This window comes from Nocardia sp. NPDC049149, from assembly GCF_043197455.1.
Taxonomy (GTDB): Bacteria; Actinomycetota; Actinomycetes; order Mycobacteriales; family Mycobacteriaceae; genus Nocardia.
This window is the reverse complement of the sequence record NZ_JBICTD010000009.1, coordinates 330,885-388,555: the sequence shown is the minus strand read 5'-3', so window position 1 is coordinate 388,555 and position 57,671 is coordinate 330,885. Positions and strand designations below refer to the sequence as shown.

52 protein-coding genes (1 of these 52 only partly in view) are annotated in these 57,671 nt (G+C 67.4%); 36 read left to right on the top strand and 16 right to left on the bottom strand.

The features are described 5' to 3' along the window. The 3 genes in view from ACGFNJ_RS33300 to ACGFNJ_RS33290 are tightly spaced (at most 7 nt apart) and all read right to left on the bottom strand, a layout consistent with a single transcriptional unit that may run on beyond the window. Positions 1–709, bottom strand: the 5' portion of a protein-coding gene (locus ACGFNJ_RS33300) for an NAD(P)-dependent alcohol dehydrogenase (RefSeq protein WP_393457400.1). The gene continues 404 nt to the left of window position 1, outside the view; the window shows 709 of its 1,113 coding nt (coding positions 1–709); it begins with the start codon at positions 707–709; its stop codon lies beyond the left edge, outside the window. Beyond that, complete coding sequence (locus tag ACGFNJ_RS33295; protein WP_393457397.1) at positions 706–2,220, bottom strand: GMC family oxidoreductase; 1,515 nt, start codon at positions 2,218–2,220, stop codon at positions 706–708. Before ACGFNJ_RS33295 ends, ACGFNJ_RS33300 begins: the two co-directional genes overlap by 4 nt. Positions 2,221–2,227: 7 nt before the next feature. Continuing rightward, positions 2,228–3,067 carry an alpha/beta fold hydrolase gene (locus ACGFNJ_RS33290; RefSeq protein ID WP_393457394.1) on the bottom strand — a complete coding sequence of 280 codons (840 nt, stop codon included), beginning with the start codon at positions 3,065–3,067 and terminating at the stop codon, positions 2,228–2,230. Positions 3,068–3,617: 550 nt separating this feature from the next. Here ACGFNJ_RS33290 and ACGFNJ_RS33285 point away from each other — a divergent pair. Continuing rightward, the gene (locus ACGFNJ_RS33285; RefSeq protein ID WP_011209970.1) at positions 3,618–3,821 is read left to right on the top strand and encodes a cold-shock protein; all 204 of its coding nucleotides are present in this window, start codon (positions 3,618–3,620) and stop codon (positions 3,819–3,821) included. 51 nt (positions 3,822–3,872) lie between these two features. Here the strand turns inward: ACGFNJ_RS33285 and ACGFNJ_RS33280 are convergent, their stop codons facing one another. Both ACGFNJ_RS33280 and ACGFNJ_RS33275 read right to left on the bottom strand, forming a co-directional pair. Beyond that, positions 3,873–4,271, bottom strand: a complete 399-nt coding sequence (locus ACGFNJ_RS33280) for a DUF4440 domain-containing protein (protein ID WP_393457390.1) — start codon at positions 4,269–4,271, stop codon at positions 3,873–3,875. Between the two features lie 53 nt (positions 4,272–4,324). After that, complete coding sequence (locus ACGFNJ_RS33275; protein WP_393457387.1) at positions 4,325–5,077, bottom strand: DUF1460 domain-containing protein; 753 nt, start codon at positions 5,075–5,077, stop codon at positions 4,325–4,327. 188 nt (positions 5,078–5,265) lie between these two features. On the opposite strand from ACGFNJ_RS33275, the gene ACGFNJ_RS33270 reads away from it, so the two are divergent. Next, complete coding sequence (locus ACGFNJ_RS33270) at positions 5,266–6,414, top strand: epoxide hydrolase family protein (protein ID WP_393457384.1); 1,149 nt, start codon at positions 5,266–5,268, stop codon at positions 6,412–6,414. 34 nt (positions 6,415–6,448) lie between these two features. Here the strand turns inward: ACGFNJ_RS33270 and ACGFNJ_RS33265 are convergent, their stop codons facing one another. Continuing rightward, entirely contained in the window at positions 6,449–7,621 is a 1,173-nt protein-coding gene (locus ACGFNJ_RS33265) for an iron-containing alcohol dehydrogenase (RefSeq protein ID WP_393457381.1), read from the bottom strand. An 87-nt stretch (positions 7,622–7,708) separates the two neighbouring features. Between ACGFNJ_RS33265 and ACGFNJ_RS33260 the strand changes: the two genes are divergently transcribed. Continuing rightward, positions 7,709–8,611, top strand: coding sequence for a LysR family transcriptional regulator (locus ACGFNJ_RS33260; RefSeq protein WP_393457378.1), 903 nt, complete (start codon positions 7,709–7,711; stop codon positions 8,609–8,611). 36 nt (positions 8,612–8,647) lie between these two features. On the opposite strand, the gene ACGFNJ_RS33255 is transcribed toward ACGFNJ_RS33260, so the two are convergent. Continuing rightward, positions 8,648–9,673: a LacI family DNA-binding transcriptional regulator gene (locus ACGFNJ_RS33255; RefSeq protein WP_393457375.1), complete on the bottom strand. Its 1,026-nt coding sequence runs from the start codon at positions 9,671–9,673 to the stop codon at positions 8,648–8,650. Positions 9,674–9,815: 142 nt separating this feature from the next. On the opposite strand from ACGFNJ_RS33255, the gene ACGFNJ_RS33250 reads away from it, so the two are divergent. The 3 genes from ACGFNJ_RS33250 (at position 9,816) to ACGFNJ_RS33240 (ending at position 14,441) form a co-directional block, all read left to right on the top strand. Continuing rightward, on the top strand, positions 9,816–11,186 hold the full coding sequence (locus ACGFNJ_RS33250) for an MFS transporter (RefSeq protein ID WP_393457372.1): 1,371 nt from the start codon (positions 9,816–9,818) through the stop codon (positions 11,184–11,186). Positions 11,187–11,191: 5 nt separating this feature from the next. After that, positions 11,192–12,805, top strand: coding sequence for a hypothetical protein (locus ACGFNJ_RS33245; RefSeq protein ID WP_393457369.1), 1,614 nt, complete (start codon positions 11,192–11,194; stop codon positions 12,803–12,805). A 157-nt stretch (positions 12,806–12,962) separates the two neighbouring features. Next, positions 12,963–14,441 carry an MFS transporter gene (locus tag ACGFNJ_RS33240; RefSeq protein WP_393457366.1) on the top strand — a complete coding sequence of 493 codons (1,479 nt, stop codon included), beginning with the start codon at positions 12,963–12,965 and terminating at the stop codon, positions 14,439–14,441. A gap of 64 nt (positions 14,442–14,505) precedes the next feature. Here the strand turns inward: ACGFNJ_RS33240 and ACGFNJ_RS33235 are convergent, their stop codons facing one another. After that, positions 14,506–15,258, bottom strand: coding sequence for an IclR family transcriptional regulator (locus tag ACGFNJ_RS33235; RefSeq protein WP_393457472.1), 753 nt, complete (start codon positions 15,256–15,258; stop codon positions 14,506–14,508). A gap of 115 nt (positions 15,259–15,373) precedes the next feature. Between ACGFNJ_RS33235 and ACGFNJ_RS33230 the strand changes: the two genes are divergently transcribed. The 3 genes from ACGFNJ_RS33230 (at position 15,374) to ACGFNJ_RS33220 (ending at position 21,144) form a co-directional block, all read left to right on the top strand. Next, positions 15,374–16,336, top strand: coding sequence for an alpha/beta hydrolase fold domain-containing protein (locus ACGFNJ_RS33230; RefSeq protein WP_393457363.1), 963 nt, complete (start codon positions 15,374–15,376; stop codon positions 16,334–16,336). 61 nt (positions 16,337–16,397) lie between these two features. Further along, positions 16,398–17,192 carry an IclR family transcriptional regulator C-terminal domain-containing protein gene (locus ACGFNJ_RS33225; RefSeq protein ID WP_393457360.1) on the top strand — a complete coding sequence of 265 codons (795 nt, stop codon included), beginning with the start codon at positions 16,398–16,400 and terminating at the stop codon, positions 17,190–17,192. A gap of 67 nt (positions 17,193–17,259) precedes the next feature. After that, a complete protein-coding gene (locus ACGFNJ_RS33220) occupies positions 17,260–21,144 on the top strand; it encodes a hypothetical protein (protein WP_393457357.1) in 3,885 nt (1,294 codons plus the stop codon). Here the strand turns inward: ACGFNJ_RS33220 and ACGFNJ_RS33215 are convergent. Next, on the bottom strand, positions 21,123–22,013 hold the full coding sequence (locus tag ACGFNJ_RS33215) for an alpha/beta fold hydrolase (protein ID WP_393457354.1): 891 nt from the start codon (positions 22,011–22,013) through the stop codon (positions 21,123–21,125). The genes ACGFNJ_RS33220 and ACGFNJ_RS33215 overlap by 22 nt on opposite strands. Positions 22,014–22,049: 36 nt before the next feature. On the opposite strand from ACGFNJ_RS33215, the gene ACGFNJ_RS33210 reads away from it, so the two are divergent. From ACGFNJ_RS33210 to ACGFNJ_RS33200, 3 genes are all read left to right on the top strand, one after another. Beyond that, entirely contained in the window at positions 22,050–22,835 is a 786-nt protein-coding gene (locus ACGFNJ_RS33210) for a helix-turn-helix domain-containing protein (RefSeq protein ID WP_393457351.1), read from the top strand. Positions 22,836–22,902: 67 nt separating this feature from the next. Further along, on the top strand, positions 22,903–23,982 hold the full coding sequence (locus tag ACGFNJ_RS33205; protein ID WP_393457348.1) for an ADP-ribosylglycohydrolase family protein: 1,080 nt from the start codon (positions 22,903–22,905) through the stop codon (positions 23,980–23,982). Positions 23,983–24,127: 145 nt separating this feature from the next. Further along, the gene (locus ACGFNJ_RS33200; RefSeq protein ID WP_393457345.1) at positions 24,128–25,261 is read left to right on the top strand and encodes a lactonase family protein; all 1,134 of its coding nucleotides are present in this window, start codon (positions 24,128–24,130) and stop codon (positions 25,259–25,261) included. Here ACGFNJ_RS33200 and ACGFNJ_RS33195 read toward each other — a convergent pair. Next, positions 25,258–25,830: a hypothetical protein gene (locus ACGFNJ_RS33195; RefSeq protein ID WP_393457342.1), complete on the bottom strand. Its 573-nt coding sequence runs from the start codon at positions 25,828–25,830 to the stop codon at positions 25,258–25,260. The two genes, ACGFNJ_RS33200 and ACGFNJ_RS33195, sit on opposite strands and share 4 nt — an antisense overlap. Before the next feature lie 428 nt (positions 25,831–26,258). On the opposite strand from ACGFNJ_RS33195, the gene ACGFNJ_RS33190 reads away from it, so the two are divergent. Beyond that, positions 26,259–27,353, top strand: a complete 1,095-nt coding sequence (locus tag ACGFNJ_RS33190) for a ParB N-terminal domain-containing protein (RefSeq protein WP_393457339.1) — start codon at positions 26,259–26,261, stop codon at positions 27,351–27,353. 3 nt (positions 27,354–27,356) lie between these two features. On the opposite strand, the gene ACGFNJ_RS33185 is transcribed toward ACGFNJ_RS33190, so the two are convergent. The 4 genes from ACGFNJ_RS33185 to ACGFNJ_RS33170 all read right to left on the bottom strand — a co-directional run bounded on the left by ACGFNJ_RS33185 (position 27,357) and on the right by ACGFNJ_RS33170 (position 32,470). After that, the gene (locus tag ACGFNJ_RS33185) at positions 27,357–28,100 is read right to left on the bottom strand and encodes a class I SAM-dependent methyltransferase (protein ID WP_393457336.1); all 744 of its coding nucleotides are present in this window, start codon (positions 28,098–28,100) and stop codon (positions 27,357–27,359) included. Between the two features lie 44 nt (positions 28,101–28,144). Next, positions 28,145–29,200 carry a hypothetical protein gene (locus tag ACGFNJ_RS33180; RefSeq protein ID WP_393457333.1) on the bottom strand — a complete coding sequence of 352 codons (1,056 nt, stop codon included), beginning with the start codon at positions 29,198–29,200 and terminating at the stop codon, positions 28,145–28,147. 424 nt (positions 29,201–29,624) lie between these two features. After that, positions 29,625–31,214, bottom strand: a complete 1,590-nt coding sequence (locus ACGFNJ_RS33175) for an alpha/beta fold hydrolase (protein WP_393457330.1) — start codon at positions 31,212–31,214, stop codon at positions 29,625–29,627. 62 nt (positions 31,215–31,276) lie between these two features. Next, entirely contained in the window at positions 31,277–32,470 is a 1,194-nt protein-coding gene (locus ACGFNJ_RS33170; RefSeq protein ID WP_393457327.1) for a sensor histidine kinase, read from the bottom strand. A 462-nt stretch (positions 32,471–32,932) separates the two neighbouring features. Between ACGFNJ_RS33170 and ACGFNJ_RS33165 the strand changes: the two genes are divergently transcribed. The 23 genes from ACGFNJ_RS33165 (at position 32,933) to ACGFNJ_RS33055 (ending at position 56,164) form a co-directional block, all read left to right on the top strand. Continuing rightward, positions 32,933–33,922 carry a ParB/RepB/Spo0J family partition protein gene (locus tag ACGFNJ_RS33165; RefSeq protein WP_393457324.1) on the top strand — a complete coding sequence of 330 codons (990 nt, stop codon included), beginning with the start codon at positions 32,933–32,935 and terminating at the stop codon, positions 33,920–33,922. A gap of 527 nt (positions 33,923–34,449) precedes the next feature. Next, positions 34,450–35,007, top strand: coding sequence for a flavoprotein (locus tag ACGFNJ_RS33160; protein WP_393457321.1), 558 nt, complete (start codon positions 34,450–34,452; stop codon positions 35,005–35,007). 5 nt (positions 35,008–35,012) lie between these two features. Beyond that, complete coding sequence (locus ACGFNJ_RS33155) at positions 35,013–37,619, top strand: hypothetical protein (protein ID WP_393457319.1); 2,607 nt, start codon at positions 35,013–35,015, stop codon at positions 37,617–37,619. After that, a complete protein-coding gene (locus ACGFNJ_RS33150; protein WP_393457316.1) occupies positions 37,616–38,383 on the top strand; it encodes an SDR family oxidoreductase in 768 nt (255 codons plus the stop codon). Before ACGFNJ_RS33155 ends, ACGFNJ_RS33150 begins: the two co-directional genes overlap by 4 nt. A 12-nt stretch (positions 38,384–38,395) precedes the next feature. Beyond that, entirely contained in the window at positions 38,396–38,863 is a 468-nt protein-coding gene (locus ACGFNJ_RS33145) for a hypothetical protein (RefSeq protein ID WP_393457313.1), read from the top strand. After that, a complete protein-coding gene (locus ACGFNJ_RS33140; protein ID WP_393457310.1) occupies positions 38,860–40,128 on the top strand; it encodes an aldehyde dehydrogenase family protein in 1,269 nt (422 codons plus the stop codon). The genes ACGFNJ_RS33145 and ACGFNJ_RS33140 overlap by 4 nt, the downstream gene beginning before the upstream one ends. After that, complete coding sequence (locus ACGFNJ_RS33135) at positions 40,115–40,576, top strand: hypothetical protein (protein ID WP_393457307.1); 462 nt, start codon at positions 40,115–40,117, stop codon at positions 40,574–40,576. Before ACGFNJ_RS33140 ends, ACGFNJ_RS33135 begins: the two co-directional genes overlap by 14 nt. Then, the gene (locus ACGFNJ_RS33130; RefSeq protein WP_393457304.1) at positions 40,569–41,927 is read left to right on the top strand and encodes an AMP-binding protein; all 1,359 of its coding nucleotides are present in this window, start codon (positions 40,569–40,571) and stop codon (positions 41,925–41,927) included. Before ACGFNJ_RS33135 ends, ACGFNJ_RS33130 begins: the two co-directional genes overlap by 8 nt. After that, positions 41,909–42,931: a beta-ketoacyl synthase N-terminal-like domain-containing protein gene (locus ACGFNJ_RS33125; protein WP_393457302.1), complete on the top strand. Its 1,023-nt coding sequence runs from the start codon at positions 41,909–41,911 to the stop codon at positions 42,929–42,931. Before ACGFNJ_RS33130 ends, ACGFNJ_RS33125 begins: the two co-directional genes overlap by 19 nt. Before the next feature lie 14 nt (positions 42,932–42,945). Then, positions 42,946–43,206: an acyl carrier protein gene (locus tag ACGFNJ_RS33120; RefSeq protein ID WP_393457299.1), complete on the top strand. Its 261-nt coding sequence runs from the start codon at positions 42,946–42,948 to the stop codon at positions 43,204–43,206. After that, positions 43,203–43,808 (top strand): hypothetical protein, encoded by a 606-nt coding sequence (locus tag ACGFNJ_RS33115; protein WP_393457296.1) that lies wholly within the window; start codon positions 43,203–43,205, stop codon positions 43,806–43,808. The genes ACGFNJ_RS33120 and ACGFNJ_RS33115 overlap by 4 nt, the downstream gene beginning before the upstream one ends. Positions 43,809–43,811: 3 nt before the next feature. Next, positions 43,812–44,429: a hypothetical protein gene (locus ACGFNJ_RS33110; protein WP_393457293.1), complete on the top strand. Its 618-nt coding sequence runs from the start codon at positions 43,812–43,814 to the stop codon at positions 44,427–44,429. Continuing rightward, entirely contained in the window at positions 44,426–44,878 is a 453-nt protein-coding gene (locus ACGFNJ_RS33105) for a MaoC/PaaZ C-terminal domain-containing protein (protein ID WP_393457290.1), read from the top strand. Before ACGFNJ_RS33110 ends, ACGFNJ_RS33105 begins: the two co-directional genes overlap by 4 nt. An 11-nt stretch (positions 44,879–44,889) precedes the next feature. After that, the gene (locus tag ACGFNJ_RS33100) at positions 44,890–46,479 is read left to right on the top strand and encodes a thiamine pyrophosphate-binding protein (RefSeq protein ID WP_393457287.1); all 1,590 of its coding nucleotides are present in this window, start codon (positions 44,890–44,892) and stop codon (positions 46,477–46,479) included. A 145-nt stretch (positions 46,480–46,624) separates the two neighbouring features. Continuing rightward, a complete protein-coding gene (locus tag ACGFNJ_RS33095) occupies positions 46,625–47,374 on the top strand; it encodes an ABC transporter ATP-binding protein (RefSeq protein WP_393457284.1) in 750 nt (249 codons plus the stop codon). A gap of 2 nt (positions 47,375–47,376) precedes the next feature. Beyond that, a complete protein-coding gene (locus ACGFNJ_RS33090) occupies positions 47,377–49,728 on the top strand; it encodes an FtsX-like permease family protein (RefSeq protein ID WP_393457281.1) in 2,352 nt (783 codons plus the stop codon). 5 nt (positions 49,729–49,733) lie between these two features. Continuing rightward, entirely contained in the window at positions 49,734–50,270 is a 537-nt protein-coding gene (locus ACGFNJ_RS33085) for a hypothetical protein (protein WP_393457278.1), read from the top strand. Further along, positions 50,267–51,010, top strand: coding sequence for a 3-oxoacyl-ACP reductase FabG (gene fabG / locus ACGFNJ_RS33080; RefSeq protein WP_393457275.1), 744 nt, complete (start codon positions 50,267–50,269; stop codon positions 51,008–51,010). The genes ACGFNJ_RS33085 and fabG overlap by 4 nt, the downstream gene beginning before the upstream one ends. Before the next feature lie 229 nt (positions 51,011–51,239). Beyond that, positions 51,240–52,370 (top strand): hypothetical protein, encoded by a 1,131-nt coding sequence (locus tag ACGFNJ_RS33075; RefSeq protein ID WP_393457272.1) that lies wholly within the window; start codon positions 51,240–51,242, stop codon positions 52,368–52,370. 7 nt (positions 52,371–52,377) lie between these two features. Continuing rightward, positions 52,378–53,058, top strand: a complete 681-nt coding sequence (locus tag ACGFNJ_RS33070) for a hypothetical protein (RefSeq protein ID WP_393457269.1) — start codon at positions 52,378–52,380, stop codon at positions 53,056–53,058. A gap of 42 nt (positions 53,059–53,100) precedes the next feature. Next, positions 53,101–54,276 carry an acyl-CoA dehydrogenase family protein gene (locus ACGFNJ_RS33065; RefSeq protein ID WP_393457266.1) on the top strand — a complete coding sequence of 392 codons (1,176 nt, stop codon included), beginning with the start codon at positions 53,101–53,103 and terminating at the stop codon, positions 54,274–54,276. Then, positions 54,273–55,232, top strand: a complete 960-nt coding sequence (locus tag ACGFNJ_RS33060; RefSeq protein WP_393457263.1) for an ATP-binding cassette domain-containing protein — start codon at positions 54,273–54,275, stop codon at positions 55,230–55,232. The genes ACGFNJ_RS33065 and ACGFNJ_RS33060 overlap by 4 nt, the downstream gene beginning before the upstream one ends. A 125-nt stretch (positions 55,233–55,357) precedes the next feature. Then, complete coding sequence (locus ACGFNJ_RS33055) at positions 55,358–56,164, top strand: ABC transporter permease (RefSeq protein WP_393457260.1); 807 nt, start codon at positions 55,358–55,360, stop codon at positions 56,162–56,164. An 86-nt stretch (positions 56,165–56,250) separates the two neighbouring features. On the opposite strand, the gene ACGFNJ_RS33050 is transcribed toward ACGFNJ_RS33055, so the two are convergent. Both ACGFNJ_RS33050 and ACGFNJ_RS33045 read right to left on the bottom strand, forming a co-directional pair. Next, entirely contained in the window at positions 56,251–56,886 is a 636-nt protein-coding gene (locus tag ACGFNJ_RS33050; protein ID WP_393457257.1) for a cutinase family protein, read from the bottom strand. Between the two features lie 227 nt (positions 56,887–57,113). Continuing rightward, positions 57,114–57,671: GNAT family N-acetyltransferase (locus tag ACGFNJ_RS33045; RefSeq protein ID WP_393457254.1), on the bottom strand; the 558-nt coding region annotated here is incomplete at its 5' end.

Genomic DNA, 57,671 nt, shown 5'->3' with positions numbered 1-57,671 from the left:
TGGTGTCGGTGGCGCCCAGTTCTGTTGCCAAGGTCAGTCTTTCGGGGATGCGGTCGATCACGATGACGCGAGTAGCTCCCACCGCGATGGCGGCCAGCATGGCGCTGAGGCCGACTGCGCCCGCGCCGAAGATCGCCACCGTGCTGCCCGCCTGCACGCGCAGTGAGTTCAGAACGGCGCCAGCCCCGGTGATCACGCCGCAGCCCATCGGCGCGAGCACCTCGAGCGGGATGTCGGCGTCGACCTTGACCAGTCCCCGAGGGTGTGCCAAACCGTAAGTGGCGTGCGAGGATTGGCCGAAGAAGTGGTCGTGCACCGGTGCGCCCGCGGCATCGCGCAGGCCGACCGAGCCGTCCGCGCGGCGCGCGTGGAAGTTCAGCGGGATATGGTCGACGCAGTACGCGGGCTGCCCGGCCAGACAGTGCGCACAGCGACCACACGAATCCAGGCTCAGCAGCACCCTATCGCCGGGTTCGAAGCCGGTGACCGCCGACCCGACCGCGGCGACGACGCCTGCGCCTTCGTGCCCGAGGACCACCGGTCGCGGCGTGGGGACGGTGCCGCGCGCGGCCTCGAGATCGGTGTGGCACAGGCCAGCCGCGACATACCGGATCAGCACTTCGTCGGGCCGTGGATCTTCCAATTCCAGCTGCTCGACGCTGAATTCGTCGGCGCTGTCCCGCGCGACGGACGCGGTGATGGTCGTCATGCGGGCACCTTCCGGCCGAGGATGAGGTCGGCGGCCTTCTCCGCGATCATGATGGTGGGACCGTTGGTGTTGGCGCTCGGCAGCGTCGGCATCACCGATGCGTCGACGACGCGCAGGCCGAGCAGCCCGTGCACGCGCAGTTCGGGATCGACAACGGCATTCGCGTCGAGGCCCATCTTGGCGGTGCCGACCTGGTGGTGTCCGCTGACCACGGTCGCCCTGGCGTGATCGCGAAGTTGCTCGCGAGTGCGCACCGCCGCACCGGGAATCGCTTCGCCGTCAGTCCATTCCCGCAGTGCGTCCTGGGTGGCGATGTCGCGCAACATCTCCAGGTTGTCGACGAGCGTCTCCAGATCGCGGGGATCGGCGAACACGCGGGGATCGAGGATCGGAGCGACGGTGGGATCGGCAGAGCGCAAACGCAATTCGCCGCGACTGTACGGGTGCAGAATCTGCGCGACGGCGGAGAAGCCCTGGCGGGGCAACTCGACATTCGGCAGCGGGTAGACCCAGGACAGGAAGATCGGCTGCACGTCCGGCGCGATCAGTCCGTCGACCGTGGTGCTGAAGAAGTGTGCCTCCAATCCCTGTGCGGCCCACGCGGGCGATTCCTGCTTGGAGTGCCAGATCAGCGGGCTCGACCAGTGGTCTTGCAGGTTCTGTCCGACGCCTGGCAGATCGACACGAACCCGCAGCCCCAGCGAGCGCAACTGCGCGGCCGGGCCGACGCCGGACAGCATCAGCAGCTGCGGCGAGCCGAAAACACCTGCGGACAGGATGATTTCGGATTCGGCGTAGGCGGTGTTGAGCTGCCCGTCGCGCAGGTATTCGACGCCGATGGCGCGGTCCTCGTCGAACAGCACCCGCGTCGCTTGCGCGCCCGTGATCACGGTGAGGCCGGGATCGTCCTGGATCGGCCTGCCGTAACCGACCCAGGTGCTCTGGCGCTTGCCGTCCCTGATGGTGTGCTGGGTGTAGCTGACGCCGGTGCTGTCACCGCTGTTGTAGTCGTCGTTGAACGGCAGCCCGTACTCCTGCGCGGCCCGCACCCACGCCTGGACCAGCGGATCCGGGCCAGGGTTGCGCTGCACGTAGAGCGGGCCGTCGGTGCCGCGGCCCGTGCTCGTGTCGCCGAAATGCTCCAGCTTGCGGAAGTAGGGTTCCACCCCCTGCCAGCTCCAGCCCGCCGCGCCCTGGAATGCCCAGGCGTCGTAGTCGGCGGGCACGCCGCGGACATAGATCATGCCGTTGAAGGCACTGCTGCCGCCGAGCGTCTTGCCCCGCGGCCACGGCAGGCGGCGCCCGTCCGCGTAGGTCTGCGGTTCGGTGGTGAACGCCCAGTCGACGTCGCTGCCCCACAGTTCGATGGAGCGCGTCGGATCATGGATGGCCGGATTGGTGTCTGCCGGACCGGCTTCCAGCAGCAGCACCCGATGGCCGGCATCGACGAGCCTGCGGGCGACTACCACGCCCGCCGACCCGGCGCCGACCACGATGTAGTCGTGATTCACGGCTGTCCTATCGCGTGGTCGCGGCGGCTGCGGTTTCGATCACGTCGACGACGGCCTGCGGCTGCGACAGTGCGATCGCGTGGCTGCCTGCGTGTTCGACGATGGTGGCCTTGGCCCGGGTGGCCATCTCCCGCTGTCCGGCCGGCGGAATCATCCGATCGTCGGTGGCGACCAGTGCCCAGCTCGGCAGCGTCTTCCATGCGGGCTCAGCAGTCGGCTCGGCGAAGACGCCTGCAGCGACTGGCCGCTGGCTCGCGGCCAGTACCTTGGCCTCCTTGGCCGGGAGGTCCTGGGCGAAGAACTCGGGGAACTTGTCGGGGGCCACAGTCAGTTCGGGGGCCGTGCCCTTGCCGTCGGGCAGCGGGTACATGTGCGGCACCGAGATTTTGCTTGCCGGGCCACCGAAGCGGCCGTCGAGCAAGCCGAGCGGTTCGCCCTGATCGGGTGCGAACGCGGCGATGTAGACCAGCCCGGCCGCGTTCGGCGAACCCGTTGCGGCATTGGTGATTACGGCGCCGCCGTAGGAGTGGCCGACCAGCAGCGTCTTGCCCGGCATCGCGTCGAGGATGCTGCGAATGTAGGCCGCGTCGTAGGCGAGGCCGCGCAACGGCACGGCGGCGGCGGTGACCTGGTAGCCGTCCTGTTGCAGTTTTTCGGCGACCCTGACCCAGCTGGAGCCGTCAGCGAACGCACCGTGCACCAGCAGCACGGACGGCTTGTTCGCCGGCTGCTCCGCACGAACGTCGTTGTCGGCCTTGGCCGAACATGCGGTCGTCGCGGTCATGCCCAATGCCAGCGCAGTCAACAGCACGCCGCGCAGCACCCGCGATGATCCCTTGTTGCTCATCAGTTCCTTGTCTCGAATCCGTGCGCGGGCCCTGCCGCCCGCACAGTGGTTCTCAGCTTGGTCACGATGCTCAACGACGACTGAACGTCCGCCGAACGCGCTGCTCAGAATCGGCCAGCGGCCCGTTCGAGGTAGCCGAGGCGCGGAAATTCGTACGCAGGCACTTACCGATTTCTTCGGCGCCGTTGCGCATAATGCACTACGAACGAGGTAAGCCTGGCTTAAGACGATCTACGGGTGGTCGAACTCGGCGCCCGGAATCCCGTACTGACCTGCGGTTCAACTGTTTCCACCCGGTATGAAATGGCGGGCCGAACCGATCACTGGCGCTCCGCCGGTTTCGCTCGAAACATGTTGGGGCGCAAGGTGTGCGATCGCCGCCGCCACGGTAGTCCGGCGACCTGCCGACCACGGCGGAAACGGCGCCAGAAGTGTCGGATAGCCCACAGTTCAATGCTCGAGCGAGGCGGACGTGGCATAGTGTGTATCGAGACTGGGCTTGTCGAAGTGATTTGCTCGGCTCACCTACAGAAAAGAAGTTGCAAAAAACATGGCTCAAGGCAGTGTGAAGTGGTTCAACGGCGAAAAGGGCTTCGGCTTTATCGCTCAAGACGGAGGCGGCCCTGACGTCTTCGTGCATTACTCGGCGATCGGCGGCTCGGGGTTCAAGACCCTCGACGAGGGCCAGCGTGTGGAGTTCGAGATCGGCCAGGGCCAGAAGGGTCCGCAGGCCCAGGACGTCCGCGCTATCTGATCCAGCGTGACTTGTAGCGGCCCCGCACCGTAAGGTGCGGGGCCGCTTGCGTTATTCCGGTGCGGCAGCGGCGGTTTCGTGCACCGAGCGCCACTGGTAACCGTGGTCGGCGACATCGAGAATCGCGGTGACCAGGCGGCGGCTGTACAGATCGCCCTGCCGGTTCACGGCGGTGAAGCGGGCGACGACGATGCTGGCGCCGGTGGCGATCTCCTGCACGTCGGTGATGTCGATGGTCAGATCGGGCTGGGTGTTGCGGGCCGCCCACACGCCGGCAAGCAGCGCGTCCCGGTCGAAGACCTGACCGGTCGTGGTCACCGCGGAGAACTCCTCGTGCAGTGCGTTGGCGAACCGGTCGAAGACCTTGGGTGCGGCGTTGGTGCCCATCCACTCGGCGAGGTCCGAATGCAGGGCGTCGATCACGTCGGGCAGCAGGGGGTGTGCGGGCATTGCGGCTATCTCGATCTCGATCGGTGCTCGCGAACGGGTGGGGCGTCGGCCGGCTACCGCGCGCGGAACACGACGATGCCGGGGATCGTCCGCAGATAGTCGGCGAAGGGGGAGTCGACGACCTTGTTGTTCTCGACGAGTGAGGACGCGTTGCGGAAGACGGGCCCGTTCGGTGTCATGACGAAGATGCCGACGTGCGTGACGTCCAGGCCTGCCTCGTTGGTGTAGGCGCCGATGTAGTCGCCGGTGCGCAGCTGCCCGACGACGTTCTGATCGACAGTGCCGCTGGGCAGGTAGCTGATCGCGCGGTCGACCACGGGCACCCCCGGCAGGTAGGTGCCGCCGCCGGCCTTGGCGTTGAGGTGCTTGGCGACGGTCACCGCGGCCGGACTCAGCGCGGCGGTGATGTCGTCGGCGGCAACCTTGGGGGTGTGCGCCCAATCGCTGAAGAAGTGCTTGCGCTGCCGGAATTCGACGCGCCCTTCGGCGTACCGGGTGTCGATCAGGTTCGCCACGAACTGGTCCCGATCGGTCGACCGGCTGAGCGCCTCGACGTAGTCGAGGTAGGTGAAGCAGTCCACCCGCCGGAAGTCGATGACCAGCTGTTCCGGCTGGGTCGCCGACCCGACGAGCATGTTCGCCTGATACGGCGTTCCGAGGAACCGCGCCGACAACATCTCGATCAGCTCGCCCTTGCTCCGCCCGCTCGACGCCGCCCGCAGCGCCACCGACTCGTCGATCTGCCGCGCGGTGACCGCATCGATGGTCGCCGCGGCGGGCGCACTGTGCGCCACGGGCAGCGTCACACCACCGAGGATGGCCAACACGACGAGCAATACACGAGCAATGATGCGCAAAACGCCTCCAGCAGTCGGTCGATGCACTAGATCGACCTCTACCGTAGGTGACCGGCCCGAGATCAGCGATCCGTCGTCCCGGTGCTTGGCGCGATAACTCGGTTGCGACCGCTCCGGCATGGTGTTGGACTCGTGCAATGCGCCCATTTCGGATCCAGGTGCCGGAGCAGGAGCTCGTGGATCTGCGTGCCCGGCTCAGATCCACTCGCTGGCCGGAGCGGGAAACCGTCGACGATTGGTCGCAGGGCGTGCCATTGGCGTATGTGCGTGAGCTGTGCGCGTATTGGGCTGAGCATTACGACTGGCGCGCGACCGAGGCCAGGCTGAACGCGGTTCCGAACCTGCGCACCGAGATCGACGGGCTCGGCATCCATTTCGTCCATGTACCCTCGCCGGAACCAAAGGCGTTGCCGCTCATCCTGACGCACGGTTGGCCGGGCTCGATCGTCGAGTTCGGCAAGGTGATCGGGCCACTGACCGACCCCGCGCGCTACGGCGGGGATCCGGCCGATGCCTTCCATCTGGTCTGTCCCTCGCTGCCCGGCTACGGGTTCAGCGACCGGCCGGACGAGCCGGGCTGGGGCATCGACCGGATCGCGGACGCGTGGGCCGAGCTGATGAGCCGCCTCGACTATCGCCGCTACGGTGCCGCGGGTGGCGACTGGGGCACGAGCATCAGCACCCGGCTCGCGCAACGGGATCAAGCGCACGTCGTCGGAATTCACCTCGTCCCGCCGCTTGCGCCGCCCGATCCGACCACCTTCGACGACCTCACCGACTCCGAACGCGCCGCACTCCGCACGCTCGAACACGCCGCCCGCTGGGAAATCGGCTACTCGCGAATGCACGCGACCAGGCCGCAGACCGCGGGCTACGGGTTGGTGGATTCCCCTGCGGCACTGTGCGCTTGGATCATCGAGAAGTTCTGGTCGTGGACCGACTGCGCCGGACATCCGGAGAACGCGCTCACCCGTGACGAACTGCTCGACAATCTGATGCTCTACTGGCACAACGGAACCGGTGCTTCGGCCGCCCGGCTGTACTGGGAGAGCATCCAGCAGGTCGACGAGTGGATCACGGGAACGGTGACCGAGACGGTGCACGTGCCGACCGGCTGCTCGGTGTTTCCCAAGGAGATCATGCGTCCGTCGAGGCGTTGGGCGGCACGACGTTTCACCGATATCCGCTATTGGAACGAGCCACCGCGCGGCGGTCATTTCGCAGCGTTCGAGCAGCCCGAACTGTTCGTCGAAGACGTGCGCGCCTTCTTCCGCCTCGTCCGCTGACTATTCCGACGCAGCGAACCCGCCAGGTCACCGTCTAGGTGTTCGCACCCGAGTAGATCGAGCCGTAGATCTCGACGATCTCCTCGGCCGTCGGCACTCGGGGATTGTTGCCTGGCGAGCCCGAGGCGATGGCTTGTTCGGCCATGAGGTCGAGGCGAGAATGCCAGTCCGCCTCGGCGATTCCGTAGCTGCGTGGGGTCGGGACGTCCACGTCGTGGCACAGCTGCTCGAGTTCCTCGGCCAGCGTTGCGGCCGCGACGTCGTCGGGGGAGGTGTCGGTGACGATGCGCATGGCCCGCGCACAGTCGGCGTAGCGGTCGACGGCCGCCTCGATCGAGAACCGGGTGACCGCGGGCAGCAGCATGGCATTGGACAGTCCGTGCGCCACGTGAAAATGACCGCCGATCGGCCGACTCATGCCGTGCACGAGCGCAACACTGGAGTTGGAGAACGCCATACCGGCTTGCGTGGACGCCAACATCATCGCCTCGCGCGCGTCCCGGTCCTCGCCGTCGCCGTAGGCGCGGCGCAGATGGGCGGCGATGGTGCGCATCGCCGCAAGGGCCAAGCCGTCACTGAATCCGTTCCGGCGGCGGCTGACGTACGCCTCGATCGCGTGCGTGAGCGCATCGACGCCGGTGTCGGCGGTGAGCCGAGGCGGCATCGACATCGTGAGTTCGAAATCGATGATGGTCGCGATCGGCAGAAACGACTGCCCGGGGCACAACATCTTTTCGTCGGTCGCACTGTCGGTGATCACAGAGAACTGCGTCGCCTCCGATCCGCTTCCCGCCGTCGTCGGCACCGCGATGATCGGCAGCGCCGGTCCGGTGTAGACGCGCGGCGCCTTGTATGACCCCATATCGCCGCCGTTGGTGCTCAACACGGCCAACGCCTTGGCGGTGTCCATCGGGCTGCCGCCACCGAACCCGATCACCGCGTCCGCGTCGTGCGAGCGGATCGTTTCCAGCCCGGCGGCAAGGGAATCCGTGGTGGGATCGGGCACCGTCTTGTCGAACACCGCGGCGGTAATGCCTTCCCGGCGCAGGATTTCCACCAGGCGGCCGGTGTGTCCTCGGCCGGTCAGGAACGCGTCCGTCACCAGGACCGGCCGGGTGATGGCCAGTTGTGCCACGACGGAGCCCAGTTCTTCCACGGCACCTGCGCCGATCCGGAGGAAACGGGGGAGGGCGATGCTCGTGCTCATAGCACCATGCTGGTTGCTCATATCTGCACGGAGCAATGCTGATTAGTGCAGGGCGTAGTGCACATTTGCACGCCTAGACTGCGAACCATGAACGCCGACAATCTGCGCTTCTTCCTCCAGGTGGCCCGCAGCGGCAGGCTCAACGAGGCCGCCAGGGCGCTGGAAGTCGACCACACGACGGTCGGGCGACGGATCACCGCATTGGAGCGAGAACTCGGCCATCGCCTGTTCGACCGCGCACCCAGCGGCTGGCGTCTGACCGAAGCAGGCGAAGGACTGCTGCCGAGAGCTGAGGCAGTCGAGTCGGCGGTCATCGCCGCGTACGAGTCGCGGGCGTCCACGCTCGGCCCGCTGAAAGGCACTGTTCGCCTGGTGACCCCGGACGGCTTCGGCGCCTTCCTGGTTGCGCCCCGCCTGGTCGAGCTCCGGCGCAAGCATCCGCACCTCGACGTCGAGCTCGTCACCGCCACCGAGCACGGTTCGCTGGCGGCCCGCCACTTCGATATCGCGGTCACCCTCGAACGGCCTGCGCCACGCTCGGTCCGCTATCGCGTGCTGGCCACCTACGACCTCCGCCTGTACGCCACCGACGACTACCTGGCCGGCGCACCGCCGTTGCGCACCCTCCCCGACCTGCGCGACCACACCCTGATCTGGTACGTCGACGCGCTACTCACCGTCGCTCCGCTGCGACTCGCGAGCTCGCTGCCGCCTGAGCAGAAGGTCGCGATCCAAACCAACAACATCACCGGCCACTGGCTCGCCGCACGGAGCGGGCTCGGCATCGCGCCGCTGCCCGCTTACCTGGGTGAAACCGACGCATCCCTGAAAACCGTACTCACGGAACAGTTCTCAGCGCGGGGGACCTACTGGCTCGTGGTTCCCCGCGACCTCGAACGGCTCAGGCGAGTCGTTGTTGTCGAGGAATTCCTGCGCGAAATCGTCACGGCGAACCCGTATCTGGCCGACGATTCGTCTCCGTGGAACTAGCGCTGGCCGATATCGGCCACCCGGCTACCCCTTCGACTACGACGGCGGCTCGGCGGTGGACTCTCGAACGCGAAGGTCCACCGCCACAGTCACATTCGACGACGTGGGTGGGTGATTGTCGAGGGTGTCGATGAGCAGCGTCGCCGCGTGTTCGCCGATGTCGCGACGGTTCACGCCGATGGTGGTGAGCGGCGGGCACAGGGACGCGGAGGTGGGGAGGTCGTCGTGTCCGACGATCGAGACGTCGTGGGGGACACGGAGTCCGCACTCGGCGGCGGCCAAATAGACGGCGTGCGCGATGTAGTCGCTGTTGGCGATGAACGCGGTCGGGCGCTGGTCTGCCGGACCCTGGAGTTCGCGGGCGATCGCGGCCTGTGCGGCGGTGGCGGACAGCTCGGTGGTGACCGCGATGGCGGTGAATCCCATACTGGCGCCCAGTGTTTCGAAGCGTTCCCAGCGTTCGGGGTCGGGGGACTTGTCCGGCGGGGCCACCACCATGGCTAATCGGCGATGACCGAGGCCGACCAGGTGATGCACGGCCAGGTCGACCGCGGTGCGATGGTCCGATTGCACGCTCATCGTGCCGGGGCCTGTCGTGTGGCTTGCCGCGTTGAGCAGGACGACGGGTCTGTTGGTCGCGGTGTGCCAGGCGTGCACATGGTTGCTGGCGCCGATCGGTGCGATGGCGAGCCCGTCCACCGCCCGGTTCTGAAATGCCTCGAGCAGCTCCTGTTCCCGATCGGGTTCGTAGCGGGACGACCCGACCATCACGTCGTAACCTGCTCTGGCGCAGGTCTCGTCGAACCCGTCGATCACGTCGAGGAAGTGCGGGTTGCGCAGGTTGCGGATGAGCAGGCCGAGCACTTTCGACCGTCGGGTGCGCAGCGCGACCGCGGTGGCATTGGGTTTGTAGCCGAGCTCGGCGGCCCGGGTGAGGACCTGTTCGCGCAGGCGCGCGCTCACGCCGGCGCGGCCTGCGAGCGCGAGGCTGACCGCCGAGATGGACACCCCGAGCGATTGGGCGAGGTCTCGCTGCGTGATCGGTTCCTTGCCAGTAGCCACAAGCCACACCCTAGCGAACAGAAGCTGAACCAAGATGACCGCTCACTGAACACTCGACCATCTCGGTGAGATGACCATGACTCGGCGCCTTTACCAGTGCTAAAACGTTTGAGTTGTTGCTGCTCTGCCAGGAAGGACCATCGTGTCTCGCGATGCCTTTACCGTCCTCGACTCGACGAAACTGACCCCGTTCCACCGCAAGGTGACGATCCTCTCCGCCGCCGGGATGTTCCTCGACGGCTACGACATCACGGTGATCGCGGTGGCACTGCCCGCCGTCACCAAACAGTGGCACCTGTCCGCACTGATGGTCGGCGCGCTGACCGCATCCGCCGTCATCGGAATGTTCCTGGGCGCCTTGGTGTTCGGTCGGCTCACCGATCGCCTCGGTCGCAAGAAGATGTACCTGTTCAACCTGATCGGCTTCGTGGTGTTCGCGGTGCTCGCCGCGTGTGCGCAGGACGCATGGCAGCTGTTGATCTGTCGGTTCCTGCTCGGACTCGCGCTCGGCGCGGACTACACGATTTCCACCTCGTTGCTCGCCGAGTACGCGCCTGCCAAGCGTCGCGGCAGCCTGATGTGCAGGCTGGGGGCCACCTGGTTCGTCGGCGCGGCATGCACCTACGCCTTCGCGCTGCTGCTGCTTCCGCTCGGCGACATCGCATGGCGGGTGATGCTGGTGCTCGGCGCGGTGTTCGCCCTGATCGTGCTGTGGATGCGGCGCAGCATCCCGGAGTCGCCGCGCTGGCTGGCGGCTCAGGGGCATCAGCAGGAAGCCGACGCGGTGCTGACCGAACTCGGCGAAGGCGAGGTGCGGCCGAGTGTCGGTGTGGCACAGGCGCAGACGTCGCCGTGGCGCACGATGTTCACCTTCCCGCTGCTGCGCATGGTGTTGTTCTGCTGTGGCTTCTGGTTCTGCTACACGCTGGCCTACTACGGCATCACGCTGTACACGCCAACGATTCTCAAGCAGGTCACCTCCAGCCAGGCGGGCATCTACACCGGATCGCTCATCATCGCGCTCCTCGGTGTCACCGGCGCGGTCATCGGCGTGAACCTGGTCGATCGGATCGGCCGCAGGCCGCTGCTGATCGTCGGATTCGCTGGCATGCTCACCGCACTCGCCATCCTGGCACTGTTGCGCAATCCCGGTCTCGCCGTTGTCGTTGCGCTGCTGAGCATTGCGGTGCTGTTCGCCAACTCCGGGCCGGGCATCGTGAACCTGGTCTACCCGAGCGAGGTCTTCCCGACCTCGGTCCGCGCCACCGCCAACGGGCTCGGCACCGCGGTTTCTCGCATCGGCGCGATCATCGGTACCCTGCTGCTGCCCACCCTCATCAAAGCCTGGGGACTGCACAACGTGTTGTGGATCTTCGTCGCCGCCGGTGCGACCGGCCTCCTCATCGCGTACACGCTTGCCCCGGAAACCAAGGGCAAGACCCTCGAGGAGCTGACCGAGCATCCGCTGAATGCCAAGGGCACCAGCGAGAATGCCGAAGCGGCGGTGGGCTGACCGCTATGTCCACCCTCGACCACACGATTGTGCCTGGCGAAACGATCGGCACCGGTAGCAGTACCGGCTATCGGGCATTGACCGACGGCGCAGGCGAACCCCATTGCCTGCGTACCGAACTCGCGGACCATGCGGGGCCGGTGACCGGAAAGTCCGTGCTGCGCTTCGTGCACCTCACGGATTTCCAACTCGCGGATCCGTTTTCGCCAGGCCGCCTCGACTTCCTGCAACGCCTCGCCGGGCGGCCGGGCTGGGACGCGATGTTCCCGGCCTACCGTCCGCAGGAGGTGGTTGCGCTCCAGGCCTTCGAGGCAGTGGTCAGGACGATCGGCGAACTCGGCTCCGTGCGTGCCGAGTTCGTCATCACCACCGGAGACAACACGGACAACGCGCAGCTCAACGAGTTGCGTGCGTTCCTCGCGCTGATGGACGGCGGCACCGAGCTCGATCCGGCCTTCGGCGCCACCGATCTGCGAACACACCCGTCGCACACGGTGTCCGGGGATTTCTACAACCCCGCGCCTGCCTCGCGGGACCGCTACAAGCGCGACCACGGGTTCCCGGATGTCCCTGGAGTCCTTGCGGCGGCGGCACATCCGTTCGTCACCCAGGGTGTCGGCATGCCGTGGCTTGCTTGCTTCGGCAATCACGATTGCCTGGCGCAAGGGCGTGCGCCGGTGACCGAGACGTTCCAGCGCCTGGTCACCGGCGGCAGGCGGCCGGTCGGGGCCGGGGAACTTCCGTACGACCCGATGGACCGTTACCTCGCCGATCCCACGGTGCTGTCGAATGGTCCAGCGGTGTCGATCGCGCCGGACGCGGATCGTCGCCTGGTCAGCCCTGCCGAGTACATCCAGGCGCATCTGGACAGCCAGGCGCATCCGCCCGGCCACGGATTCACTGAACAGAACCTCGTCGACGGCACGGCCTACTACTGCTACGACGAGATCCCCGGTGTCCGGGTGATCGTCTTGGACACCACCAATCCCGCAGGCCATGTCACCGGCAGTATCGGTCCGCGGCAACGGGATTGGCTGATCGATCGGCTCGTCGAGGTGCACTCCGCGCATCTCGACGCGGACGGCGTCGAGGTCGAGACCGGCAACCCCGATCGTGTCGTTCTCCTCGCCTCGCATCACGGCCTGACCATGCTCGACAACACGGTCGAAGGCCCGCAGGCTGACCTGCCGCGCTATCTCGCCGACGACATCGAGGCGGTGCTGCACCGGTTCGGCAATGTGGTGCTGTGGATCGCGGGCCACGAGCATCGCAATGCGGTGACGCCGCACCGCGGCGCGAGCGGCGGCTTCTGGCACCTCATCACCTCGGGCCTGTGCGAGTGGCCGTGTCAGGTTCGCCAGCTGGAACTACTACTGCCCGAACCGGATTCGGCCGATGCGGTGCTGATCATCCGGTCCACGATGATCGACCATGCCGCGCCGGTGCGACCTGGTACCGCGCTCGACCTGTGGGACCTGGCCAGCCTGCACCGGGAACTCGCCGCGAACGAGCCGAGCCGGGTCGGCGGCCCGCATTCCGCGGGCACCGCCGCCGATCGCAATGTCGAGCTGGTCGTCCCGATCAGCCAGGCGCTCGCCGCGGTACTGCGCGCCGAATAGCACTGCGCCGCACGGCGGCTGCGTGGCCATGGCTGGGAAGAGCCGCGCAGCCGGTCGGCCCGAACGGTGTCACACTTTGCGCGCCTATTTCGTCGTTCTATCGAGACATCAATAGAGCGAACGCACGCATCGCTCGAGTACCGGTAGGGGTCCTCCGATGAACGTTTCCTCGCACGGCGCCTCTCGTCCGAACACCGCGGCCGGTCGAGCGGACGGCAGATCGGCGACGGCGGTCCTGGGGTTGCTGTCGTTCGCCATGCTGATCGTGTCGCTCGATCAGTACATTGTCGTCGTCGCCTTGCCCGATATCGGCAGGGAGCTCGGCTATTCCGCGCAGACGTTGCAGTCGGTGATCAGTGCGTACGCGGTGGCATCGAGCGGCTTTCTGCTGTTCGGCGGGCGCGCCGCAGACCTGCTCGGCAGGCGTCGCGTCCTTGCGACGGGGCTTGCTCTCTACGCGCTGTCCTCGCTGGCAGGCGGACTCGCCACCGGCCCAGAGGTTCAGCTGACCGCGCGTTTTGTCCAGGGCATCGGTGGCGCGCTGGTTTTCCCTGGCACCTTGGCGTTGATCAATACCCTCTTCGCCGAGGGACCGGCACGGAATCGCGCGCTCGGGGTCTGGGGCGGTTCCGGTGCCGCGGGGTTGGTCATCGGCGTGTTGCTCGGCGGGATACTCACGCACGCGTTCGGCTGGGAAGCCGTGTTCTACGTGAACGTGCCGCTCGCCGGCGCCGCCTTTGCTCTCACCTTCGTCCTGGTCGATGCCGATCAACCCCGTGACGGGGCGCGCTTGTTCGACCTGCCCGGTGTGCTGTCCGCGGCAGGCGCCGTGACTTTGCTCGTCTTCGTGCTGGTTCAGGGCCCGAACCTCGGCTGGACCTCGCCGTGGATCATCGGTGCGATCGTCCTGTGGCTGCCCTTGCCGGTGACCTTCGTGCTCGTCGAACGGCGCAGTCGCGATCCTCTCGTGCCCGTCGCCCTGGTGCGCAACAAGAGTCTGCTGGTCGCCACCGCGACCGCGTTCATGTTCGCGGCCACCTTCGGGTCGCTGCTCTACTTCCTGTCCATCTACTTCCAGGACGTTCGTGGTTACGACGCACTGGAAACCGGTCTGGCATTTCTGCTGCCGACCGCGATGGTCGTCACCGGGTCGACGTCGGCAGGCCGGATCGTGACCCGAATCGGCTTGCGCCGCACCCTCTTTGCCGCCCTTGTTATCGGTGCGGTCGGGGCGCTTGCGCTCGGCCTCGCGATGACATCTGACGCCTCGTACGCGTCACTCGTGCCAGGACTCGTCGCGATGAGCCTCGGCGACGGCATCGTGTTCACCGCGATGTTCATCGCGGCCGCCGCCGGCGTCTCCGGCAGCGAGCAAGGCGTCGCGTCGGCCATCGCCTCCACCGGCTCCGGCATCGGCGCGGTAATCGGGCTCGCCGTCCTCGTTCTCATCGCCAATTTCGGTGTCGAAGGCGCCACGCACGCACAAACCCAGGTCGCCACCGCAACAGGTATCAGAACCGCCGTCTTCGTAATCGCAGGCGGCATCACGCTCACCCTCGCCATCGTCCAGCAACTACGGATCGCCCCGCATCCTGCCGGACCAGCCGCACAGGGCACCGCCGCAGGCCGCATTTAGCACTTCACCGCCACCGGTCGAGACCGGCTGAGCCGCTCGAGCTTTGGGATCGGAGGGGTCGAGCTCAATACTCGATGCTGCGGCTGATGCCGGATGCTGCGACTTGGAGTGCGGCGATGAGGCGGGCGCGGTCTCGGTGCAGGCTCGCGACGACGATGCCGACCGACGCTATGACGGTCTTGTCGCGGTCGTGGATCGGGACGGCGACAGAGCAGGCGCCGAGGCCCATTTCTTCGGCGGTTTGGGCGTAGCCCTCGAGGCGGACTCGGTGGAGTTCCTCCATGAGCCGGCCGGGCTGGGTGATCGTGTACGGGGTGACGCGGGTGAGGTTGGCGAGTACTTCGGCCTGGACGTCCTCGGGCGCGTGGGCTAGCAAGACCTTGCCAACGCCGGTGGCGTGCAACGGTAATCGGCTGCCCATGGTGCTGATGATCTGCACGGACGCGCGGCCGGACATCCGGTCCAGGTACAGCACCTGGGTGCCGTCGCGCACGGCCAGGTGCACGGTGGCGAGCGTCGCCGCGTAGACGTCCTGGAGGAACGGCGCCGCCACCTGCCGCAGATCGGTGTGGACGGGGGCGAGCAGGCCGAGATCCCACACCCGGCGCCCGATCTCGTATTCCCCGTCGGCGCGCCGCGCGAGCGCACCCCACGCGACCAGTTCGCCGACGAGACGATGTGTCGTCGGCAGCGTCAGTCCGGCGCGGCGGGACAGATCGCTGAGGGTCAAGCGTTTGTGCTCTGTGTCGAACGCACCGAGTAGAGCGAGTAGCCGCGACGCGACGCTCACCCCGGCGCTTGCGGCATTTCCGGCCACGGCACACCTCATTTGAACAAGCGTTTGACAGTCAACCTTGTGCAACCACACAATAGCCGCGCAATTATACGAACTTGTGTTCGGATAGCGAACAATAGCGAAGTGTTGAGGCACCATGTTTTCGTTCAATCGCCCCGGGATCACCAAGGCTGTCGCAACAATCGCCGCGGTGCTCGCGGCACATATCAGCGTCGTTTCACTTGCACCGAGCGCGAGTTCGCAGCCGATATCCGCCAACGAAGTCCAGCGTGGGATCGTCTACACCGGTCAGGGCCGGTCTCCGATGAAACTGGACCTGTACTTGCCGAAGGGCAACGATGCGGCGCTGCGCCCGCTCGTGATCTACATCCACGGCGGCGGGTTCACCAGCGGTGACCGCACCAATCTCGGTGCGCCGCTGCCGTGGGGAACCGTCGAGTCGAACGCGAACGAACTGAACGCCCGCGGCTACGCGGTGGCCAGCATCGACTACGGATTGGCCCCCGCGAATCAATGGCCTGCCCCGCTGTTCCACGTCAAGGCGGCGGTCCGCTGGCTCCGCGCGAACGCGGCGAACTATCGCATCGATCAGGATCGGTTTGCGGCATGGGGGGATTCGGCGGGCGGTTACTTCGCCACCATGCTCGGCGTCACCGGCGGTGTGGCCGAACTCGAAGGTCAGGACGGCACCCCCGGTGTGTCGAGCCGCGTGCAGGCGGTCGCCGACTGGTTCGGGCCGAGCGACTTCGTGACCATGCAGGAGCAGACCGTGATCGGCCTGCCGCACGATGTGGGTTCGCCGGAACATCTGTACCTCGGTTGCGCGCCGTCGGCCTGCCGGGACACCGCGCGGACCGCGAGTCCGGTCACCTACGCCGACCGCGACGACGCGCCCGTGCTGATCCAGCACGGCGCACTCGACCACATCGTCCCGATCGGCCAGAGCGTCGAGTTGGCCGGTGTGCTCACCAAAGCTGGTGTGCAGCACCAGTTTCACACGTACCAGGGCGCCGATCACGAATTCGCAGGGTTCGTCGACATGCGCGCGATCAAGCAGACGTTCTACGAATTCCTCGACAGCACACTGCGTCGCCGGTAATCATCCCGCGGCAACTGCGGGTACCGGCTGCTGCTTCCCCTGAAAGATTCGGAGTTCGAGCGTGACGAATGCGCCGTCGTCGGAGTACGTCCAGTCCATGGCCCGCGGGTTGGCCGTCATCAAGGCCTTCGATGTCTCGCATCAACGGCAGACGCTCAGCGATGTCGCGCGGCGGACCGACCTGACCAGGGCGACCGCGCGGCGCTTCCTGCTGACGCTCGTCGAGCTCGGCTACGTGCGCACCGACGGCTCGCTGTTCTGGCTCAGTCCGCGGGTGCTGGACCTCGGTTACAGCTATCTGTCCAGCATGTCGTTGCCCGAGCTGGCGGAACCGCATCTGGATGTGTTGTCCAAGCAGGTGTCCGAGTCCTCGTCGGTGTCGGTGCTCGATGGGGACGACATCGTTTACGTCGCGCGGGTCGCGGTCAGCCGGATCATGACGGTCTCGATCACCATCGGCACGCGGTTTCCCGCCGCCGCCACCTCGATGGGCCGGGTGCTGCTTGCCGGGCTGCCCGACGCGGATCTCGACGATTTCCTGCGCCGGGTGCCGCTGCCGCGGCTGACCAGTAGGTCGATTCATACACCGGACGCGTTGCGCATAGAGCTCGATCGGGTGCGGCGGGAAGGTTGCTGTGTGGTTGACCAGGAATTGGAGGTTGGCTTGCGATCGATGGCTGCCCCGATTCGCGACGGTGCCGGTGCTGTCGTCGCGGCGGTCAACATTTCTACGCAGGCCGCTCGCTACTCGTTGGAAGAGGTCTGGGACCAGCTGGTTCCCACCGTCCGCTCGGCCGCGGAGGCGATCTCGCGTGATCTCGCGCGCACCGAACGTCGCCGCAGCCATGTTGGATAGCTATCGGGTTTCACTCAGTGGAAGCACCTGGTAGCGCTTGAAGCGTACATCCCGCTATCTGTTACCAATGGGCACGGATATTGGGGATGGCGCTGTCGCCAGGGCATTCCCGGGTGCGCCCGCTCGACGGCACGTCCCCGCGCGTTCGGGATCCGTCGCAAATCAGCCGAACGACGCGGCCGGTCCCGGACCAGGGGACTTCGCCACCAGGCTGACCGAACTGTTCGCGGCGGCCGGGTCGCCGCCGACGACCTCGGTCGCGCACGCGGCCAACGCCCGGGTTCGCGAGGGCACACCCCAGCTCACCGAACAGCGGATCAGCGAATGGCGGCGCGGCAGCCGCACCCCGATGACCTTCGTCGCGGTGCTACCGGTGCTGGAGATGCTGATGGCGCGGGCCAAGGGCCGCATGCTCAGCGGTCACCGGGTCGACACCACCCTGCTGGACACGCGGCACTGGCACGAACTCTGGCGGGCCGCGCTGGCCGAGACGGGCAGCATCGACGTCGAACGCGAACCTTATCGCGGGCTGTGGCCGTACCGGGTCGAGGACAGCGACCTGTTCTTCGGCCGCAACCGCGCGAAACATCAACTGCACACGCTGATTTCGCGCGTCGAGTCGAGCAATACGATCAATCTGGCGCTGCTGGTCGGCCCGACGGGTGTCGGCAAATCGTCGTTGCTCGCGGCCGGTTTGCAAGGGGCGCCCGGCCCGCGCATCCCGATCGTCATGACGCCGGGCCACGACCCGATCGCGACGCTGGAGTCCAAGCTCGACGGTCTGCCACCCGGTCGCCGCCTGCTGCTCGTCGATCAGGGCGAGGAACTGTTCAGTCAGTGCGCCGACGAGACCCAACGCCACGGCTTCCTGATCGAGCTTGCGGCGCTCGCCGCACCGGGCGCCTCCTCGCCGACCACGGTGGTGTTCGCGATCGACACCGCGCACCTGCCGGAGTTGTCCCGCTATCCGGTGCTGATGGCGGCGCTGCGCGACCGATCGATGATGCTCGACCCGATGACGCAGGACGAACTGCGCGACGTGATCGTCCAGCCCGCGGCCGTGGTCGGCGTGCGGGTCGACCACAGCCTGGTCGAGGTGCTGCTGCAGGACCTGGCCGCCGTCGACGTGCAAAGCCCGGTGCGGTTGCCGCTGCTGTCCTTTGTGCTCACCACGACCTGGGCGAACCGCCGGGGTAAGACGCTGGCGCTTGCGGCCTATCGGGAAGCGGGCGGCATGGAGGGCGCCTGCGCGTACGGCGGCGAAGTGTTCTGGTCGCGGCTCGACGCCAGGCAGCAGGCGGCGGCACGACATCTGTTGCTCGCGTTGACGATCACCGGGCCGACGGCGGTGCTGCGCAATCGCATGCCGATCGAGGTGCTGCTCGCCGAGTCGCCGGACCCGGACGCGACCAGGGCGGTGCTCGCCCGGTTGACGAAACTGCGGATGATCGTGCAGCGCAACGACGACATCGAGCTCGCGCACGATCAGCTGCTGTCCGGCTGGCCGAGGTTGGCCGAATGGCTGTCGGAGGAAAAGGAATTCGCACTGGCCAGGCAGCGGATCGAAGCCGACGCGCGGGAATGGGCGGCCCAGGATCGTCCGGAAGCGTTGCTGTACGCCAAGACTCGGCTGGCGGACGCGGTCGAGCGGATGGCGCGCACGCAGTCGTCCAACCGCCTGGCCAAGGAATTCGTCGCCGCGTCGATGGCAAGGGGACGCAGGCGCGCGGTGCGCAGGCGGTGGATCCTGGCCGGGGTCGCCACCCTCCTCGTGGTGGCTCTCGGCTCGGCCGTCGCGGTGGTCGCTCAGCGCGCGAGCATCGCGCAGCAGCGAAAAGACGGGTGGCTCGGCGCGATCGTCGCCGAGTCGGAGCGGCTCGAGACCATCGATCCCGGGCTGTCCGCCGAACTCGCGCTGGCCGCGTACCGCATCAACCCGGACGATCCCGGCGCCCGTGCCCGCCTGCTCGCCGCGCAGGTGACCCCGCTCGATGTCACCTCCGCGGCGGCGCATGAGGGCCCGGTGCGCAAGCTCGCGTTCAGTCCGAGCCGAAACCTGCTGGCCAGCGCGGGGAGTGACGGCATGGTCAGGCTGTGGGACATGGCGGACCCACGGGCGATCACGCCGGTGGCGGCCGGCCTCGGCGGTCATCGTGGCGACGTCCAATCGGTGGTGTTCGCGCCCGACGGCAACACGTTGGCCAGTGCGGGCGATGACGGCACCCTGCGGATTTGGGACGTCGCGAATCGGGCCGCACCGGATGAGCTCGGATCATTCGACACCGGAACACCCGCCACCGCAGTCGTTTACCTGCCCGAGGGGCACGTCGTGGTCGTCGCGGGCACCGACGGCACGCTGTCCTTGGTGAATGTGGATGTGCCGCAGGCGATGCGTCGAGTGACGCCGCCGATCCCCGCCACCGACAAGGCGATCAGAGCGATCGCGATCGCGCCGGATCGGCCGGTGCTCGCCAGCGCGGCGGACGACGGCACGGTGCGCTTGTGGAGCGTGCGCGAGACCGGTCTGACGCCGATCGGTGCTCCGCTGGACGGCGAAGGTGGAAGGCAGACAGTCGAATTCGGACCGAACGACTTGCTCGCGACCGGTAGCGCGGACGGCGTGCTGCAGGTGTACGACGTCAGAGACCCGGCCCATCCGCACCGCATCGATGCGGAACAGGCCCGTCGCGTGCCGGTCGCGGGGATGGCGTTCGCCGCGGACGGGCAGGTGCTGCTCGCGGCCGACGCCGACGGCACCGCCCGCGTCTGGAACATGCGACACCGGGATCGAATCACGCCCACCGGCTGGGAGATTCACGGCGCGAGCGGCTCGATCCAGTCCATTCTCGTGGTATCGGAGACGCAGGTGGTCACCGCGGGCACCGACGGCAGGATCCGCGCATGGCGGGCCCCGCAGGTGCAACTTCCGCTGCTCTTCGACGGCTCGCTCAGCTCGGTCGGCTTCGGAGGTGCGGGCAACCTGGTCGTCAGCGGACTGCGCGACGGCGCGGTCGGCGTATGGGATGCGTCGTCCCCGCTGTTGGGCCGGGCGCTGAGTGAATTCGACGCAGGCACACCGGGCAAGCACGGCACCCAGGTGGCGCTGCGTTCCGACGACAAGCTGCTGGCGACGGTGGGCGGCGGCGACGTGCGGCTGTGGAACCTGGCCGATCCGGCCAGGCCGGTGCCGATCGGCCAGCTGCCCGGCGCGGGGGTCACCGCGCCGCTCGCGTTCACGTCGCGCGGCGATCGGCTGCTCACCGGTGTCGGCGGCCGGTCGCTGCAGATGTGGGATGTGTCCGACCCCTCGGGTGCGCGTCCGCTCGGCAAGGTGCTGCCCGGCTACGACAGGGAGATCACCGTCGTGGCGTTGTCGCCGGGTGGCTCCCGGGTCGCGGCCGCCAACGACAATCGGCGAATCGACCTGTGGGACATCGCGAATTCCGACGAGCCGGTGTCGATCGCACTCGACTCGCACGGCTCGAACCTGCGCACCCTGGTGTTCAGCCCGGACGGTACCCGGCTGTTCGGCGGCGACGACACCGGCATGATTCGCTCGTGGGACGTCACCGATCCGCGCCGGGTCCGCGAACTCGGCGCCGTGCGCGGACACACCGCGACGGTGCGGACACTGGCCATCGACAAGTCGGGCAGGCGGCTGGCCTCCGGCGGCGACGACCGCACGGCCCGGCTGTGGGACATCGACGACGTCGCCGCCATCACCCCGCTCAGCACGCCGATCAACGTCGACGTCGGCTGGACGTGGTTCCTGCGGTTCGATCCACGCGACGAATCCCGGCTGCTCGGCATCGGCGACAAGACCTCGGCCGAGCTGTACGTGGAACCGGACCAGGTGGCGACGTACCTGTGTGCGTCCTCCGCACCGCGGATCGACGACACGATGTGGCGTGAGCTGTTCCCCTCGGTGCCTTACACCGCGCCGTGCTCCTGATCGGCCGGGCGCAGTAGCCACCCCCGCAGCGCCTCGGTGACTTCGGCGGGGCGTTCCTCGGTGATGAAATGGTCGCCGCCGTCGATGCGGACGAGAGTGGCGTACGGGATGCGCTTGGCGAGCTCTTCGGCTGTGCGCCAAGGGATTCCGCGATCACGGTCGCCCCAGATCACCGTGGTCGGGCAGCGGATGTCCGCGAGTCCGGCGGCCAGTTCGGGCCGGACCCGAACCTGATAGCCCGCGAGGAAATGCGCGTACCAGCGGCGGCCTGCCGTGGTGTCGAGGAAGGCGAGATAGCGTGCGAGCTGCTCGGTGTCGAAGGATCCGTTGCGGACGTATGGTGCGAGCCCGAGCCGGTGCGTCCACTCGATCGCGGGCGCGGTGACGATCCGTCGCAGCAATGGCCGCCGTGCCAGCGCGGTGAGCAACCCGAACTGCAGATAGAAGGGCGCGGTGAAAGTGCCGTGGGCCCGGGAGTTCAAGATCGCGAAGCGACGGACCCGCTCGGGATGGCGTTCGACGAAGCCCAGTCCGAGAAACCCGCCGTAGTCGTGGCAGGCGAGATCGACTCGATCGAGCCCCAGCGCGTCGAGCATGCGGCCGATCCGCGCGACTTCACTGTCGTAGTCGCAGCTCAATGCGGTGTCGCGGGCCGAGTCGCCCCAGCCGAACCAGTCGGGCGCGATCACCCGCCGCGATCGCGACAGCGGCCCGATCTGGTGCCGCCAGGTCGCATGACTTTCCGGCCAGCCGTGCAGCAGCACCAGCGGATCGCCGTGTCCCACATCGACATAGCGCAGCGCGACGCCGTCGACCTCGATCTGCTTCAGCGCGAATGCTGGCACCTGCGCGAGTGTGTCGGGCTTCATCCCGGTCCCCTTTCCCTTTTCTGTATCGTCGCGGACATGGGGCGGCCAGCACTTCCGGAAACGTGCGCTGACGCGACGGCGGTCGCGGTGGCGCCCGCGCGGCTGTGGCTGCGACTCGGCCACGCGGTGTATGTCGGACCTGGCATGGCGCTCGGCGCGCATTCGAGCGCGATCGCCTGCCTCGGTGTCGGGCTCGACAACACCTTCCGGGTGCGGGTCGCCGACACGCCCGACATCACCGCACGCAGCTTCTTGTTCCGGGCCCGCGTCACCCACCACATCCTCGACACCGACGTCCGCAAGCTGTTCTGCTACTTCGATCCGACCTCGACCGCCATGGCTCGTGCCCTCGGCGGCATGCGCCGCACGGTCCATGGTTTCGCCATCGATCACCGCAACGAGGCCGAGCTCATCGCGCTCAGCGGCGAACCGGACCCCGATATCGAGAAATTCCTGGAGCTGGCCAGCATCCCGGCGCCGACCATCCGCGATCCGCGGATCGCCGCGGTCGCCGCCGCCATCCGCGACGATCCGACCCAGCGGCAGCGGGCCGCCGAAAAGGCCGCCGCCGCAGGGTTGTCCACGTCCTACTTCCTGCGTACCTTCGCCGAGCAGGCGGGGACCAGCTTCCGCCGCTACGTGCAGTGGGTGCGAATGTTGCACGTGGCCAAGGCGTATGCCGCAGGATACGACCTCACCAGGGCGGCCACCGACGCGGGCTTCGCGTCCCCCTCGCACTTCAGCGACACCTTCCGCGCGATGTTCGGCCTCACACCCACCGCCTTCGTCGGCATTCGCGGCGAGCTGCACATCCTGGATTGACCCGCCAATCTCAAACTGGCAGTCGCAACCGAACATTCGGTGGACCGATACGGAATGATGTTGTGTCGTGGTGGATTACATGCCGATCTTCGACCGGGTCCGTGGCTGTCTGCTGGGTGGGGCGGTGGGTGATGCGCTCGGCTGGCCGATCGAATTCCTCCGGCTGGAGCAGATACGTCAGCGGTACGGCCCCGACGGGGTGACGGGCTTCCTGCCACAGCATGCGGTCGGTGCGCCGCAACAGATCACCGACGACACTCAGCTGACACTGTTCACCGCGGAGGGACTGCTGCGCTGCCCGCCGGACGCCGACCCGCTGCCCGCGCTGCGCCGGGCGTATCTGCGCTGGCTGGAGACGCAGCGACAGAAGAAGCCCGCGCGCGACGTCGACGGCTGGCTGGCCGGCCTGCCGTTCCTGTATGCGGTGCGAGCCCCGGGCAACGCGTGCATGTCCGGATTGAATCAGCAGGCCCGCGGCTACGTCGCCCCGACCTCGTTGGATGCGGCAGGGCCGGTGAATCCGGGGTCGAAAGGGTGCGGCACGGTCATGCGTTCCGCGCCGTTCGGGCTGGCAGGCATGGGTCCCGAGCGCGCGTTCACCACGGCTGCGCTTGCCGCGCAGTTGACGCACGGGCACAGCACCGGCTACCTGGCCGCGGGTGCGTTCGCGGCGCTGATCGACCGGGTGCTCGACGGAGTCGAATTGCCCACGGCCGTGCAGCAGACCATCGGTCAGCTCGCGCAGTACCCGGCGGGCGGAGAAACCGCGGCGGCACTGACTCGCGCCGTCGAGCTGTCCGAACAGCCCGCCGCCGCCGAGCAGGTCGAGCAGGTCGGGCTCGGGTGGATCGCGGAGGAGTGCCTGGCCATCGCGGTGTACAGCGCTTTGCATGCGGCCGAGTCCGGCGACGTGCGGGCGGCGCTGCTGCTGTCGGTGAATCACTCCGGTGATTCCGATTCCACGGGGGCGGTGGCGGGCAACCTGATCGGCGCCATCCATGGTGTTTCCGGATTGCCGATGGAATGGGTCTCCGAGGTCGAGGGCCGCGATGTGTTGGTCCAGGTCGCCGATGACCTCGTGATGAGTTCGCGGCTCGGTGACCGGTCGGCGCTCGCTGCCAGGTACCCGGTCGATCAAGCGTTGTAACCGGCGCTGTCTCGCGTGCCATACGCAACGCAACAGCATTCAAATTGCAAGTGGCGCAACATTTATTGCACTGCTTGCGAACACGTGTGACTTGGGTCATCCTTTCCCGATCGCAGAGATCAACTGCGGACGGAAGGAGAAGCTGGTGCGCGAAGGTGAGCTGGGACGGCGGCGCATGCTCGGATTGCTCGGCGGCGCGGCGGGGGTCGCGATGGCGGGCGGCATGGTGCGACCCGCGATGGCGGGCGCGGCGCCGGGGGAGCGGGCGTTCGTCGGCTGCTATACCTCCAGCGGTGCAGGCGGATCCGGCATCGGGGTGGTCGGCGTCGACGCGGCTACCGGTCGGCTGGCCGTGGAAAGCATTGTGGGCACAGCGGATCCGTCGTACCTGGCGCTGTCGCCGGACGGTCGCTTCCTGTACGCGGTGAACGAGGGCTCCGGCGCAGGCACCGTCACCGCGATCAACCTGCGTGCTACGCCCACCGTGCTGAATACCGTTGCGGTGCAAGGCGATGGGCCGACCCACCTGTGTGTCACCCCGGACGGCCGCTACGTGCTGACCGCGAACTACACCTCGGGCAGTGTCAGCGTGCTCGCGGTCGACGGCGGCAGGCTCGGCGCGGTGACCGATGTCGCCCAGCATTCCGGCACCGGACCGGATCCCGAGCGGCAGTCCGAACCGCATGCGCACCAGGTGCTGATCGATCCCTCCGGCGGCTGGGTGCTCGCGGTCGACCTCGGCGTCGATTCGATTTACGTCTACCGGTTGGTCGACGGCAAACTCGACCAGCACGCGCAGGTCGCGATGGTGCCTGGCAGCGGACCGCGGCACCTGGTCTGGCACCCCGACGGCTGCCGGGTCTTCGTCGCCAACGAGCTGAATTCCACCGTCACAGTGTGTGATTGGCGCGCCGATCGGGGCGAACTGCGCCCCGGCGTTTCGATTCCCGCCGATCAACTCACCGGCGGTGAGCGCAACTATCCCTCGGCGCCGGTGGTGTCGCGGGACGGTCGATTCCTCTACCTCGCCAACCGCGGCCACGACAATATCGCGACCTTCGCGGTGGCAGGCGATTTCCTGGTGCCGCTCGGCACCACGCCGTGCGGCGGCAAGTTCCCTCGCGATCTGCGGCTGAGCCCGGACGGTCGACGACTGTATGCGGCCAACCAGAAGTCGAACTCGGTGACCTGCTTGGTCATCGACCCAACGACCGGGCTACCGGCCGGACCATCGACCGCGCTCGAGACCGCTGCGGCCACCTGCGTGCTGTTCGGTTAGGCTGGCGCAGTGTGCAATTCGGGCCAGAGCACCTGGTCGGGCGGGCACAGGCTGGCCGATCGAGTGGTTGGCACCGGTCCGGTGCCCGGGTCGAAGGCCCACTGGGAGATCGGTCCGGCCGCCTTCCACCGCAGTGCACCGGTCGCGTCGGCGACCACCTCGTAGACCGCCTCGCTGCCACCGACGAGCTGAGTGCCGACGCAGTAGTCGTTGTATTCCGTGCCCGGCTGCTGTGCGCCGAGACTGAACGCGCCTGCGGGTCGGGTGACAGCACCGGGATTGGCGACGGTGCTCGGCGTGTTGGCGGCCACGCCGAGGACCCATTGCGGGGTGCCCCGACCGCCGATCGTGCAGGTGAAGACTCGTCCACCCGCGACGACGGTCGTTCCTTGCGCATGCGGAGCGCCTGCCCAGAGGCAGTCGGTGCCCGGCTCGGCGGTCGCCTGGCCGGTGGACACTGCAAGCAGGCCGAGTGTGGCGGCTGCAGCGATCGAAAGTGTCACTGCGCGAAGCAATTTCGGCGTGCCTGCGGTGACGGGAGCGGGGGATGCGGTTTCGGCGTTGAGCATGGTTCCGACGATAGAAATCGGTTGTCCCACACGGCATCACGCCGCAGCACTAAATGCCGTTCATACCGTGGATGTAGGGGTGAACCCGTATTGCGAGATGCGGGATAATCCTGATCCCCGACAGAAGAATTCAATGTAGCGCGGTCGCAGCGGGGTTCGCAAGGTCCCTCTCACGGGTGCAAGAGTGGTGGTCGCGACCTTATGCTCTGGACCAGTCTCTCTTCTATGTTCGATCACGCTTCGATTGGGGAGGGCGTAACGGCGACGAGGATCTCGAGGGTCCCGGCTCTGGTTATCGCGCGGAGCTGGATTGTATCGGTTCAAAGCTGAGTAGACGCCGTATCGCTGGCACTGATGTCGAGTAGCCGCGGCGCGGTGCCTTCGTCGACTGGAGAGAACAGATAATGGCTCTTGATAATCGTGTCGATGTGACGTATTCGCGAGGGGATCACGAGGTATCGCGTGCGCACGAATGGCTTTCCCGGATGTCGTCGATTCCGGTGGAGCGCGTCCCGGTTGCACTGATCGCGCCGGGTTATTCGCCACGAATTAATACCGGTACCAAGGACGATCACGTCCGCTTGCTCACCGAGGCGCCGACGCCGCTGCCCGCGATCATCGTGCACCGCACCACGATGCAGGTCGTCGACGGCGCGCACCGGCTGGCGGCCGCGGTGGCGCTCGGGCACGAGACGATCGAGGTCAGATACTTCGACGGCAGCGAAGAAGACGCGTTCGTGCTGGCCGTGCAGGCGAACGTCGCGCACGGCCTGCCACTGTCGCTGGCCGAGCGCAAGGCGGCGGCCCGACGGCTGGTTGCCTCGCATCCGCAGTGGTCGGACCGGCTGATCGCGGGCATCACCGGGCTGTCGCACAAGACCGTCGGCGCCGAGCGGCGTCGTTCAGCCGGGGAAACTTCCCAGGTGAACACCCGGGTCGGCCGGGACGGGAAGGTCTATCGGCGCGAGGTTTCCGAGGGGCGCGGCATCGCCGCGGAAATGATCAAGAGCAGGCCCGACGCGTCGCTGCGGGAGATCTCGAAGCAGGCGGGCATCTCACTGGGGACGGCAAAAGACGTGCGCGACCGCCTTTCTCGGGCCGAGGCGCCCGACGCCCGATGTCAGCAGGCGGGCAAGCCTGCCTCCTTCACCCCGATCCGACGGGTGCCGGACGACGCCGAGGACGCCGCGGCCGTGCTCGGCGGCGCCGCGGCGGCGAAGCTCGGCGATCTCGGCGAGCTGACCGACCGCGGCGGACGGTCGACCGCTGCTCCGGTACAGGAACTGATTCTGCGCGGCCTGCGCAACGATCCCGCGCTGCGCTTCAACGACAAGGGCAGGACGCTGCTGCGCCAGCTGGCCGCCTCGATCATGGATATCCGGACCTGGGGTCAGCTGACCACCGAAGCTCCCGGCCATTGCGTCGATACGCTCGCCAGGCTCGCCCGCGCGAACGCCAGATCATGGCATGAACTCGCCGACAAGCTGGAGAGCCAGCCCGTGCCGAGCGAGGACGCGCAGTAAGGACTACGCCCGTGGCGCGCAGTCGAGCAGCATGAAGAGCGGTCGGCGGAAATTCTCGTTCCACCACGGATCTTCGGTGCGCTGCTGTGCCGTCGGATGTGGTTCGCGCAGGTCGGTGATGACGAATCCGGCCTCGGTGATCATCCGAATATAGGCCTCGAGCGAATAGAACTGCTGGACCGAGGCGACCGGCGAAACTCGCCCGGCGACATCGAACTTCTGCTCGACGGTGCGCACACCGAAATAGGCATCCATCGACAGCGCGGCGGCGTCGTCACCGTCGCGTTCGGCGCGTGCCGCGTAGAAGCACGGATGCATACCGAGCAGGATCAGTCGTCCGGTCGGGCGCAGCACCCTGGCGAATTCGTGGAAACGCTTGCCCGGCTGCGAGATACCGTTGGGCAAGCGATTCGCGATCACCAGATCGACGCTGTTGTCCGCCAGCGGAAGGGCCGCGACGTCGGCGTAATGGAAGGCTGTCACGTCGAGCCTGGCATCAGGATGCGTCCGCGCCGCCTCGATGAACTCCGCGCACGAGTCGACGCCGTGCACAAAGGCGGCGTTACGTTTGACGAGCTCTCGGGTGAGATAGCCTTCGCCGCATCCCGCGTCGAGGATTTCCAGGCCGGTACAGTCGCCGACGATATCCAGCAATGCGGGATCGGTGACGCGTATTTGATACTCGTCCAGCTCGCCGCGCACGATGTCGATCCAGAACTGCGCATTGCGTGCATAGGCGGAAGACACGCGCTCGTCACCCAACATCCCGACCTCATGTTCTGCGGTTGTTGCTACAACATGGATGTCAGTAGCTTAGTACTCGCCGCAAGCACACGCTTGTCCAGGACCGCCTGCTCCAGGCGATCGCTCAGCGCACGGGCCAGCACATCCGAGGCAAACAGCGGATCGTGCTCGCGCAGTACGGGTATCGCCGACGTGACCAGATAATGCAGATACGCTTCGTTGCTGCAGCAGATATCCTTGACCACCTCGGCCGCGGTATTCTGCAAACTTCCCCGCGCCGGTAACGAGAAATCGGGGGAGCGCGGCATATCGGCGTAATAAGAAGCCATCGACCACAATTCGTTGCGCCGCAACAGCGCATTGTTGTCCAGGCTGCGTGCGTAGGCGATCGAGGTATCGGTGTCACCGGCTTGGAGCAGCACACCGACGATGCCGCTCCGATAGGCGAACGCCGAATTGCGTTCGCGGGCATGCGGCGTGGTGTCGGCGGGGACGGCGCCGGTCAATTTGGTCAGCTTGTGCACGAGGATTCCGTAGCCGACCGTCGTATGCAGTGAGTTGGTGCCGCCGTCGAGGACGTCGATCAGCTGCAGGCCCTTCTCGATCAGCGGCGCGGTATCGGCGAGCAGCCCGCGCTGCTCGTCCGCGAACAGTGCGTTCAACGCCAAATCCTGGCTGACACCCCAACATCGGGCCAGGTTGAGCACGGTTTCGTGCGGGTCGAGCCGCATCATGCTCGACGCGGCGGCGAGCGTAGTGGCGACGTGCTGGGCCGAGCGGCTGTCGGTCAGCAGCGAGCCGACCCGCCCGTTCGAGACCTCCAGTCCGACGTCGTCGCACTCGCGCAGAATGCTGCCGAGGCGCGAGCCGTAGCTGCGCCGGGTGACGTAATCCGACAGCCCGGGCAGCACCGCGATCAGCTGCTGCAGCGTCGCCCCCGAAACACGATCGAGCCAGAACTCGTTGCGCCACAATCTCGACAGCGTGCTGGCCGGCAATTTCGACAGGAAAACCACATCGGCCATGCTGAGCATGGCGGCTTCGGCGAGGGACTCCAGCGGCTGCGGGGAGAAGAGCAAGGACCCGTCTGCCGGAACACTCATACCAGATCTCACCCCCAAGAGCGGTAGCCGCCGATATCATCGAATTGCGCTCGTGCGCAAGGACTATCCCACCCGCGGAACTACGATGGTGGCCGGTGTCCTCGGCCCCTATAGTGTCAGACTTTCTTCGAAATCGCGTTCGGTTGCGAAAAGTTACCAGGTGAACACTGAGCGCAGTGCATACCGGGTTCCGAGGATGTCCGATATCTTGCCGGTCTGCCGCTCCGCCAGTGGTTTTAGTTCGTTACGTTCGTGCTTCGGCACGGGTAATTGCTTGTTTCCGAGAGGAACTAGCTGAAAATGGCGACCACTTCATCGGATACACGGCGTGGTCACAATTCATTGCTATTGCGGTTCCCTCGACCACGATCCTTTGCGATGGGCAAGCATCGTGCGGGTGCGGCACTCGGCGAATCCGCCACGATCACCCGGCGAACGGCGGCCGATCGACGGTGCAGGCGGTGCCGTGGGCGGGCAACTCCAGGTCGATGAGATAGCGCTCCTGCAAGGCCGTGACGCAAGCGCCCGAGGGTTGGTGTCCATAGCCATCGGTGACGACGACCAGGCGGGCGTTGCGCAGTGTCCGCTCCGCTCGATACGCCGCGGTCACCGGCGTCGCCGGATCGAATCGATTGTTGAACAACAGCGCGGGGACGTCCGACCGCAACCCCCACGGTCCGGAATACCGTTGCGGGTAACCATCTTTCGGCGCGGCCCAGGAGGCGCAAGGCTGCCGCATGTACAACCAGAACGGTCCGTACACCGGCGCGACCTCGGCGACCTCCTCGGCCAGGCTCGGCCACGACTCTGGGTGGCGGGCGAAGGTGTTGTCCGCGCACGAGATCGCGGTGTAAGAGTCGAGATAACCTGGCGTCATCGTGCTGGCGCGCAACACTTCTCGCACCACATTCGCGTCGCCCGCGGCGCCGCGTTCCAGTTCGGCGAGCACGCGGGCCAGGCGCGGCCAACCCTGGTCGGGGTCGTAGAGCAGGGTGGCGTGTGCTTGCACGATCTCGTCGTAGGTCAGCCCGACCGACCCGTCGCCCGTCCCGACCATGATCGGACCCCGACGGGAGCGCGCGAGCAGTGCGTCATCGCGTGACCGGAGGTCGGCCTCGGTGGCGGGTCCGCTCGCGAAGGCACAGCGCGCGCCACCTGCCTGCGCACACAGCCGGAGGAACTCGCCGAGCACCTCCTGGGTGCCGATCGCGGTTTCCGCGATGACACTGCGAGTGTCGCTGGTGTAGGCCTCGGGATCGATCATCGATGTGAGCTGAAGCGCGCGGACCCGGTCGCTGAACAGCGCGCCGTACACCGCGCCGAGGTAGCTGGCGTAGGAGCCACCCTGATAGGTGAGCTTCGGCTCGCCGACCGCTCGGCGCAGCAGGTCGAGGTCGCGCGCCGCGTCGACGGTGGTGAGATGCCCGACCAGCCCGGCGCCGTGGGTCGCGCAGCCCGCCGCGTGTTCGCGGCTGCTGCGCTCGTCCGCACGTTCCTGCTCCTTGTTCGCGGGTGGAATCGCGGTGCCCTGCCAGAACTGTTGCTGCTCAACGGGATCGGCGAAGCAGCGGATCTGGGCGCTGCGGCCGACACCGCGCTGATCGAAGGTGACAACGTCGAAGCGGCGGCTCACCTCGCCGGGGAACAGCTCACCGCTGGCCGCCCAGCCGAAGCCGGAGTCGCCGGGCCCGCCTGCCGCGGCGAACAGCGTGCCGATGCGGGCGGCGGGATCGCGGGCGAGCTGCCGGATCACCGCGAGCTCGAGCTTGGCCCCGTTCGGCTGCGCATAGTCGACGGGCACCTCCGTCGTCGCGCACTGATATCGATCCAGCTCGGGTTCCTGGCACGGCGTCCAGGTCAGGGTCGGCGTCGGGACCGCGTCGGCCTGTGCGACGAGCCGCGCCGCCATCGGATTCGACGACTGGGCGCCGAGTCCGGTCGAATACGAACATCCGGTGAGCGCGGACACCGTCGCGGCGACCGCGGCGAGTACGACGAACCTCCAGATATGCATACTGCCTATCGTGTGCCGCCCGGTCCGGCGCCGTCGTCCTCCTTTGTGACCACCGCCGAATGTCATCCCACCTGTGCCGCGGTGAGCGGCAGCCTGGCCACCACCCGCCAGCCGCCCGCGTCGGGTCCGGCCGAGATGGTGCCGCCGAGTGCCGTCGCGCGTTCCCGCATCGTGACGAGTCCACGCTGCGTGCCGGTCGGTGGCGCGGCCAGGTTGCCGACCAGGCCCGCCGGATTGTGCACGGCGATGGCCAGCGCGGTTGCCTCCGTGTGCATGTCGATGTCGATCGGCTGTCCCGGCGCGTGTTTCATTGCATTGGTCAGCGCCTCCTGGACGATGCGATAGGCCGCCTGATCGACCGCGCTCGGCAGCGCGGCGTCGTCGATCGTGGTGTGCACGCGCACCGTGATCCCGGCGGCGCGGGCCGCGTCGACGAGCAGGGGCAGCTGGGCGAGTCGTGGTGGCGCGGTGAGGTCGTCGGTGGGGCCGTCGTCGCTGCTGAGCAGGCCGATCATGGTGCGCATCTCCTGCAGCGCGTTGACGCTCTCGGCCCTGATCGAGCCGATGACGCCCGCCATCGGTGTGTCGGTGCTCCGGCGGGCAAGCACGCCGAGGGTGGCCTCGGATTGGATGGCGATCGCCGACAGGTGACCGGCGATCACATCGTGCAGATCTCGCGCCATGGTTTTGCGTTCCTCGGTCACCGCCGCGCGCAGATCCAGCTCGGCGACCAGGCTCATCGCCTGTGCCCTGATGCGTTCGGCATCGGCAATCGCCTTGTGCGAGTAGACGGTGGTCGCCCACCAGATGGGTGTCGCGACGAAGGCGACCGCGAGCGCGGCGGCCAGCACGGTGCTGCGCCAGTCGCCGGTGACGAGCAGCGTGGCGAGTATGGCGGCCGCGGCGAGCGTCGCGCAGCTGGTCGCCACCAGACGCGGCAGGTTACCGCGCGCGTACAGCACCGCCGCATAGATGAGATCGGAGAACAGCAACCAGATCGGGACGGAGGGGCCGAGCGCGAAATCGATGGCCAGCGGGCCGATTCCGAACAGCAGCATCGGGACGGGGAGCCTGCGTCGCAGGAAGGTTGCCAGGCACATGACGACGAGCAGCAGCATCCGCACCGGCAGTGCGGGTTTGGGGGCGTCGGTGATCGTGTCGAGGCCGGCGAGGTACAGCAGCATGCCTACCGCGAACACGAAGACCGCGATCAGCGCGTCCCGTGTCGTCGCCGACAACGTCGACAAGTAGCTCACTCGGCCATGACAGCACACGAGGTGGCGGCCGAGGGTCCGCCGAAAGTAGGAGGCGGATCGACCCGATGGGGGACATACCGGAGGACCCCGCGGCGTTAAATTCTCGGAAAGAAGCAGGATTATAACCAGAGGGGACTCGAGCGAACTGGTTAGGATAACACCGGGCGTTAGTCGGGGTGTGGGAATTGCGAACTTCGAAGCGCTGTCAGTCGCCTACCAAGTGAAGCGTTGACATTTCTGAAAGCCGCTGTTTTACTTCCCCGTGGAAATAACGTTGACATTACCGCCGACATGATGTCGGGAGTGATGAAGGGGGTTTCCGCTCGTCACGTCGGCGTCGATCGAGTTCAACTGGGGACAGGTGGGATGATGACGCATAGTGACGGCCGTGAAACTGCGTTGCCGAGCGGGGGTGAAAAGTCCCCTTTGCACGAATGGCTTGCCAAGGCGTCGTCGATTCCCGTGGAACAGGTTCGCGTCGAATTGATCGCCTACGGTCATTCACCGCGTTTCACGGCGGGCACCGGCGCCGACCGAACGAGCGCCGATCATGTGCGGGTGCTCATCGAGACCGAGTCCGAGCTGCCCGCCATTATCGTCCATCGCGCCACCATGCGAGTTATCGACGGCGCGCACCGATTACGCGCGGCGATCGCACTCGGGCGACCGACGATCGCGGTCAAATACTTCGACGGATCCGATGATGATGCTTTCGCGCTCGCGGTGCAAGCCAATGTGGCACACGGACTTCCGCTCACACTCGCCGAACGCAAAGCGGCGGCGCGCAGGCTGGTGTACTCGCATCCGCAGTGGTCGGACCGGCTGATCGCCGGCGTTATCGGGTTGTCGCACAAGACCGTTGGCGCGGAGCGGCGGCGTGCAGGTGGGGAAAATGCCCGCCTGAACACCCGGGTGGGCCGGGACGGCAAGGTGCACCGGTTGACGGTCTCGGAGGGCCGGGGGGTCGCCGCCGAGATCATCAAGAACAACCCGGCGGCCTCGCTGCGGGAGATTTCCAAAGAGGCGGGGATATCCGTCGGTACCGCCAAAAAGGTCCGCGACCAGTTGTCCGGGCCTAGTGACGGTGTGCCGAGGCAGGCGGTCGAGCCGCCCGTGCAACGACTGCGTGGCGGTCCGGAACCGGCGGGCCGGTATCGCAGGGTTCCGCCTGCGACGGTGACCTCGACGCAAGAGGCAATCCTGCGTGCGCTGCGCAACGACCCGGCGCTCAGATTCAACGACCGGGGCAAGGTGCTGCTGCGCCGCCTGGCCGGATCATTCACGGATATTCATGCGCTGCAAGAACTCGCGGCCAGTGCGCCGCAGCACACGCGCGATTCCTTGGCCAAATTGGCGAGGGCTAATGCCAGAAGCTGGCAGGAGTTGGCGAGCAGGCTGGACGGCGGACTCGATCGCGCACAACCGGATTCGGATATCAATCGGACCGGATAGCTCAGCGCCACTCGTAAAGGGGGCATCGCCGGCAACGGCGGTGCCCCCAATTTCTTGGTAGCCCCGGTCGGTCGGCGCCTCGCGCGCCCCGGTCGTTGTGGCCTGTCTTATTGCTGATGACCTGCGGTTTATTCGGCAATGCATACGAATGCCATTAGTGGCAAGAATCCGGGTACGCGAGAGTTTGTTGAAATCGTTCTCGCTAATTCGTCCCATCGCTCCATTGCCGCATTCGGAATGGCTCTGATAGAAATTTGAGCGAGGCGGGAAATGCCGCTTCGCAACCAAAAGAAACAAGGAGATCATCATGATCGACGTCACCAACATCGCCGACCTGCACGACATCGACGCCACCTCGGGCGCAGCGGAGCTGGTTGCTTCCATCTCGTCCAACGGCTGCTGATTCAGGTCTGAGGCTTCGGTGTTCATGTGCTTCGGCACATGAACACCGGCCCGGCCGCAGCGGCCGGGCATTTTATTCTTCGCGCATTTTCATTTACGTGATTCTGGAAGGTAGCGGCTGTCCGATGCGGATCATCTTGTTTTCGACGGGAACGCTGAACAGCTGCTTTCTGCCGGTATGGATCAATTGGATGAAGGCGAATCGCGCCGCGGACACCGTCCGCGTCGTGCTTTCCAGGCAGGCGACGAAGTTCGTCAGCGCCCACAGCATTCACGCGTTGTCTGGCACGCCGGTCGCCATCGATAGTTGGGACGATCCCGTGCTCTGTGCCGAGTCGTTCGCACCACACACCTGGCTGGCCGACCACGACGTGCTCCTGGTCTATCCCGCGACGCTGAACACGTTGTCGCGCATCGCCGCCGTCGACGCGTCCACCCCGATGTTGAGCGCAGTGCAGTCCACCGCGGCGCGCATTGTCCTCGCGCCCAATCTGCCGCCAGGCGCCGATCGCAATCCGGCGGTGCTCGCGCTGCTGGACACGTTGCGCGAACGGCCGGGCACGGTGGTCGTCGACCCGGTGGCGCGGCCGAGCGCAAGCGTAGCCGAGAACGCGGCGGTGGCCCCGCCGATCTGGGACGTGTTCCCGATCATCGACGCCGATCCGGCCCGAAGGGTGGCCTGAGTGCCATGAAGTTCTATCTCGAAACCCTGGCCGACCCTGAGTATTTCGCTCCGCTGGAGCAGTGGCGGCTCGACGCCGTCCGGCATCCGCACCTGGCCGCGATTCCGCACGGCGCGCTCGAATGCTATGAGCTGCCCGACAATTGGCGGGCGACCAGTCGGGGACCGTGGACGGTTGTCGCACCGCTCGGACACGAGCTCGCGCCGCAGGGCTGGAAGGTGCACCTGGCACCCGCGCTGCCCGATGTCGCCGCGGTGCTCGCCACGACCGCGCGACTGTGCTTCGATCGTGGGCTGGCCTTCAAACACCCTGCCAGGCACGAATATACGTGGGCGCTCAACGGGAAATATGCGCCGCGCGAAGCCTCGGGGAAGATCGCGGTCATCTATCCGGACGCGGACACGGATCTGGACGAGCTGTTCGGCCAGCTGCTGCGACTGTTCGGTGACTACCGCGGGCCGAGGGTGCTCGGCGACTACCGCCTGGGTGACTCGATCGTGCACACCAGATACGGCGCGTTCATGGCGCGCTACGGCCGCGACGCTGCGGGTGAGCCGGTGCTGGCCCTTGCGGACGAGACGGGTGCGCTGGTGCCTGATCGGCGCGGGGTGCGGCCGTATACCCCGCCCTTCGCCGAGCGCCCCGCGACGGTCGACGCCGCGCCGAGCGCGACAGGTGCAGAGCGGCCGCGTCCGGTGTACACCGTGGTCAGCGCCCTGCACATGTCCAACACCGGTGGTGTTTACCGGGCCAAGCACATTGACACCGGCGACGCCGTAATCCTCAAGGAAGCAAGGCATTTCACCGGCTTCGATGCCGGGCTGCGCAGCGCGGTGGATCGGCTCGGCGCCCAGCGCGACAGCATGCGGGCGCTGGCGCACACCGGGGTCACCCCGGAGGTGCTCGACTATTTCACCCAGGGGGACAGCGACTTTCTCGCCTACCGATACGCGCCGGGGTCGACATTGCAGGAATGGTCGGCGGCGCGTAATCCGGCGCTGATCCAGGGACGGCCGGAGCAACCGGTGCCGGTCGAGCTCGCGCGCTCCTTCGTCGAATCGGTCACCGGGCGGATCGCGCAGCTGACGCGCCTGGTCGCCGCGGCGCACGAGGCGGGCGTCATCCTGGTCGACCTGCATCCCGCGAACGTGATCGTCGAGCCGGACGGCGAGCTGCGGCTCATCGATCTCGAGGCCGCCACCCGCGACACCGATACGGCGGCATTGTTCGTCGGCGCACAGGGATTCGTCCGGCCCGGGTCGGGCGGGCGGAGCGCGGACGAGTACGCGCTCGCCGCCACCGAGCTCTACCTGTACGTGCCGATGGTGCCGCTCACCACCTACATCACCGACGGGATGGCGACGCTGATCGACTTCGCCGCCAACACCTTTCACCTGGACACCGCATGGCGCGCCGAGATGCGCCGCCGGCTCTGCGTAGCCGACAGCGCCACGGCGGGCGGCGGGCGGGGGTCGTCCCCGGCGGCCACACCCGAGGACGCCTTCGCCCGCTACGCCGATCTGGTGGCCGAGAACCTCAGGCAAAGCTTCGATTTCGACAACCGCTATCCGATTCCGTGCAGCCCGGCCGGATTCGGCGAGTTCGCCCGCTTCGGCATCGGTCACGGTCCGGCGGGCGCGGTGTGGGCCCTGTCGCGCATCGGCGCGGTGCCCGACCACATCGCGGCAGGCTATCTCACCTGGCTGGAGAAGAATGTCGAGCAGTTCGGTGCACTCGGCAACGGCCTGCTCGACGGCTGGGCGGGCAACATCATCGTCAGCGCCGAACTCGGCGCCGACGACCTGGCCACCCGGCTGATGACGCGGTTCTTGGAAACCACCGAGCTGGCCGCGGCACCGTGGCACCTGCGCGGCGGTCTGGCCGGGCAGGTGCTGCTCGCACTGTGGTGGCGGGCGCACGGCGGCACCGAGATCGGCACCGACTGGCTGGAACGGGCCGCCGATGAACTGGAGCGCCGCGTCCGCGCGCAGCTCGGGTCGGATACCGCGGTGACCGGCTTGCTGAACGGTCTGTCCGGCGCCGCGCTCGCGCTGTTCCGCGCCGATGCGGTGCTGGAGAAGCCGAGCTACCTCGAGACCGCCCGCGTCGCGATGGACACGGAGCTGGCGACATACGTGTCGCACGACGCGGGCGAGCCGCTGCTGTATCACTGGGACGGCCAGATCCGGATGCTGAGCTATCTGGACCGTGGCAACGCCGGATTGTTGATCGCCGCAGCCGAACTCGGCGACGCATGGGATCCAGGTGCGGACACCCGCCTCGCGCTGCAACGCGCCGCGTGCAGCCGAGTCGGCGTGCAGCCGGGCCTCTACATCGGCCTGGCGGGCGGCCTCGCCGCCAACGCGGTCCTGCGGAAACGGACGGACTGGTTCGACGCCGCCTACCTCGACCGGTGCAACGAGCAGATCGCCGCGAGCATCGCCGCGTTCTCCGGCGCAGGCGCCCGCGGATTCCATGTGCCCGGCCAACTGTCGGCCCGCGCCTCCGCCGACTTCGCGACCGGCGGCGCCGGCGTGCTCGCGGTGCTGTCGTTCTGGCAGGGGCGCGCGCAGTCCTGGCTGCCGGGAATCTGCCAGGGGGAGTGGCGATGAGGGTGGCGGTGGTGACCGGCGGCTCGCGCGGCATCGGCGCCGAGATCTGTCTGCGACTGGCAGCGGCCGGATTCGAGGTGCACTTCTGCTATCGGCAGGCACAGCGCCGGGCCGAGACGATGCTGAGCAGGGTGCGGCTTCGCTACCCGAATGCCGCCGTGTACGGCCATCGGGCCGATATCACCGACCCAGGCGCGCTGTCCGCCTTCGCCGCGACGGTGGCCGAAACCGGTTGCCGGGTAGACGCACTCGTGCTGAACGCCTCGGGCGGAATGGAGCGCGACGCGCCACCCGGATACGCCGCCCTGGTGAACGGCGAGGCACAGGTGGCCGTTCTCGAATCGTTCGCGCCGCTGCTGCGGCCCGGCTCGGCCGTCGTCTATCTGACCAGCGTGCAATCGCACTTCTTCGGAACCATCGAGGAGTTCGACAGCTACTTCGCCATCGCGCAGAGCAAGCACCGCGGCGAGCAGCTGATCGAACAGTGGTGGCGGACACACAGTTCCGCCCTCGCGTTGACCACCGTCGTCAGCGACATGGTCGAGGGCACCCCGGCGGCCATGCTGATGGATCTGCGTGAACCCGCCGCCTCCGCGGACCGTCGCCAGGTGGCGCTGCGGTCGGGGGTGCCGCTGCCGACGGTGCAGACCATCGCGCGACAGGTCGAGCTCGCGATCACCGCCGAGCGGCCGCCGGGCAGCTACATCGACCACGTCGGTGCGGCCATCGAAACAGTCGGTACGACAACCGAGTCCGATCGGTAGGAAGGAGTGCACATGTACGACACCATGTATCGTGTCGCGACCCGCGGCGTGGTCATCGCGTTGGCCGGTGCCGCGCTTGCCGGTTGCGGCGACATCGCGAACCTCGGCAAGAACACCAACAGCTCTGCGCCGGGCGGTGATTCGGCTCTCTCGGCACGGGCGCAGGAGGTGGTGCTGCGCGGCCTCGGCGCCGCGTCGTTCGCCGAGGCGTGCGGCCGGGTCGATTGGGCGTGCCCGATCACCGGAATCGACGCCGAATCCGAGTACGTGGTCACCATTCGCTCCTCCGTCGACGACCAGCGGTGGGAACCCGCGGGGCGCGGCGCCCGCAGTGTGCTGCGGTATCTGCGGGACGCGCAGGGGACTGCCGAGGTCAGCGCGGTCAAATACACGAACAAGAAGGGCACGGTGCTCGACACGGCCGACCGGGTGACCGTGCGGTTCGGCGATTGCGCGCTGCCATGCGGGAGCCCCCGATGACGAGTTTGTCGACACCGCCGCTACGCAACGACGGCGCCCGGCGCGCCGATATCGACCGGATCATCGAAATCGCCTGCAGCACCGCCGCACTCATCGATTGCCGGCGCGATCAGATCCGGGACGTGCTGACCCCGATCGCCACCATCGACAGTGTCGACACCGAGATCGCGGATTCGATCGACCTGTTGAATACCGCGGGCGTCGAGTACGCCGCCTACCGGCAGGCCGACCCGGAGACCCAGCTGCGGGTGTTCCTGCCCGCGAACAATCTGCTGTACAGCTTGGCGCTTTTCGTCGCACTGCCGTCGTTGTTCTGCGGAAATGTGCTGGCCCGCCCGGCTTCTCGGGTGAAGTCCGCCTACCTCGAGCTCGCCGCGATCCTGTCCGACGGTCCGATCGACATCGGCGACCGGATGCGCACCTACTCGCAGGCCACCTTCGCCGAGATCTCGCAGGGCAGCGTCGTGGTCTTCAGCGGCAAGCCGGAGAACGGCCGCGCGGTCGACAAGGAATGCGCCAGTGGGCTTTTCCTCGGGTTCGGCACCGGCATCAACCCGATCGTGATCGGCCGCGACCTGTCCGGGCCCGAGCTGACCAACGCCGTCGAGGCCACGGTCGCCGCCCGGCTGTACAACAACGGGCAGGACTGCCTGTGCCCCGACGCCATTTTCGTCGACGCGGCGGTGGCCGACGAGTTCGTCGCCGCGCTGGTGCGCCGACTCGCCACGATCCCGGTCGTGTCGACCGGTACCACACCGGGATTGATCAGCGCGCCGCTGGCGGACATGACCACCTACGATCGCGCCGTCGCGGAGCTCGACACTCTGGAATCCGCGCTGGTGTGGACCGGCGAGATCAGCGCCGACGACCGGCATTGCCCGATCGGTGTCGCGGTCCGGCGGCTGCCCGAGATCGCCCGCTCGGTGCCCGAACTGTTCGGCCCGATCTTCAATGTGGTCGTCTACGACCACCTCGACCAGGTCGTCGACTTCCTCGACGCGCCGGAAACCGAGCCGTACGGGATGTACCTGAGTGTGTTCGGCGTCGCGGAGCTGGTCGGCGTCGACCGGGTCGGCAGCGCGCGAAATACCGGTGCCCGCACCGCCTTCGAGTTCGAGAACGGGCACGAGCCGTTCGGCGGCTTCGGCAGCAACGGCACGATCTCGGCGGGTGTCGGGCGCGAGCCGGTGGCACGGCCGCTGCTGCTGTCCGCCGAGCTGGCCCGCTATGCGGCCGAACGCGGAGGCGTCGATGCGCAGCGATGAGCCGGTACTCGGTCAAATCCGCACCGAGACTGTCGACACCATGGACTTTCTGCGCTGGAACACGCAGATCGGCCGGATTCTCGCCAAGTACCTCGAGACGCTGGACGCGCCGGAGGCCGAAAAGAACGCCGCCAACATCCTTTTCTGCTCGCCGCAGGTCATCGATTGGGCTGCCGCGAGGTACGCGGCCGCCGAGCGCGAGCAGCGGCCGACGCTGCCCACCGAGGTGTTGAACGCGGACGGCTGCCGGGTATTCGGCACCAGCACCAAGCGCGGCTGGCGCGGTGCGGCCCTTGCCGTCTCGTGCGAACGCGAGGTCGCGCTCACTGTGCTCACCGGATTGGCGATCGGCACCGGCGAGCCGCTCTGCGTGCTGCTCGAGGCCGAATTGTCCGCACCGGACAACGCGGGAGCCACCGTGACGCTGGGGAGCTTCCGCCATGGCTGAGCGCCGTACGCTGCCCGTGATCAACGGGGTGCCGCTGTCCACCTCGAAAATGGAATCGCTACGCCGAGAATTGGCTTCGGTGCTCGTCGCCGGACAGCATGCCCTGCTTGCGCCCGCACAACCGCGCGCCTATGCCTACGCCTACCTGATCGCACGGGAGCTCGGCGTCCCGTTCATCCTCGGCGCACCGCACCAGCAGGCCAAGGCTTTCGACACATATCGGACGATCGGCGACCTCACCGTGGTGGCGTGCCCGACGGGCACGCAGGTACCCCCTGTCCTGGCGACCACCTCCGGCACCAGCGGCCTCGGTCGATACGTCGCCTGGTCACCGGAAGCGTTGGCCTACCAGGCAAGTGCCACGACCGAACGTCTCGGCACCACGGAGACAACGCGGTACGCGACGGCGCTCGGCATGGGAAGTTCGTACGGGTTCAGCGTGTTCAACCTCGCCCTCGAATACGGCAACGAATTCCGGACCTGCGACGCGACCGCCGTCAGCGATCTGCTGGCGATGCTCATCGCGCGCCGGTGCGACAGCCTCGACACGCTGCCCGGCGTGTGGCGCTATCTGGCGCAGGCCATGCGCAGCGACGCCGATCTTGCGGATGCCGTGCGGGCGTTGACTGTTCGCGGCGTCGGCGGCGAGGTTGTCGCGCACGATCTGCTCGACTTCTTCGAGGACGCGGGCGCTCCGTTGCACAACGGTTACGGGTTGACCGAGGCCGGGCCCAACGTGGCGATCTCGATCGGCGCGCACTATTCGCCGCGCCATGTCGGAATCCCGTTGGCCGGCACCGAGGTCAGGATCGTCGACGACGAGATCCAGGTCCGCAGTGCGAGTGTCGCCGACCAGGTCTGGTCTGCCGAGCAGCGCCAGCTGATCCCGAATCCGGACCTGACCGACGGCGGCTGGCTGCGCACCAAGGACATCGGCACCCTCGACCCGTCCGGCCTGCTCGCCGTGCACGGCAGGCTGGACTCGATGCTGATCAGCCAGGGCGCGAAGCTGCATTCCAGCGTGCTGGAGCAGCAGGTGCGTGGCACCGAACGCACCGCGCCGGAAGTGGCGGTGCTGCAGGTGGATCCGTCGAACAACGGACGGCGGCGGGTGGTGTTGGTGGCGATCACCGACGCGGCCGACGCAGGCGGAGACGCGGAGCTCGCGCGCTCGATCGTCGCGGACGCCAGAGCGTTCCCCGTGCAGTTCAAGGCGCGCGACATTCTGCTGATGCGGCATGCCGACGTGCCGCTGACGGCCGCGGGGAAAGTGGATCGCCGCAGGCTCTCGGCCCAAGTGGCGGCTCATCTGAACGGATCGATGGAGATGCCATGCACGCAACTGTCGTAGATTATCTCGGCGCGCATCGCGCCGCGGGATACGAGACCGCGTCGGCTTTCGATCCCGGCCCGCACATCACCGACGCACAGACCGCGCAGTTGTCCAGGGCCGAGGTGCTCGCGCACTGCGTCGATGTGCTGCTCGACCGCAATCCCGAGGTGCTCGGTTCCCGGCTGGTCATCGTGGAGGCGGCCCAAACCGCCGGTGTCTACTTCCCGTCCAATGTCGAGGAGTACGCGCCAACGCCGACGCGGACCCACCCGCGCCTTGCGGCATTGCCGAACGACCGGCTGATCATCTCGCACGCCTGCGCGTCGGCGGGGTTGGCGCTGGCGGTCGGCGCCTCGCTGATCCACAGTGGCCGTTTCGACCACGCCCTCGTACTCGGCGCCACTGCACCAGGTTTCATCGAGGAGGCCGCGTTCGCCAGCGCAGGCGCGCTGACCGATCTCGACCATTGCCGTCCCTTCGATGCCAGCGCCGACGGCACGGCGCTCGGATTCTTTGTCGGCGCAGTCATTCTGGGCGCGGCCGCGCCGAACCGCACGGACCGCTTGGTGATCAGCGGAATCGGCGTGCAAACGCTCGGCCTCGGCGCCCAATCCGATCTCGACAGCCAGCTGTGGTGCATGCAGAGCGCGGCGCGACAGGCCGGGGTCACACCCCAGTTCGTCTCCGCGCATGCCACCGGCACCAAGCACGGCGATCGAATCGAGCTCGATGCGGTGGCGGCGCTCGGCCGCTCGCTCGACACCGAGCTGTACGTCTCGTCCTGCAAGGGCGAGGTGGGCCATTCGGTGCATTCGGCCGGATTGGCCTCGGCCATGGTCGCTTTCGAGACGCTGCGGGGAGGCCGGATCTTCGGTACCCAGCATTGCCTCGATCCGATCGAGGCCGTCGGTGCGCAGGTCGTCGCGCACGGCCGCACCGTCGAGAACGCCGGACCGAAGGCAGGGATCGTCAACTCCTTCGGGTTCGGCGGGACATCGTGCTCGATTCTGGTTCAGATATGAAGGGAATGATTGCTATGCCTGCCAACGAGAAAGAATTCTTCGACATCGTCGCCGCCGAGATCGAGCGGATCAACGACCTGGACGAGCCGCCGACGGTCGCGGCGGAGGATTCGATCGTCGACGACCTCGAACTCGACTCCCTCGGCATGCTCGAACTGGTGCTGCGGCTGCAGTCGGCGTATTCGGTGTCGCTGAGCGAGGAGGAGGTGATCGGCGCGAAGACCGCCGGCGACCTGCTCGACCTGGTCAACAGCAAGGACCCGGTGCGCCAATGATGAAGTTCCTCGCGCTCGAACCGGTGCTCACGCAGGAGGATTCGACGCGTGCGGCCCGGCTGATCAGCGGCAATCCGCTCTCGGCGGTGTCGACCGCAGGCCCGCAGTGGTTGCGTGATCGCGACGCCGCCGCGGCGCTCGAGCAGTCGGCCGTCGCCTTCGTGATCAGCGGTGGCGAGGGCGGGCTCGGCGTCCTGCGGGCCCAACGCCTGCAAACGCCAGGGGTTTTCGAGGTCATCCTGCACAGCGCCGATGACGCCGCGCTGGAATCGGCCGGCGTCGAGGCGGCGCTCGATGAGTTCGTGCGCTACCTGCTGCACAGCACCGAGGTGCATCGCCTCGAAATCTGGTTCGGCGTCTACAACCGGCTACTGCTCGAATACGCCATGGCGTCGGAGTATTTCCGCTGTGAGGGTTTGGTGCAGGACCGCTTCTTCGCCGAGGGACGGTACTGGGACGGCCTGGTGTGGTCGATCACCGGACCGCTGCTGCGCAGGCTGCAGGCGGCCGAAAACGGTGCCGCCGAATCGGAACGGAGCTACGCCCGCACCGCGCGCCGGTTGCGCGAGGCGATTCGCGAGCACCTGGCCGAGACGGAGTAGACGGTGACCTTGCTCGGCAGGTGGACCCGGCTGGAAGAGAGCAACGGGGTCGATCCGTCCAAGATGCTGAGCCATGTCTTCGAGTCTGCGGCGCAGCGGTTGGTCGCCGGGTCGGCGGTCGCGCCGGTCGACTCGCGCAGCCTCGACGACATGGCGCAGGCGTCGGATCGCCTGCTCGGCTACATCTATCGCCGCGACACCGCGCCGGGGCAGCGGCCGATCGGCATCTACGACTGCCGACTGGCCGATCCGGCGCGGATGCACATCGGCGTGGTGCTGGCAGGCGACGCGGCGTGGGGCAACGGTGTCGGCATGGACGCGATGCTCGTGCTGCTGCGCTATCTGTATCACTTCGACAATCGCCGCGGCTTCGAAATGACTGCTGCCGTGCACAATCCGAACACCGTCCGGATCTTCGTGCACAACGCGGTGCGCCCCGAAGCGCTGCTTGCCGACTGCGTCGCGGACGGCGCGAAGCTGGGGGCTCGGGTGGTCGGCACGCTGACCGAGGCGGAGTTCGCCGAGGTGGGATATCAGGTGCCTGGCGCGAGTGAATTCAGCGATACGCACTGGCGGTCGGTGCGGGAACGGGTGCTCGACGAGATAGGAGCGCAGTTGTGAGTTCAGTCGAGGTCATGTCCGTGCTGTTCGATCAGATCGGCCGCCCGGCCCGGCGGTCGCGGTCGATCGCGCTGACCCAGGAACGGGTTTCGGCGTTCGGCGCCGTCACCGAGGACATGCAGTGGATCCACACCGACCCGGAGCGGGCCGGCGCGGAACTCGGCGGCACCCTCGCGCACGGCATGCTGGTGGCCGCGCTGATACCGGCCATGATCGAAGAGACGATCGATGTCCCCGACTGCGATCGGGTGATCAACCTCGGCTTCGATCGGCTGAGTTTCGCCGCACCGGTGCCGGTCGGCACCGCAATCTGTTTGGAAGCCAAGGTGATCGACGCGAAGCCGGGACCGGGCCGGGTCGACGTGCGGTGCGACGTGACGATGTGGCTCGACACCGAACGACCGCGGGTGTGCGCCGCCGGGGTGCTCCGCGTTCGATTCATAGAGTGAAAGGACCTGCGGTGAACGGGATCTGGAACGAGATCGTGCGTCTGTTGGAACGCTCCGGGTCCCGGCTGTATGCCGGTGTGCCCGGTGACGATCCGGACATCATCGATGCCGCGCGCGCGGCGGGCGCGACGTTCGCCGCGATGCAGGATCAGCGCACTGCCGCGTATGCCGCGGTGGGCTGGTCCCGGCTCAACGACCGGGCGGCGGTGCTCGCGACCGCGGCGGGGCCCAATCTGCTCAACGCGCTGATCGGGATCTCGGAGGCCTACACCTCGCGGACGCCGCTGCTGGTGCTCAGCACGACTAACCGGGATGCGGTGATCGGCCGCGGCGGCTTCCAGGAATTTCCGGTGGCGGCGCTGAGCGACGGCCTGTTCGTGTGGACGCATCGCGTGGCGAATACCGCAGAGCTGGCATGGGCGGTGACCCGCGCCCAGTATCTGGCCGAGCACGGTCGCCGCGGGCCGGTGCACCTGTTGATTTCCCCCGACCTGGCCGATGCTGCGCTGCCCGATGCGACACAAGACATCCCGTTGGCGGCGCCGATGCCACCGGCACAGTCCGCTGAGACCCTGGCGCCGGTGTTCGAGGCGTTGCGCGCGGCGCGCCGCCCGGTGCTGCTGTTCGGCGGCGGCACCCGCGCCGAGGACGTGGTCACGCACGGCGTGCCGCTTGCCGCGGCCTGGAATGCGTTGTGCCTCGTCACCGCCTCCGGTCGCGGTGTCTTCCCGGAGGATCATCCGCGCTTCGGCGGACTGGCCGGTCTGTATTTGCCCGAGGAATCGCGCACGGCACTGGCCGTGGCCGACGCGGTCGTCGTGCTCGGCAGCCAGCTCGAGGAGACCGCGCTGATGGGCTGGGACGAGCCGGGACGGCCGATGCTGGTGCACGTCGACACCGATTCGTCCGTTTTCGATCGCGCGGTGCCTGCACGCTACCCGGTGGTCTGTGACGCCGGTGTATTCCTGCGCCTGGCCGCCGATTTCGCAGGCGCACCGAGCAGCGCGCCGCCGTGGTGGCAGCCGTGGCGACCGCTGCGCACCGCGGACGGCGCCGGAACGGTCGGCTTCTGGAACGCACTCGGCGAGGTGCTGCCCGGCCAGCGCGTCGACGTGCTCGCGCAGGAGAACGGGCTGGCCGACCTGTGGGGGTACTACGCGCCCTGCTTCACCCTTCCGCCCGGCGTGCGGCCGTTGGTGCCGAGCGAGCAGACCCCGCTCGGCTTCGGCCTCGGCGCTGCGCTCGGCGCCGCCCTCGACGGACGCAGGGTCGTCGCGGTGGGCGGCGACGGCGCCTTCCTCACCAATCTGCCGACCATCGTCGCCGCCGGACGGGCGCGCGCGGACATCTGCTATATCTGCCTGGACAACGGCGGATTCGGCTGGCCTGCCCTGTCCAGGGCGGACACGACGATCGTCGATTTCGATGCGGCCGAGGCGATCACCGCGCTGGCCAGAGAAGCCGGTTTCAGCACCGCCGCAGTGTCGGATCCGGACTTACTTCCCAAAACGCTCACTACCGCGCTGGCCGGCAGCGGCCCGCGCCTTGTGGTCGTCCGACTCGCCGATCGTCCACCGTTCCCGCCAGGCGGAATTCACTGAGCTCACCGGCGGATGTCGTCCTCTCGTCCCGGATGTAGTCATAAAGGAGGACGACGGACGAGGGGCGGACGACCACCATTATCGGAGTACGAAACGCGGTTCGGCGTTCCTCGGGGTGGGTTGGCGAACGAAAGGATTTGGTGCTGTGCAGCTCTCGACAGATCCCTCGGCTCCGGTGTTGCGATTGCGCGCAGTCACCAAATCCTTCGGCAAGAAGGACGCGGCCGTCGTCGCGCTCGACGCCGTCGATCTGGACATCGGTGCAGGATCGTTCACCGTGGTCATGGGCCCCTCGGGCTCGGGGAAGACGACCATGGTCTCCTGCCTGAGCGGGCTGCTGACGCCGACCAGCGGCACGGTCTACTACGGCGAGCGCGACATCTACCAGCAGTCCGACCGCGACCTGTCAGGGATGCGGCTCGAACACTTCGGCTTCGTCTTCCAGGAGTACGGCCTGCTCGACTCGCTGTCGGCGCGCGGCAACATCCTGCTGCCCGCCCGCGCCGCAGGGAAAAAGGTCGACCAGCACAAGCTCGGCGCGCTGTGCGAAGACCTGGGGATCACCCGGTACCTGTCGATGCGGCCCGACGAACTGTCCGGCGGCACCCAGCAGCGGGTGGCGGTCGCGCGGGCGCTGGTGTCCGAACCCGACGTCATCTTCGCCGACGAGCCGACCGGCGCGCTCGACTCGCACAACGCGGCCCGCATCCGAGAACTGTTGCGCCGCATCGTCGATGAGCGCGGCATCGCCATCGTCGCGGTGACCCACGACCCGCAGTTCGTCGAGTTCGCCGACCGGGTGCTGCTCATCCGCGACGGCCGCATCCAGCACGACCTGGTCGGCGCCACCGTGAAAGAGGTTGTCGCGTACTCGGAGAACCGGGTGGCGGTGTGACCATGCCACGGCTGCAGATGATGGTCGGCCTCGCCGTCGGTCAGCTCCGTCGGCTCCGGCGCCAGACCGTGCTCGTCCTGATCATTTCGATCGCGTTGCTTGCCGCGCTGTTGATTCCGGGCGGGCTGTATATGTCCTACCGCGACAAGATCTCTCAGGCCATCGCGGGCAGCGTGCTGCCGGGGGAGCTGATCGTCACGTCGAGCACGCCGCTGCCGGACAACGCGATCGCCGACGCTGCCGGTGCGGCGCCAGGTGCGTGTGTCTTGGCGCAGGCGTCCGGCCAGGTGGTCCTCTCTGCGGGCGCCGTGTCGTCGCAGTCGGTGACGGGATACTTCGTCCGGGCCGACGGCGCCTGTGCACAGCCGACGCCCGCGCTGGCATTCGGCCCCGCCGACGTTGTCGCCGAAGCCGCAGCCGCTGGCCGGGGCGGCGCGGAAGTGTTGGGCGTCAACGGAATTCGGGTTCCGGTCGAGGACAACCTGCCTGCGATCGCGGAAGCCACGTCGGTGCGTCTCGGTGCGGCGACACTGGCCCGCGAGGTGCTCGGCGATGGCTACACGCTGGTGTCGCTGAGCGGCGTCGACGCGAAGGCGGCCGCGGATCGGCTTGCCGAATCGGGCGCCACCGTGCGGAGCCGCGCCGACTATCTCGATGAGCTGACCTCGCAACAGATCTCGAATGTCAGCTTTGTCGGCGTCATCGCGATCATCTTCGCCGCCGTGCTGGTCTGCGGATTGGCCGCGGCCCTGGTGTTCTCGCTGGTGCTGTTGGCGATGAGCCTGCGGCCGCAGTTCGACATTCTGCGCCGCATCGGGGTGCCGACTCGAGAAATCCAGGCGGTCAAGGCAATTCAAGCACTTGCGATGCTGATCGGGGCAGCTGTCGTCGGCACTGCCCTCGCGCTGCTTGCCGATGCACTGGTGCCGACCGATCAGATTCTGTTGGGTACCTTCACCGTCGACGGCGTCGCCATCGATGCGTGGACGTGGCTCGGCGCGGTGCTCGCGGTCGCGGTGCTGCTCGGCGGCGCATGGTTCCTCGGCGACGTGATCTCCGGCCCGCGGCGCACGGAAAACGCAGGCGCGGCACCGCGGTTCGCCCTCGTGCGCCGTGCCGTGCTGCCCGTGCTCGCCGTCGGCTCGATCGCGCTCGGCATCTGGTCGACGACGGCCGAGCGGTTCGGCTTCACCGGCATTGTCGTCGGCTACTGCCTGGTGTTGCTCGGGTTGTTCGTGCTTGCCGCGCCCGCCCTTCGGGTGTTCGCGCCGTTCTCCGAGATCGGCGGGACGCGCGGGGTGCTGCTGCCCTGGTTCGGGCTCGGCAGCGTCGGCCGGGTGCGCACCCAGGCCGCGGTCGCGGTGTCGTGCATCGGTTTCACCGCGACACTCGTCGCGATCATTTCGGTGTTCGCGACGTCCACCGATACCTCCATCAATCGGCAGATCGACGCAAATGTCGGCGCACAGATGGTCGTCGAGCCCAAGACCGGGTTCGTGATCTCGGCCGCCGACGTCGGTGTGCTGCGCGGCGTGCCAGGCGCGAGCGGAGTGGTGGCCGTCGCGCCGCAGAACGACGTCGACGTCTCGGGTCACGCAGGCAACGGCGTCGCCATCGACGGTCCGGTCGGCGGCGGTGCGTTGCGGCTCTCGATGGTCGCCGGAACCGCGACGGTGGATCGGGAGCACGCCATGATCTCGACCGCGGAGGCGGCGAAGCTCGGTGTGGCCGTAGGCGATTCGATTCAGGTCCAGGGCTCGCCGGTGCAGGTCGCCGGCATCTACGACATCGCGCCGACACTGGGCGACTTCGTGGTGGCCGCCGATCCGGCGACGGCCGCGGGCTTCCAGTACCTGCTGGTCCGCACCGAGGACCCGGCCGCCCTCGGCGCGGTGACGACCGCCGCGGCCGGACTGCCGAATCTCGTCGCGCGTTCCATCGCCGACTACGGAGTCAAGCAGAAGGCCGAGTCGAAGATCATTATCGAGGCGCTGACCCAGCTGTCCACCGTGGTCGGCATCGGCTTGCTGCTCGCCCTCGGCGTGGTGCTCGGCGTGCTGACCGGCGGCCGCACCAAGGAGTGGTCGACGTTGCGGCAGATCGGCTTCAGCAGAGGGCTGGTGCTGCGCAGCGTCGGCATCGAGGGCGCGGTGGTCGCCGCGGTCGGCGTGGTCGCAGGCCTCGGCGTCGGTTCGGCGTTCGGCTACGCGGTCTGCAAATACCTGAGCTGGGTTGGCATCACCGATGTGGTGCTCGACCCGGTCACCTCGGTGGTCGCCGGTGTCGGCCTGATCGCGGTGGGATTGATTGTCTATCTGCTCGCGTGCTCGAGCACACTTCGACAGGTGCGGTGATTGCGATGATGGTGACCATAATCTTGGCCTGCGAGGCGGCATTCTGGATCGCCGCGGCCACCGGCCTGCTGTTGCGCTATGTGGCGCGCTGGCGGCAGGCGAGCACGGTGGTGCTCGCCATGGTGCCGCTGATCGACGTCGCGCTGGTGACCGCGGTGGCCATCGACGTGTACAACGGCGCGGCCGTCACCGGCGTCCATCGGCTCGCAGGCATCTATCTCGGCTGGACCGTGGTCTTCGGCAAGTCGACCATCGCCTGGCTCGACGGCTGGTTCGCCTACAAGTTCGCGGGCGCGCCACGGCCGGAGAAGAAGCCGAAGGAGGGGCCGGAGGCGATGCAGAACGAGATCAAATCGTTCGTGAAGTGGTTGATGGCGGCCGGAATCGCGATCGCGGTGTGCTTCGGTCTCTCGGTGACGGTCGCCGACGCCACCCAGGCCACCGAGCTGCGTGGCGTGCTGCAGCCGCTGCTGCTGATCACCATCGTCTGGTTCCTGACCGGTCCGGCGTGGGTGAAAGGCAAGACGGAGGCGAAGAAATGACCGCCGCGCGGCCGCTCGCGATCGTCACCGGCGGCGCGCGTGGCATCGGCGCCGCCTGCGCCGTTCGTCTCGCCGACGACGGATACGACATCGCGTTCTGCCACCTGCGCCCCAGCGTCGCCGCGGAAGAAGTCGCCGCCGAATGCAAAACACGTGGGGCGCAGGTGTATCGCGCGGCGTGTGACGTCGGGAGTGCCGCGGAGGTCGAGGATTTCGTCAAGGCCGCGCAGGAGCGGTTCGGCGATGCCGAAGTGCTCGTGTCCGCTGCCGGCATCACCAGGGACGTGCTGCTGTTCAGTTCCTCGGACTCCGACTGGGACGACGTACTGCGCACCAATCTGTCCGGCGTCCGCCATGTCTGTAAGGCCGTGGTGCCCGGCATGATGCGGCGCGGTTCGGGTTCGATCGTGACGTTGTCGTCGGTGGCGGGTCTGACCGCGGTGCTCGGCCAGACCAACTATGCGGCAACGAAAGCGGGACTCATCGGCTTCGGCAAGGCGCTGTCCGCCGAGGTCGCGCGGTTCGGGATCCGCGTCAACACCGTCGCGCCCGGCTTCATCGACACCGACATGACCAAGGCGCTAGACCCGAAGGCGGCCGCCGCGGCCCGAAAGTCGATACCGCTCAAGCGTTTCGGGGAGCCACGGGAAGTGGCGAACCTTGTCGCATTCCTCGCCTCGTCGCAGGCGAGTTATATCACCGGGCATACATTCTGCGTAGACGGCGGACTCACCGCCTGACCCGGTTATCTCGCGGCGACCATAATTCCGCCGCGCTCAATAATGCCTTTTTGTATATCTGCGTGCCCTTTTCGGGTGCGCAGATTGTGCGTTCACGAACGTTGACGGTGTTGCGGCGGGTTGCCTAGAGTTCGAGTTGTCGGGTTTCGGAATACGAAATCCATTCGATGTCTTGGTAATACGGCATATCACCGATCTCGGTGGTGTGCATTCTCGAAGGGGAATTCGGGTGAGTGGTCTGCGGATGCGATCCATCGGATATGGCGGTCGACTGCGCGCGAACGTCGCATCGGTCGGCGACGACGCGCCCCGTATCACGTTGATACCTTCGGTCGGCGAGTATCCGGTCTACGACGAGAAGCTGTACTCGATGATGACCGCGGACGCACTGCGCGTCGAGGCCTTCGATCGCGCCCTGCGCGGCTGCGCATCCGGGCGCACGGTGGTCGACATCGGCACCGGTGCCGAGGCGAACTGGGCATTGGTTGCCGCGGAAGCGGGCGCGACCAAGGTGTGGGCGATCGAGGCGCTGCCCGAATCGGCCGAGAAGGCACGGGCACTGATCGCCGAACGTGGTTTCGCGGACGTGATCACGGTGCTCACCGGTGACTCGCGGACCATCGAGCTACCCGAGCCCGCCGACGTGTGCGTCTCGGAAACCATTGGCGCCATTGCCAGTTCCGAAGGCATCTGCGAAATTTTCGCCGACGCGAAGAGACGCCTGGTTCGCCCGTCCGGCATATTCATCCCGCATCGGGTGGAAACGGTCGCCGTGCCGTTCGATTACGCGGCAGTGCTCGGCGCCGCGGGCCCGGCTTTTCAGGCGGAGTATGCGTTGTATGTCGACCGGGTATTCCAGTCGGTGGGTGGTCCTTTCGATCTCCGGCTGTGCTGGACCGACGTTCCGGACAGCGGCCGACTGGCGGCGCCGACGACGGTCGAAGTGCTGGAATTCGGCGTCGCCGACTACACGTACGCGGTGCGCGAGTCGCGGGTGCGCATCGAGCGGGCAGGACAGTTCGGCGGCATCGCCCTCGGCATCCGGCTCTGGGTATCGCCGGATGATCGGGAACCCATCGATTCGATTGCGCAACAGACGTCGTGGCTGCCGGTATTCGTCCCCGCGACCGTCGAGAACCCGAGAGCCGTCGCCGTCGGCGACGAATTCGACCTGAGCTTCGCGGTGCAGGTGAGCGCGGACCGAATCCACCCGGACTATCAGCTGACCGCCCGGTTCGCCGACCGGCCGCACGCCGATATCGACTGGGACGGAAAGTATCTCGGCGACTCCGGATTTCGCTCCACCCCGTTCTACCGAGATCTGTTCGCGGCCTATCCGGCCACCTTCCGAGGAGAGTGAACGTGCCATGCGGATAAAACTCACGGCGGTCTCGATTGCCACCGCCGCCACCATGATCGGCGCGGTGTCCACGGCCAACGCCGATCAGCTGGAACGCGATATCGGCTATTCGGCCGAGCTCGTCGACGGCGCGGTCGTGCTGCGGACCGACGGCGGATCGCTCAGCGCCGACGTCAACGGATTCCGGATCAACGACCAGAGCGGCAGACCGCTGGTCGAGCTCCCGCTGTCGTATGTGCGTGACGGGATGCGGTGGCCGATCAACGCCACCGTCGACGGCAACACCGCCACATTGCGCCCGGAGACCGACCCGAGTTCCGCAGTGCCTGCACCCGATCCGATCGCCGACAGCAGGCCTGCGACCGATCCACAGTCCGACAGCTTCAACAACGCGCTCATGCGGTTCTCCACCCAGTTGAACGTCGGCGTGATGCTCGGGACGCTGATCGGCACCGCCGTCGGCGCAGGCATCGGTTGTCTCGTCGGCGGCATCGTCGGCGCGGCCGCCGGTCTGGTCGCCACGATCGGGGTCCTGGCCATCCCCGGGTTCATCGGTGGTTGTCTCGCAACGGGTTTGGTGGGATCCACCATCGGCGCCGCCGTCGGCGTCATCGCGGTCGGCATGCCGATGGCCGTCTTCGGCGGCCTCCTTCTTCTCGACGCACTCAACCAACCGCCGGCTAAATGACCGGCTGACCGCCGCAACGGTCTTGCGGCACAAGGAGGGATCGTGGCCGACTCCCGGTGCGTTTATCACCAGGAAGCAGGCGAACGCACCGGCGGGTGTGGCTCGGAGCTCGGGATCGAGCAGGTCATCGAGAGCGCGGCGGCCGACGCCGCGGTGTGGGATCGGGACGGATTGCCGGCCTCCGCGATCGAAATGCTCGGGGATGCCGGGCTTTTCGGGCCGGACCGGCCGGTGGAGTTCGGTGGGTCCGGCCTCGGCCCGCACGAGTTGGGTGCGGTGGCGGCGCGGCTCGGTTATGCGTGCACTTCGGTGCGTTCACTGTTCACCGTCCAGGCCATGGTTGCCGCGGTGGTGGACCGGTGGGGGACCGCGGCGCAACGCACGCGATGGCTGCCTGCACTCACCGGGGGCGCGATGGTCGCCGGGCTCGCCGTGACCGAGGCGAACGCCGGGAGCGACTTGTCCGGCATCCGAACGACATTCGAGCGCACCGGCGCGGACTGGCGGATGTCGGGGCGCAAGCTGTGGATCACCTTCGGCGCCGCCGCGGACGTGGTGCTGGTGCTCGGGCGGACAACCGCGGGTTCGCTGGCCGCGCTGGTCGAGACGAATGGTCCCGGCGTGACCGTGGAACCGGTGTCCGGCCAGCTGGGCATGCGTGGCGCGCGCGTCGCGCACCTGTCGTTCGACAACGTGCTGGTACCCGGCGAAAACGTCATCGGGCAACCGGGATTCGGGCTCTCCCATGCCGTCGGCACTGCACTGGACCACGGGCGCTACACCATCGCCTGGGGCTGCCTCGGGATGGCGCAGGCCTGTCTTGCCGACACCCGCGATCATGTCGCGCAGCGGGCGCAGGGTTCGATGCGGCTCGCCGATCATCAGACGGTGCGGGCGATGCTCGGCCGCTGCTGGGTGGACGTGGAGAGCGCGCGGGCGCTGTGTGCGCGGGCGGCGGACCAGCGGGCGGCGCACCAACCCGACGCGGTCCTGGCCACCGTCGTCGCGAAATACGTTGCGGCCAAAGCCGCTGCGTCGGTGAGCGAGCATGCGGTGCAGCTGCTCGGCGCGGCGGGGTGCGCGCCGGACAGCCGGGTCGGGCGCTACTTTCGCGACTCGAAGATCATGCAGATCATCGAGGGCGCGCGCGAGGTCGCCGAGCTCGACATCGGTGATCATGTGTTGCGTGCGCGGGCGTACGAGGTGGTCACGGTATGAGTGCTGCCGCGGTGACAGCAGCGGGTGTCCGGAAGCGCTACGGCGACAAGTACGCGCTCGACGGTTTCGATCTCACCGTGCCACCGGGTACCGTCTGCGGCCTGCTCGGCCCCAACGGCGCGGGCAAATCGACCTCGGTGCGCATCCTCGCGACCCTGCTCCGCTTCGACAGCGGTCACGCCAGCGTCGCAGGATTCGATGTGGCGCGCCAGGCCGATCTGGTGCGCAGTCGCATCGGGCTGGTCGGCCAGCACGCGGCGCTCGACGAGGTCCTCAGCGGTACCCAGAATCTCGTCATGTTCGGCCGCTTGTTCCACCTGACGCCGCGGTCGGCCGCCCGCCGCGCCGCCGAACTGCTCGCACAGTTCGGCCTCGCCGACACCGGAGACAAGCCGGTCAAGGTCTATTCCGGCGGCATGCGCCGCCGCCTCGACCTCGCCGCGAGCATGATCCTGGCGCCCGCCGTGCTGTTCCTGGACGAGCCGACCGTCGGGCTCGACCCACGCAGCCGCAACGAGGTGTGGCAGGCGGTCCGCGCGCTCGTCGCGATGGGCACCACGGTCGTGCTGACCACCCAATACCTGGACGAGGCCGATCAATTGGCGGACCGGATCAACGTCATCGATGCGGGCAAGGTCATCGCGGAGGGCACGCCGAGCGAGCTGAAGTCCCGAGTCGGCGGCGACCGAATCGAATTCGTGGTGCACGACCGGTTCCGCATCGCGGCGGCGGCCGACGCGGTGCGCAGGTTGGGCACCGCTGACCCGGTCCTCGACGCCGACACCAGGCAGGTGAGCGTGCCGGTCGCCGACAAGGCGAGCGCGTTGTCGACGGCGGTCCGGGCGCTCGACGACGCCGACATCCGCTTCGACGACCTGATCCTGCGCCGACCCACCCTCGACGAAGTCTTCCTCCACCTCACCGGCAACAACACCGAACCGGCGGTGATCGCGTGAGTACGACAGTGCCTGGCCTAGCTGGTGGTGATGGCGCGAGTGCGGGGGCGACGGGCCTAGCCGGTGGTGATGGCGCGAGTGCGGGGGCGACGGGCAGAACCGACAGCGACGCTACGAATGGTTGGGTGCTCGTCCCGACCAGCGGCGGCTTCCGGTGGGCGCTGCTCGACAGTTGGACCCTCACCCTGCGCGGGCTCGCGCATTGGCGCCGCAATCCAGGGCCCATCGTGTTCGCGCTGGTGTTCAACATCCTCGTCATGCTGATGTTCGTCTACCTGTTCGGCGGCTCGATGCGCGTGCCAGGCGGCGGCGAATACCGCGACTACCTGGTGCCGGGCATGTTCACCATGACCATGCTGTTCGGCATCGGCGCCACCGCGCTCGCGGTGACCACCGACGTCGATCGCGGGGTGACCGACCGCTTCCGCTCGATGCCGATCTCGGCCGCCGCGGTACTGATCGGGCGCGCGGCCGGCGACATGCTGCTCTCGATGCTGACGCTGACGGTGATGATCCTGACCGGCCTGGTCCTCGGCTGGCGTCACCACGGTTCGGTCGGCGACCTCGTCGCGGCGATCGGCCTGATCCTGTTGCTGCGCTTCGCGCTGATCTGGATCGGCGTCTATCTCGGTCTGGCGTTCACCAGCAGCGCGGCGATCATCGGCGTGCAGACCGCGGAGTTCCCGATCGGCGCGCTCTCCGGTGTTTTCGTGGCGACCAGCGCCATGCCCGGTTGGCTGCGCATCGTTGCCGACTGGAACCCGTTGTCCGCCACGGTCAACGCCACTCGTCAGCTCTTCGGCAATCCCGGCGTGCTCGGCGACTCCTGGGTCACCGCCCATTCCGTCCTGATGGCCGTCGTCTGGCCGGTGGTGCTGTTGCTGATCTTCGTTCCGCTCTCCGTCAACGCCTTCCGCGACCTGAGTCGCTGATAGACGAAGAGAACTGGCCGCGCTCTACGGCGGTTCCACCCTCTCCCGTAGAGCGCGGACCAGTTATATCGCTGCCGTCCGCGCCCTCAGCGGTCAGCAGCGAAGCTTGCGGCCTCGGGGGTGTGCGCGATGTAGCTCAGGTGGGCGAAGGGATTGATTCCCCATGCCTGGCAGACCGGATCACCCGCCGCGCAGAATTCCCAGGTGCGCCCGGCGTACGGGCCGGTGATGCCGCGGCCTGCGGCGCGAATCGGCGGCCCGAACATCAGCAGCGCCGACACCTTCGGCTCGACCCATGCGGGCAGCGTGGCCGCGATGGGGCCGCCGACCAGTGCGCCGTCACTGCTGACGCCGACCGAGTTGGCGACCACGTTGGTGCCCTGGGAGTAGCCGACGATGACGAACCGCTGCTGCGGGCAGGCGTTCGCTTGGGCGACAACGTGGTCGACCAGATCGCGGTTGCCCGCCTGCACCGAGACCGGTTCGTTCAGATCGGCCGGGTAGTTCACCCGGTACGCGCTGGTCGTGCGTCCCGTCATAGCGCGTTGGAGTGCGAAGTAGATCGGGTCGCCGACGATCACGCCGAGGATGCCTGGCTCCGCGGTGCCGCGGGCCACCACCACGTCCACGTCGGTGCAGTTGGCTGCCGCCGGCTTGGCGGCGACGGGCATGGCCGAGGCGACCCCGGCTGTGGCAATCGTCAGGCCGACGACCCCTGCCACCCGCGCAACAATCGAAAAAATCGACTTACCCACCGAATTCACTACGCCTCACGCTTCTGTTCACCAAGGACAATTTTTCGAAAACATAAGACCACGAGGTCAATTCGCTGCAACGCGACAGAATTTATGTCCTCGGCGTTGACGAGTCAACGTGCTTCAGCCGAGCTACAGCGACTTTAGTTCCGGTGAACAAGCGCGGCGTTCGGCGGCAACCGGGCCTCCGACACTCACAGCAGGTCGCGGATCAGCTCTATCGAGGGAATGTCGGTGTTGGGGTGGGTTCTGGTGTTGCCGGTGACGGTGAACCCGTGCCGTTCAGCCACGTGCCGCATCGCCACATTGTCCTCGCGGGTCCACAGCTGTGCCTGTCGATGGCCGTTGTCCTGGAGACACTGCAACTGGGTCTCGAGCAGTTCGTCACTGACCCCGGAGCCGCGGGCCTTGGGATCCACCCACATGGCGATGATCTCTTGGGCGCCGGGGCGGTCTTCTGACGGCAGCGCGCCGATGTCGCCGACCGGTTCCCCGTTCCGGAACACGACAATGGTGCTGGTTCGGTGGGCGATTTGGTCGCGCCAAAATTGCTCGGATCGGGCTTCGGATTCCTCGTAAGTGGTCTTGTATGCCCACGGTGTGTCAGTGAGTTTGCGCAGCGACATCTCGCGACGTAGTTGCCAATCATCGTCCGGGTTCAGTTGTTTCGTCTCTGGGTCGGCGAGTTTGCGCAGCGACATCTCGCGAAGCAGCTGCCAATCGTCCGGGTTCAGTTGTTTTGCCTCTGGGTA

What these genes read in the sequence shown, in the direction of transcription:
- ACGFNJ_RS33215 (WP_393457354.1), bottom strand. Translation starts at nt 22,013, where the DNA reads ATGAAGCCCGACACACTCGCGCAGGTGCCAGCATTCGCGCTGAAGCAG.
- ACGFNJ_RS33090 (WP_393457281.1), top strand. Translation starts at nt 47,377, where the DNA reads ATGCCACGGCTGCAGATGATGGTCGGCCTCGCCGTCGGTCAGCTCCGT.
- ACGFNJ_RS33180 (WP_393457333.1), bottom strand. Translation starts at nt 29,200, where the DNA reads ATGAGTGTTCCGGCAGACGGGTCCTTGCTCTTCTCCCCGCAGCCGCTG.
- ACGFNJ_RS33230 (WP_393457363.1), top strand. Translation starts at nt 15,374, where the DNA reads ATGTTTTCGTTCAATCGCCCCGGGATCACCAAGGCTGTCGCAACAATC.
- ACGFNJ_RS33220 (WP_393457357.1), top strand. Translation starts at nt 17,260, where the DNA reads ATGGGCACGGATATTGGGGATGGCGCTGTCGCCAGGGCATTCCCGGGT.
- ACGFNJ_RS33145 (WP_393457313.1), top strand. Translation starts at nt 38,396, where the DNA reads ATGTACGACACCATGTATCGTGTCGCGACCCGCGGCGTGGTCATCGCG.
- ACGFNJ_RS33070 (WP_393457269.1), top strand. Translation starts at nt 52,378, where the DNA reads ATGCGGATAAAACTCACGGCGGTCTCGATTGCCACCGCCGCCACCATG.
- ACGFNJ_RS33290 (WP_393457394.1), bottom strand. Translation starts at nt 3,067, where the DNA reads ATGAGCAACAAGGGATCATCGCGGGTGCTGCGCGGCGTGCTGTTGACT.
- ACGFNJ_RS33125 (WP_393457302.1), top strand. Translation starts at nt 41,909, where the DNA reads ATGCACGCAACTGTCGTAGATTATCTCGGCGCGCATCGCGCCGCGGGA.
- ACGFNJ_RS33280 (WP_393457390.1), bottom strand. Translation starts at nt 4,271, where the DNA reads ATGCCCGCACACCCCCTGCTGCCCGACGTGATCGACGCCCTGCATTCG.
- ACGFNJ_RS33150 (WP_393457316.1), top strand. Translation starts at nt 37,616, where the DNA reads ATGAGGGTGGCGGTGGTGACCGGCGGCTCGCGCGGCATCGGCGCCGAG.
- fabG (WP_393457275.1), top strand. Translation starts at nt 50,267, where the DNA reads ATGACCGCCGCGCGGCCGCTCGCGATCGTCACCGGCGGCGCGCGTGGC.
- ACGFNJ_RS33175 (WP_393457330.1), bottom strand. Translation starts at nt 31,214, where the DNA reads ATGCATATCTGGAGGTTCGTCGTACTCGCCGCGGTCGCCGCGACGGTG.
- ACGFNJ_RS33115 (WP_393457296.1), top strand. Translation starts at nt 43,203, where the DNA reads ATGATGAAGTTCCTCGCGCTCGAACCGGTGCTCACGCAGGAGGATTCG.
- ACGFNJ_RS33270 (WP_393457384.1), top strand. Translation starts at nt 5,266, where the DNA reads ATGCGCCCATTTCGGATCCAGGTGCCGGAGCAGGAGCTCGTGGATCTG.
- ACGFNJ_RS33285 (WP_011209970.1), top strand. Translation starts at nt 3,618, where the DNA reads ATGGCTCAAGGCAGTGTGAAGTGGTTCAACGGCGAAAAGGGCTTCGGC.
- ACGFNJ_RS33140 (WP_393457310.1), top strand. Translation starts at nt 38,860, where the DNA reads ATGACGAGTTTGTCGACACCGCCGCTACGCAACGACGGCGCCCGGCGC.
- ACGFNJ_RS33265 (WP_393457381.1), bottom strand. Translation starts at nt 7,621, where the DNA reads ATGAGCACGAGCATCGCCCTCCCCCGTTTCCTCCGGATCGGCGCAGGT.
- ACGFNJ_RS33260 (WP_393457378.1), top strand. Translation starts at nt 7,709, where the DNA reads ATGAACGCCGACAATCTGCGCTTCTTCCTCCAGGTGGCCCGCAGCGGC.
- ACGFNJ_RS33245 (WP_393457369.1), top strand. Translation starts at nt 11,192, where the DNA reads ATGTCCACCCTCGACCACACGATTGTGCCTGGCGAAACGATCGGCACC.
- ACGFNJ_RS33195 (WP_393457342.1), bottom strand. Translation starts at nt 25,830, where the DNA reads ATGCTCAACGCCGAAACCGCATCCCCCGCTCCCGTCACCGCAGGCACG.
- ACGFNJ_RS33120 (WP_393457299.1), top strand. Translation starts at nt 42,946, where the DNA reads ATGCCTGCCAACGAGAAAGAATTCTTCGACATCGTCGCCGCCGAGATC.
- ACGFNJ_RS33135 (WP_393457307.1), top strand. Translation starts at nt 40,115, where the DNA reads ATGCGCAGCGATGAGCCGGTACTCGGTCAAATCCGCACCGAGACTGTC.
- ACGFNJ_RS33210 (WP_393457351.1), top strand. Translation starts at nt 22,050, where the DNA reads ATGGGGCGGCCAGCACTTCCGGAAACGTGCGCTGACGCGACGGCGGTC.
- ACGFNJ_RS33060 (WP_393457263.1), top strand. Translation starts at nt 54,273, where the DNA reads ATGAGTGCTGCCGCGGTGACAGCAGCGGGTGTCCGGAAGCGCTACGGC.
- ACGFNJ_RS33240 (WP_393457366.1), top strand. Translation starts at nt 12,963, where the DNA reads ATGAACGTTTCCTCGCACGGCGCCTCTCGTCCGAACACCGCGGCCGGT.
- ACGFNJ_RS33130 (WP_393457304.1), top strand. Translation starts at nt 40,569, where the DNA reads ATGGCTGAGCGCCGTACGCTGCCCGTGATCAACGGGGTGCCGCTGTCC.
- ACGFNJ_RS33160 (WP_393457321.1), top strand. Translation starts at nt 34,450, where the DNA reads ATGCGGATCATCTTGTTTTCGACGGGAACGCTGAACAGCTGCTTTCTG.
- ACGFNJ_RS33085 (WP_393457278.1), top strand. Translation starts at nt 49,734, where the DNA reads ATGATGGTGACCATAATCTTGGCCTGCGAGGCGGCATTCTGGATCGCC.
- ACGFNJ_RS33155 (WP_393457319.1), top strand. Translation starts at nt 35,013, where the DNA reads ATGAAGTTCTATCTCGAAACCCTGGCCGACCCTGAGTATTTCGCTCCG.